Here is a 42,859-nt window from a genome sequence, read left to right as displayed (position 1 = left end):
ATTATCTGTTAATTTATTTTTATAGTATTAGTTGGTAAGTGTATATGTAATAGGGCTAAATAATGAAGAAATGTTCGATTCGTCAGAAAAAAGACTTGTTTTCTAAACCAATTTCACAAATTTATTTCAGTAGAAATCTTTATAAAAGATTATAAATAAAACCGACTAATTGAAAACCTTAAAGTATTAACCAAATCGAAAAATGAGAAACAAAAGTACCCTACCTCTCGCATTTATTTTTTTAACCTTCTTTAGTTATTCCCAGCAAAATGTAAACTTTCCAAAAGTAGTTCCTCCCTCACCTAATGCAGCCGCACTAGCCCAATATGCAGATGTTCCTGTCAGTAATTATACAGGAGTTCCCAATATATCAATCCCGTTATTTAATGTCAAATCTGGAAAAGTTGAATTGCCAATTAATTTAAGTTATCATGCCAGTGGAATAAAAGTAGCCCAAGAAGCTAGTTGGGTGGGCCTTGGATGGGCCTTAAATGCAGGAGGAACAATTACCAGACAAATAAGGGGAAAAGATGACTTAAAGAATATTAATGGTTATGGCTATCTTAATGCGCCTCTTCCAAGTTCTACTGTAAATAATTTACCGGCATGGTCAGATCCTGGTGATTTGAGTGACTATACAGCTATTAGAGGAGGGACTTTTGATGGCGAACCCGATATTTTTTATTACAATTTTTTTGGGTTTTCAGGCAAACTTGTTTTCGAAAAACAATCAGGAAGTGAAATCAAGGCAATTTCTATTGATCAGAATAATTTAATTTTTTCATATAATAGAGATTCCGAAGAATGGACTGTTACTGATGGTAATGGGTGGAAATATTATTTAGGAAATTCTTTAAATAACAATGTAGAAATAACTACTAATTATTCAATATCAAGAGATTATCAATTTGCAGGAGAACAAGATGTTGATAATGATATAGCCAATAATACACCTGGTCCTCCAGACGATCCAAAGCCTACTGTTTCTGCATGGTATATATCTAAAGCTATTACACCAGAAGGTGACAAAATTGAATTTATCTATAGTAAAAGAGGAAGAATAATAAGTCAGGTTAATTATGGCGAAGAAATACATCAAATGATGCAAACCAAATTAGTGTCACAAACTGGACCAAATTATGTTACTCCAATTCAAACCACAAATTCTTATTCTGCAAGCCGACAGGTTACCGAAGAGTGTTATCTGAGTAAAATTAAATTTAATAATGGCTCTGTTGATTTTACTCTTGAGGACAGGGATGATTTAATCCCCTATCCGGCAAATTCTATTAAACCAGCCAGGCTTCAAAGTGCATCACTTAAGGATTTAAGTGGGAAAATTATACAACAGTTTGATTTTAAATATAGTTACTTCAGCGAGAGACTTCGTTTAGATTCAGTTCAGCAAGTAAACGGTCTTAAAAAAATACCACCCTATGTCTTTTCATACAATGAAACCCCTTTACCGGGCAAAAGCTCTTATGCTGTTGATTATTGGGGATATTATAATGGGAAAAACAATGAAAATATCCGTACTAAAGTTATCCGTGGAGAAGAGTTCAATAGACAAAATCCTCTGGTAATTAATGAAGATAGCAGAACGGTGGGGTCAACCACTAAAATGCTTTCTCCTGCTTATGAAGATATTCTTGTAGATAAAGTTTATATAAATGGAGCAGATCGTGAAGTTAATGAATTGACTATAGAAGCAGGTACTTTACAAAGTATTCAATATCCTACAGGGGCTGTAGTGAATTTTGTTTACGAGCCAAATGATTATTCTGATCCTAATAATGTACTTTATGATCATCAACAAGCTTTTTCTTATCATGCTCAGGATAGTACATTTGATCCTTCTCCCGCAGGTGAAGAAACCACCTTTACACTGGATAAATATACCGTGGTTGATCTTTCCTTTTATATTTATGGGAGAGACTATGGAGCTTTCGACTTTTCTACCTTAGAATTGCAAGATGCCAATGGCTGGCCAATTATCTCTGTATTTAATGATGTAGTTTTAAATGGAGATGGAAGTTTTATAAATAATTCAAATTTTATTTTGCCCCCGGGAACGTATATACTCAAAGCCTACGTGCCTTTTAGTCCAACCATGGAGGCTGTTGTAGAGGTAAAATATAAAGATTTAGTAGCTGTTCCTAAAAAGCTGGGAGCGGGACTTAGAATAAAGTCTATAATTACGAAGGAAGGTACACAGGTTATAAAACATAAAAAATATTCATATGAAGATGCTGGAATTTCAACTGGCAGAATGATAAGTCCTAGTCAATTCTTTTATCCTGCATCCTGGTATTCAGTTTACTTTGTTATCCTTCCTGGTAGTGTAAGTAGACGTATATACGAAAATAATAAAATTGTTCGTTCTGCAAATAGTGTTGTTCCTCTAGGAAATTCTGCGCAAGGGTCTGTTATTGGTTATAATGAAGTAAGTATTTCTGATGTTGATACTTTTAATAATAATATAGGAGTTTCAAAATTCTATTATAAAAATATTGAGGAAATACCAATACAGTATTTTATACCAGGAGTGCCAAACGCAATAAACGAGAGTAACGGCCAGTTACTAAAAGAAATAGACTTTAATGCAGCAGGAAATAAAGTAAGAGAGAAGGAGATAACCTATAAGATTGAGGATACTAAAATAAATGTAAAAGGAGTTAAAATCTATAATGCACCTGAAGATATAAATTTGGATCAAAGCGAAGTTAGATTTTATGATACTGTTTCAGCATGGTGGCATCCCGAAAATACGATAGAAACTGTTTATGATTTAAATGGTCAAAACCCTATAACAACCACACTAAGTTTTAAATATGCAAACCCTTTACATAAAAACTTAACTGAAACAAAAACGAACAATAGTAAAGGGGAACAAATCATTACAACTAACCAGTATCCGTCAGATCATCCTGCAGGAACTGGTATGACAAATACAGATTTTGATTCTATGATTAATAAAAATATTATCAATCCTGTTATAAAACAACAAACAAAATTAAACAGCACCTTACTTTCAACTCAAGCCAGTACCTATAAAAATTGGAACCTCGACGTTAACAATGATGCGGTTCCTGACGTAGTTTTTCTACCTGAATTTGTTAAAACAGCAAAAGGGAATAATACACTCGAAGAACGTCTTCAATATCTTAGTTACTACCCAAATGGTAATGTAAAAGAAGTTTCTTTAAAAGATGGTTCGCATACAGTTTATATATGGGGATATAAAAATGAATATCCCATTGCCATGATCGAAAATGCAATATACAATGAAGTTGCATCTTATGTGTCAGATTTACAGGGAAAAGCTGATTTGGATACGGATCACTGTTTAGATACACAATCATGTAATGAAAAGAATTTAAGAACTGCATTAAATAATCTGCGTAATGATGCCACCTATAAAAACAAATGGCAGATAACAACATACACTTATGACCCTTTTATAGGTGTAACAAGTATTACAGACCCTAAAGGCACTATTATTTATTATGAATATGATGAGTTTAACAGATTGAAACAAGTGAAGGATAAAGATGGCAATATTGTGTCTGCTAATAATTATCATTATAAAAATCAATAAACAAAACCAACTATTACTTAAATAATAACCTACATAATCAATGAAAAATATATTTAGAAATGCAGCAGTACTACTTCTAATCTGTAATTGTTTCATCTTAACGGCGCAAACCAAAAAAGAAATGCTTATAGGAAGCTGGGTTTTTGATTTTGAAAAAGCTACTGAAAATATGGATATAAAAGCCAAAGAAGTATTAGTAAAAATTCCTTCTGCCCAAAACGATCTTAAAAAAAGTTATTTAAACAGGAGAATTGTTTTTAGCAATGATGGAAATTATGTACTTCTTCTGGCCGATGGCAATCAAACCACGGGAAAATGGATGTTTAATAACGCATCAGAAGATAGTTTAACGTTAACAATTTCTGAGAAGGCTGGAAATTTTGATCTTATATTGCTTAGCTCTAGTTCATTAATTCTAAAGCTTAGGAACCAGGGTAGTGGTAAGCCAATGTTTTCACAATGGTATTTTACAAAAATCTAAATCTGAAAAATAATGAATAGAGAAAAAAAATATTTTAGTTTTAGTTTTTTTGTTATGTTAATTGCTTTACTTACTATTACCAAACTTCAGGCGCAATTAACATTAACAGGCCCTACTACCGCCCATTATGGTGATATTGTAAACTATACCTTAAGTGAGGATTCAGAGTTTTGGGATTATTCCTGGGGTGCTGATGGTACAGTTCTTACTGATCAGGATGGCTATCAAACAGCAGTAGAAGTATATTGGGATGGAAATTCTGGCAGCAACCGTTTAGTTTATGCTTTTTATAAAAGTAGAACTTATTGGAATGAAACTTATTACGAAGAACTATCAGTAAATGTACTCTCTGATCCCTCAACTCCCGAAGTGCCTTCTATTTTTTCTATAGATTGTAATGAAGTAGTTTTACAAAGGACTAATCCACCGGGAAATAGCAGGGTCAATAACGAAGATATCACTTGGTATTGGCAAAGTACTCCAACAGGAACTAGTACAGCAAATTCAAATCCTACAATAACTTTGAATTCAGGTGTTGAATATTTTTTAAGAGCTAAGAGCAATAATGGTAGTAACAGCTGGAGTAGCTCTTCTAGTAGTATTCATTATCAACTTAAACCTAGTGCTCCAACTATAGGGAGCATCACGCAGCCTACAGGAGGCAGCTCCACAGGAAGTGTTGTACTGACAGGACTCCCAAATGATAATTGGGTAATTAATCCAGGTAACATTGTTGGTTTTGGAACAACTAAAACAATTACAGGATTAAGCGCTTCGACAACCTATAATTTTACCGTCACCAATTCATCTGGTTGTAGTTCTAATGCTTCAGCTAATGTTGTGATAAATACCCAATCAGTCGTAATTGCCTCTCCCGTAATTGGAGCAATTACTCACCCTAGCTGTGCTAAAACAACAGGTAGTTTTACAATTACCAACTACAATGCTTCTTATATTTATACAGCAAATCCTTCTACTGGAGTAAGTTTTTCAGGTGCAAATGTTGTTGCGCCATCGGGAAATTACACCATTTTGGCTAGTCAGGGAGCAACTACTTCAACTCCTTCTTCACCTATAACCATTAATGCAGTACCAAATAATTGTGCTATTAGTAATGAGAATTATATTCACACTATTAATCCTACTGATGGAGTAACCGATATTGGTACGCTTAGTGATTCTCAAAAGCAAGAATCAATCACCTATTTTGATGGAATAGGAAGACCTATGCAATCCATAGGAATTCATGCCGGAGGTAATAATGAGGATATTATTACCCATATAGGCTATGATGATTTTGGCAGACAGGAAAAAGAATATTTGCCTTACGCAGAGAACACTAATCATGGATTGTTTAGAACAGGAAATATTGATTTAGCTACAAAAAACTTCTATAACACAACGAAATACGAAAATACTACTAATCCTTATTCACAAAAAGATTTAGAAACTTCCCCACTGAGCAGAATTGTAAAACAGGCAGCTCCTGGAGAAGATTGGAAGATTAGTTCAGGTCATGAAATAAAATTTGATTATCAGACCAATACAAATCAAGACCAGGTTCGACTTTTTGGAGTCTCTTTTATTGATGGAAATACGGAGAATCCTTCTTTAGAAGATAGAGGAATTTATGCCGTTCCCCAATTATATAAAACAACTATAAAAGATGAGAATTGGATGGCTACTCAAACAGATCTTAATGAGCATACTACAAATGAATTTAAAGACAAAGAGGGACGTGTAGTTTTAAAAAGAACTTACGCAACAGTTGAAGCCGGAACTACAATCGAAAAATATGATACTTATTATGTCTATGATGATTTTGGCAATTTAACTTATGTAATTCCTCCTAAAGCATCGGATTTAATTGGTGGTAATACTCCAAATATACGAGCTGATTCAACATCAACCGCCGTGGTTAATTCAGGAAGTTCATTACACATAACAGCAACTAATTCTATTAAATTAGCTGTTGGATTTAATGCGAAAGCAGGCAGTACTTTTAGCGCGGTTATTGTCAATGGAAGTCAAAATATTTTAAATGATTTATGCTATCAATACAGATATGATTCTCGCAATAGGCTTATAGAGAAAAAATTACCTGGAAAGGAATGGGAATATATCATTTATGACAGATTAGACAGACCAATTTTAACCCAGGATGCCAATTTGAGAACAGATAAAAAATGGCTATTTACTAAATATGATGCCTTAAGCAGACCAGTATATACTGGGGAGTATGTAAACAATAATGAAACAAACCGTCTTGCTGTACAGGGATTAACCAATAGCGCTCTTTTGTTTGAAAGTAAACAAGCTGTTGCGCAAACGATTTTGGGAACCATTATCAATTATACAAATGTTGCTTTTCCTACAACAGGAATTAATCTATTCGCTATTAACTACTATGATGATTATCTAAATGTAGAATTATATGATGGTACTGCTGCAAATGCCGTGTCTTATGGTGTGACTCCTATTACCAATCCAAAGGGATTAAATACCTGTTCTAAAATACGTATTTTAGAAACTGACAGTTGGATTACCAATGTAGTTTATTACGATGCTAAAGGGATGCCTATTTATCATTACAATAAAAATATACTGCTTAATATAGCAAGCACGGTAAAGAGCCAATTAGATTTTACAGGAAAAGTTCTCGAAACAACAAGCACCCATCAAAAAGGATTAAATGGAATAATAACAACTATTGATACTTTTACTTATGATAATGAAGGAAGACTGCTTACTCAAAAACAAAAAATAAATTCGCAGACTCCCGAATTTATTGTCTCGAATATCTATGACGGTTTGGGTCAGTTAATCAGTAAAGGAGTTGGAGGAAAAACAGATACCCCCAACCGATTACAAACCGTTAATTTTGCTTATAATATTCGTGGATGGTTAAAAGGTATAAACGATTCTGATGCAAATAATGGAACCATTACGATGGATGCTGGTGCTTTATTTGGATTCCAGATCAGTTACAATAAACCATCATCAGGTAAAGCTTTATTTAATGGAAATATTAGCCAGACCTTTTGGAAAACCGCTAACAGTGACACAAGTCTAAAAAATTACAATTATACTTATGATGGAGTAAATAGATTATCCGAGGCTAACGATAATTTAACTAAGTTCAATGAAACAATTAAATATGATAAAAATGGAAATATAACTTATCTTAAACGACTCGGAGAAGTGGTTACAGGCAGTCCAGTTCCATTGATTACAAATCCTGGAGATTTTGGCGTGATGGATGAGTTGACCTATACGTATGATTCAGGAAACCGATTGATGAAAGTAGCAGATGCTGCGCCTGTTGATGGTTTTGGTTTTAAGGATGATGCGGTAAATACTGCTGTGGATTCTCAGGATGATTATAGTTATGATGCTAATGGAAATATGAAAACGGATGCTAACAAAGGCATAATCGATATAAAATACAACCATTTAAATTTACCAACAAAAGTGACATTGAGTACAGGTGTTATAGAGTACCTGTATGATGCCAGTGGGGTAAAACAGCAAAAAAAGGCAAATACTATTACAACAGATTATGCGGCAGGGTTTATTTACGAGAATGGGATTCTAAAATTCCTTTCTCATCCTGAAGGCTATGTTAGCAATAATACAGGAACTTATGATTATATTTACCAATACAAAGATCATCTGGGGAACATACGTTTGAGTTATGGTGATGCAAATAACAATGGTAGTGTTGCAAGTGATGAAATTATTGAAGAAAATAATTATTACCCATTTGGTTTAAAACAAAAAGGATATAATTATGCAACCAATTTAAGTAAAGGAAATGCTACCGCTCAAAAGTACAAGTACAATGGTAAGGAGCTCCAAGACGATAATATTGGAGGGGCTCAGCTAAACTTCTACGACTATGGAGCAAGAAATTATGACCCTGCGCTTGGTAGGTGGATGAATATTGACCCGTTAGCAGAATTTGATTACAGTGTAACTTCATACAATTACACTTTAAATAATCCAATTCTTTTAAATGATCCTACAGGATTATCTACTCATGTGAAATTAAATAAAAATGGTGAATGGGAAGTTGTTGAAGGAGGAGACCCTAATGATAAAGATGATAATATTTATATTATAGCATATGATAAAAATGGAAAAAATGCTACTAAGACAGGTTTAAGGATTGGAAAATCATTAACAAGTCATTCATTTTTTGATGATGATAATAAAGCAGTTGCAGGCGCAATTATTGATTTAAAGTCAACAGAAGGACAAGATTTTATTGATAATGAAATAATTGAAGACCATCCTTTTATTCTAAATTATATGTCAAATGCTTCAGGTGGTGAAGATTATGACTTTAAAGAAAGAGGGATGGAAAAAGCAATAAAAAATGGAAAAAGCCCACTACAGAATAGATACAGAGGAAGCGTGGCAAGTAATGGTAAAATAGGTTCAGCAAGAGATTTTGGAAATGAAGCTGCAGGTATCGTAGCAGGAAGGTTTGGTCTTTCTTGGAAAGCTGCTCGATTAGGTTTTGATGCTCTAGAAACTAAGCAACACACTTCAAATATATTTGTAGGTATACCTGGAGGAGGAACAATAATTATTCCTAATATAAATTTCACATCAGAAAAAGTACCTACACAAAAAGCTCAAAAACTTGGATGGGAGATTGGAATTAAACTTAATAAAGAAGATGATAAAATCGATTTTTTCAAAAAATAAAATATTTAAGATGAATAGAATATTATTAGTTATCATATTGTTTGTAATTTTTAGCTGCGGTTCAGAAAGAAGAAGCAATGTCATTTATTTATATTCAAAAGATAAGTCGCAGGTAGTTTCAATAATAAGTAACTACAGTAAAAACGAAAGAATAATAGCCGTAGGAAAACATTTCTCAAAACCTAAAAATAATTATATAGAATTAGATATCTCTAAAATTACAGAATTAAATGACCAATTTGGAATATGCTGGAATTCTAATGGTTATAAATGGGAGATGGTAAATGACAAAGCTAAAATTGTTACAGTGAGTTTGGATACTACAAAATATATTTTTAGAGAGAGCTGGTTTAAAGAAGAAGGAACACCGAACATAAAATATTATATTGAAGTTAATTGTTTTACTGTAGGTGCTTTAAATTATACTAAACATTATCCAGAAGAAAATGGTTCAGTAGAAAGATTGAATTAGAAGGTAGTGTTTCAGATTAAGTGTTTTTACAAAATGTCAATGTAACTATCTTGAAAAGAATATAAATTTATAAATTTAGAATAGTAGAGAGATGATCAACACGTCGTCTCTTCTTTTTTTTTGACTTTTAAAAGCCTTAAAATACATTTGTAGGATATTATGCATCAAATTAAAAGCTTGCAAATATCTCTGACTTTTAAACTAAATTATAATAGTAACATATTTTAATTGATTAACAATTTCAATTTTCATTAATAATATTTAACAAAGCAAAAATACATAATCAGAAAAAAGGAAAAAGCTGAAGGCAAAAATTCAATGTTGGTTTTAAATAATATTAGATGCAAACTTATAAGCAGAGTTTTCGCTGTTATTAATAGAGAAACTCCCTATATAAATACTTATAAATTTGCATCTTAAATTATTGAAAATTATTTGTTTTTTATCATAGAATGCGCAGCTTTTCATAGGGAAGACTTCGGAGAGCGGGAGATTTAACAAAGTATAATAAAAGAGAAGTTTCTTGAATCTTTCTGATTTATTCCTACCTATTTTAGTTCATTCTTATTGAAGTTTCTAAACTTGGGTTTTGAATAACGGACTCTGCTATAACTACTGTTTGCTATTTTTTTTGTTTTATTCATAATTGCAGAATTAATATTTAAGTATTTGACAATGAACTATCTTATATGATCATACCAAGCTTACACCACATCAGGAGATAGATCAATACAATAAAATACAAAAAGATTTATAGAAGAATTATTATGTAAAAAGTCCTATTATTGTTAACCAATAGCAAGACTAAAATATGACTGTAAATCTATTATAGGATTAAGTATAAATATGTAAACTTTTTTCAGGACGAGACAAATTACTTCCTTCTGTAATTTCAAGAGCCTTAGGATTAGTTTTCTATTCTTTATCGATTCTTACAATCGTATTCGATTTGCTTAAATAAGCTTCCTTTTTCAGAATATAAAGATCCAATTACAGGATAGTAATTCAATTTTACTGGACCACTTGCTGGTCTCGGATAATTATCATCTATCGTAATATATTCTAATTTTTCATTATCAAAAAAAACCGAATAAGGTGTCTTTGATAATGAAGAAAATCGAATTATTTTATTTTCATCATTTAAACCATAACATTCATAGCTCCAATAATCCACGCCAATTCCGGTTGCTCCACGTGATTGCCCTATCAAAATCAAATATTGCACATTATGTTGTTCTAAAATATATGATTCTGAAAAAAAAGTATCTTGATAAAATTTCTCAATACTTTTAAAATAATCTTTTTCTTTTAATACTGAATTCTGCAACAACTCCTCTTTAGAAATTATAAAATAATAAGAATGAGTTTTGTTTTTATCTAATAAATGAGTTTTTAACCGATTCCGAACAATTTTAAAACAATATTTATCACGTTTATTATCTGCAACATTCGTTAATTCTTTTTTCTTAGAGCGATCAAAGGTAAAAACTTCAGATTCTTTTTTGCACGCTGATATACAGAAAATAGTTATCAATATTATAATATATATATTTATTTTATAATTGACCATTTTTTTGCTTGATTTTCATATTTACTAAATGTTGTTTTATCGATTGCCCTAGTTGTTATAAGTTGTTTAGAGCCAGATGTCTCTTTTAAATCCCAAAGATTATGCCCTGGATTTGAAAATTTAAGTCCCCAAATTAAGTAGTGACTGTTTGTTGGAAGATCTCCACCATCCCAAAAATATGCACCTTTGGTAACATCAAGAGCAGTCATTAAACCAGTCGCAATGGCTCTATGTATATTTAATTTTTTACTTTCTACACCAAAACCATTTTCATTTTGATATGCATACTTATATTTACTGTCTTTTCCTCCACTTGTTTTCCATACACCATAAACTCCATATGGAATATCTGCCGAAAGCTGATCCATAAAGCCAGTCTTTTCATTACTGGCTCTATTTTCAAGTACATTGACAATACCTAAAGTTTCTCCAAAACTACCTGAACTTTCTGCATATAAGGTTTCTGCTAAAAACATAAATTGTGACATAGTAAGATTTAAATTTGAACTAGAATTCTCTTTCCTAGCAAGATCTTTATTATATTGCTTCTTATTATTTGCAAAATTTTCTTTCGCTTTTTTGATCTGAGAAGTTGTTGCAGCAATAACCTGATCTTTTCCATCATCGATATGCGTTAATTCTCCACTAGAAACATCTAAATAATCAGTCTCTAGCATACCAGTGGGATCTATAAACCTCATTGGGTCATTATAACCGTAACGGTAATTAGATAATTCCGGAGCATTCTCTGACAAGGGGTCAATATTCATCCAACGACCAAGTATAGGATCATAATTACGAGCTCCATAATCGTATGTATTAAGTCCTAGTTCATCTTGTAGTTCTTTTCCGTTGTACTTATACTTCTGCCCCACACTATTCCCTTTACCATAGTTGGTTACAAAGTTATATCCTTTTTGTTTTTGACCAAATGGATAATAGTTATTTTCTTCTATAATTTCAGTAACTGTTGGGTCTAAACTTGTTGTTATAATTCCATCATTATTTTTATCCCCATAACTTAAACGAATATTTCCTAAATGATCTTTGTATTGATATATATAATCAAAAGTACTATTATTAGCTACGTAACCTTCGGGTTGAGAAAAATATTTAAGGTTATTATCTTCATAAATATAATTGCCTGCATATTGGGTCGTTGTATTCATAGTTGTCACAAATTTGCCATCTATGTATTCCGTTTTTGTTACGGCTTTAGAAAGTTTTTGCCCGATAGCATCATAAGTATAAGCTATGTTGGCACTCCATGTTCTTCCACTCATAGCTGCGGCTCCATTAAAGGATATTTTGGTTGGTAAATCCAAATGATTGTAAACAATATCTGTTGTAATTATCTTTCCGCTATCTCTAAGCATATTGCCATTATTGTCATAAGTATAATTACTGGAATTTTTGAATCCTTGATTATGACCTGAATTATCGATAACATTTGTAAGCTTGTTGCCAGAATCATAAGTATAGGTCAAATCATCCATAACTCCAAAATCATTTGGATTTGTGATTAAAGGAAGTCCGTCTACTATTTCCCCAAGTCTTTTAAGTTTCATGATATTGCCATTTTTATCATAGCTTAAAGTTTCATTAAACTTGTTTAGATTATCCATACCGCTTGTTAACCTATTTAAAGCATCGTAAGTATAATTATAATTCTTTACACTTGAATCCGAGTTGGCTGTTTTCCATAATGTTTGACTTATGTTTCCGTTAAATATTGCAGTACCTGTAGCACTTGGTTTATTATAATTAATTTGAAATGCAAATAAATTGCTACCAATAGCATTCACATTATTAATTGCTGTTAACCAACCACGAACATTATAGGTATAATTGATGTTTTGTAATCGTTGTGATGTTGTTTTACCTCCAATGCCTTTTGTAATTAATTGACCTAAATCATTATAGGTGTTACTTACTATCGTTTCTTGTGCCTGACTATTAATGGTTTGTTTTCGTGTTAATAATCGCCCGGCATGATCATAAGCATATGTATCAACCAATGTAATTAAAGGATCAATTCCTTTTTTATGCGTGCTTGTTGTTTCTAAAGTTTTACCTCCAAAATCAAGTTTTGTTTTTACTGTCGCTGTTGTTGCTAAATAATTATTTTTGCTATACGAATAAATAGACCTCCCTTTAGAATCATAATAATTAACATTTGTCGTCCAGCTTGTTGTACCAAGAGCACGTATTTTTAAGCAAGTTGTTAATCCTTTAGCATTTGTTATAGGTGTTATTTCATAAGATACAGAGCTTATTCCACCATCCAGATCAATATTGTTATAGTCATCGTAATAGTTAATTGTGTACAAATCAATACTTGTATTTTGTAAAGTACCCGTTGGGAAAATAGAATTGGTATAATTAGTAGTAGTTGAACCAATAGGAGTAGAGTTTGTAGTTTTTGTTTCAAATAAAGCAGTATTATCATTGACTGCTTTTTGAATTAATATCCTGGTCAAATTATTAGAATCAATATATTCGCCTGTGTAAATTACTCTGTTAAACGCATCATATTTTGTAAATAGCCATTTTTTTAATGTTCTTAAATTTGCATCTTGCGTAAGAACTGGCCTATCTAATTTGTCATAGACAATATATTCCCAATCTTTACCGGGGATTTTTTTCTCTACTAATCTATTTTTTGTGTCATATTTGTATTGATAACATAATGCACTTAAAGTTGGTTCGGTTATTACTCCATCTGTTTTTGGAGGTAAAACATAAGTTAAGTTTCCATAATCATCATATACATAATAGGTTTCATGAGGAGTGCTAATTTCTACATTACCAACTACAGATGTTCCATATGTCTTTTTTAATATTGTACGACCTTCCTTATCTTTGAATTCTTCTGTTGTATTGTTGTTTCCACTTGTCCAATTTTCATTTTTAATTATATTTTTATACAACTGACCAGAAGTATAATACCCTCCATTAGTAGTGCTTAATGACAATGTAGGATCGAAAGTGTTGTTTGCTAAACTTAAGGTTACAGTGTATAGCCTTACTTCATTATCAGTATTATATTGATATTCTAATTTTTGATCATGCCCTTTATTTAAAGCCCAATCTGCTCCGGGTGACGCCTGAAGCAAAACGCGATTTAAAGGTGAGTTTTCAATCTTCTTTTGAAAAAAAGGATTTGGTTCTATATTATCTATATCTACTGGGAAGTTTAATTTATAATAACTTACATCTCTGGCAATTGCATCACTTGTTTTTCGATAAGAGGCTGTTGTGCCATCAATATCCATATAAGGCAAATATTCTTTCTCTTCCCTCCCATAAATATCGTAATCAATAGGAGTAACGATATCTTTGTAAAAAGGGGAAGCTTTTATAGCTATATTTTGAATAGGATTTCCTAGCCCATCATAATAATCAATACTTTCTTTAACATCTTTATTCGATGTAATTTCGGTACTATTTTTTAACGGCTTCTGATAGTCTCGAGTAAAAACATAATTTTCATTAGTGAAGGTAAGTCCAGTGTAAGCATCGGAACTTATTTTTGCCACAAAAGTGCTTCCTGCCTGTATAACTGTATTGGGGCCAAGAGTTATGGTCTCGCTTGCAATTAATGTAACAGGACCTGTGGCGGCTGTTACGTTATAACTGGTGGCAGGTATTTCGGGCTTTGCTATTTTTATTGGTGTCTGTGCACTAAGTTTAATACTAAGAAGAAATAATAGTACTGCTACATGTTTTAAAATATTTTTCATTTACTATTGTTCTTTATAGTGATATTTATTTTCAGAGATAATATTTCCTAATGCATCTTTTACAAATTCTAATCTTCCAGCATTGTCATATAAATAATTTATCATGTCACCTTTTGGATCTGTAATTGTGCTGACACCTATTAACGGTTTATGTGTATAGGTAGTAATCATTGATTTTGATAAGTTAATTCTTAATTTATTTAACTCAGTAATTAATAATTGTTCGTCGGTTCCGTTAGAATAATTTTGAATATTAGCTATATATTGATCTACCTCACTTGAGGTGGCGTTTTCTATTTTAGCAATAATTTTGGTTTGATTGTAACCCCAGATATAAACAGTATGGGTACCATCTTTTTTACTTACCTCTTTGATGTTCCCATTTGGATAGTAATTTTGGAATGTTATATTTTCAACATAATCAGGGGAATTAAAAAAGTCTAAAAAGGGCTTATTGTCTTTTAAATAAGAATCTTGAAAAGCATTGTTTGACTTATCTAAAATTGATATTTTTGATTTTACAATATTTGTATTATCAAATCGATATTCTGTTAATGCTGAAGAAACAATTTTTTCAACTCCATTATTATTAATAGTCTGTTTTGTCTCTATTGGCAACAGCATATTTCGATCAACCATTGATTTTAAGACTTGAGCAAAACCGGTTACATTGTAGCTGTTTTCTGTTTGACAAGAACACCAGATATTAAAACAAGATTGATCCGTTCCGCATTTATATTTATTGTCAAGTTCGCATTGTTTTCTGTAAGCGACACAATCAATGATATATTTTTTGTTAAAATCATAATCAGATGGATATTTATAATAAGTTGTAATTTTTTGATTTTTACTATTAATCAACGATTCACTTGTAAGTTGTCTGAAATTATTATAAGTAAAACTTTTTTTAGAAATCAAAGAAATACCTCCGGAATTTTGCTTGTTTTCATCTCCTGTAAGCTGATAACTTGAACTAAGGTAGCTTATAATTGAACTGCCTTCTCCCGGGTACGTAAAGTATGCCTTAACTAAATTATTGGCTGATCCATCGCTGTAAGTAAAAGTTCTTTCTTCCAAAATATTTCCACTAGTGTCATATGTTTTCGTTTGTAATGGCTTACCAAAGTAAACTCCTAAATTACTTTCATTTGGGTATGGAAAATAGTCATGAAAATTTAAAGTTTCGCCAGGATTGGGATAGTATGAAGTAACATAAGTCGCTCTACTGAAAGTATTATTAATTGCTGTGGTAAATATATTTTTCCCAGAAGAATCATTTAAACTAGTATTGCCTAAAGATATTGGTGATGAAAACGTTTTTATTTCTTTTCCTAAAGCATTATTGAAATATTTTTTCTCCACTTTAGTATAACCAAAGTCACTGTTATACGCAACATTGAATTGATTTAAAGGATAAGAGGAAATATAGTATATAGGATTTAAGGTAGCCTCTTTATCGTATCTACCTAGACCAGTAAAAACAGGAAGTTCTCTAATTCTACCAGTTGTTAATCCATTTTCTTCGTAAATATAATTAGTAATTAATGGATTTAAATCATTTGAATCTTTTTTTAGAGTTGTTGTTGTAACTCTTAAGCCAGGCCCATCAACATTAACGCCTCTATATAAAAATTTATTCTGCTCGTATTCTAAAATTAGTTGTCCTCCAGTTGGATAAGTAATTTTTTCTAATATGCCATTTTTTGTGTAAAGTGAGTTTGGTCTTCTATCTGCAGCATTCGCATTATAGCTGGCAGGAAAAGCTTGGGTTGCAATATAGTCAGATAATCTTTTTTGTTCCCCTACATAAGTTGGTCGTGGATATAGAGAAAAGGCTCCTTTGTCAATAAAATCTCTTTGTGCAGATGGATACCACCAAAGATTTGGCCATAAAGTATTTGCATCATTATTGTTGTAATATCCCCAATAATCCTGTTCAAATGAAAATTTATTAGGCAATGGATTTTCATTATAATTGAAGGAATACTTCCCGATATTCAGTTTTGACTGATCATTTATTTCTATACTGTTTAGATATAGTCTTTTGTATAAAGATTGAACAGATGTTTCTAAGGAAACATTATAACCTTCAGCAAGTTTATAACTATAATTAAAAACAAATTGCTTTATTAATTTATCATTAGAATCATAAATTTCTATTTTATCAAGTGTTTTTAAACTAGCTTGTATTCCCACGTTGGGTTTATTATAAACATCTTCTCTTATACTTCCCGGGACAAACACTATTTTTCCTTCATCCCAAATAATTGATTCAAGTCGAGGCTGAACTCCTTGTTGTATATCATTACCTGATGAAATAGAAAGAGTAGAAGGATAAAGATCTCTTTTGATAAAAGTATTTGAAAGGCTATAATAATTCTCATCTACATAATTGTATTTAATTTCTTTTCCACCGACACTTTTTATAGTAGATATTTGCCACGCTTTAGGCCATAATCTATTTACAATTTCTTGCGTTTCAGGATTACTGTACGATGAACACATACTTTGAGACATTGTTGACCAAAATGAAAATATCTGAGAAGAGTTAAATTGAGCATCATGATAAGTTGAGTATGTGTATGCTTGATGAGCAAATTCATTATGTGTATTTGTGTTTGTAATATCTCTGCGATATCCTAAGTACTCCGCATTTTTAAAATCATAACTTACTCCATTTGAATCTTTAATTAGAAAACGATTAATCCCTTTATTTACATCATCTATGTAATAGTTTATATTAGTTGAATTTTTGTCAAAAAAATTAATTTTGTTTGCCGTTTCAAAAAAAAACTTTTCTGAAACTCCATTTGGTAAAAAAACATTAAAAATATCTGGAGCATTGTCTTTTGCGCCGGCATTTATGCCTTGGAATTGAGCCTTAGCAGCATCTGAGTAACTAGTTCCACCCAAGCTCATTGAATTTACAATGTCCTGTACATTTTGACTAGAATAAAACCAACCACAATCTTGATACATTTGTGCTGTTACGCAAGTACTATTAAAATATTGGGGAGCACCAGGAACGTAACCATAGGCTGGATTTAGTGTATAGAGAAGAGTAAATACCATTCCGATATTTGTTTTTATATCATCAGGAACACCTATTTGATTTCTTGAAACCATTGCCCCTGTTATTAGGCTCCATGATTGACCTACCCAACTTGCTTCCTCTTCAACCTTTATTCCACTACTATCGTAAATTAGATAAATTGGGACATCTACTCCATCGGATTTTATGTTAAATATGGGGATTTTTACATCTGCAACTCCTTTAAATTCATTGACTTGAGGAGATAGAATTTTTTCTATTTTTGATGTAGAAGGGGTGTTAGGTATTAATTTGTTGATATCTGCATCTTGTGCATATATTACAGAGCAAATAAATATTAAACAGACTTGTAAAATTTTTTTCATTTATTTTTTTAAGATTATTTTTTGTTTTCAAAACTACTGAATAATTCTGTTACAATAAAAATTAAAATTTACTTTAACAGATAAATTGCTGTTAATTAAAAATTTATTATGGGAAAATTACTCTATTATTTTTCAACTAATTGACTTTGAGTATTTAGCCCATAAGTTTGTAATCGGTTTTTAAAAATATTTTTACGAAATCGCACTACTCAATTGAAACATAGGTAAATACATAGCCACCAATAAAACAGCCACCAAAACTCCCACAAAAAGAATAATAAAAGGTTCTAAAACCGTAGTCATAATTTTAGATTGCTGTACGACTTCCTGATTGTATTGTTCGCTTAGTTGTTTGAAAACATATTCTGTTTGGTTGGTTTCTTCGGCTACTTTTACTAGTGATATAATTCGGTTATCAAAGAGAGGAGTGTTTTTTAAGCTCGAACTAAGGCTGTTTCCTTTTAAAATACTTTGTTCCACTTGTTCAAGTGCTTCTTGAAGTGGCACAAAATGAATCATTTTTTTAACCATTTGTATACTATTCAATAAGGGAACTTTGGCAGTTGTTAGCAAAGTTACAGCCTGGGTAAATTGTGCCAAATAAACCTTTGTCATAAAAGTGCCTAGAACCGGAATTTTAATCAAAAAGTAATGCAAGGTTCGTTTGTATTTAGCATTGTCTTTAAAGAATTGTGTGGAGAAAACAAAAGCAACAATAGCCAATAAAAAGTAAATTCCATAGGTTTTGGTTGCCACAGATAATTTGACGATTACCTGAGTCAAAAAAGGTAATTCCATATTGTTTTGTTTGAAGATATCCTGAAACATAGGCACCACATAACTCAACATAAAAACAACAACCAAAACCGCTGTACTTAAAACAATAGATGGGTAGGTGAGCGCTGCCACGATAATTCTTTTTTGCTCATTTTTACGCTCAAAAAAATGTCCTAGTTCATTACAAACTTGTGCAGTCGTTCCGGTTTCTTCACCAATTTGAATCGAGTAATATTCGTATTCGGTAAATGATTTTGAAGCTGCTAAAGCGTCAGAAAATGGCCTTCCATTCACCACTTGATTTAGTATTGACTGAATTAATTCCTTATCAGCATTTTTCTTTAGTGATTCTACAATTAGCGATAATCCTTCTTTAAAACTTACTCCAGCTTTTAACAGGACAGCAAGTTCCTGATAAAAAGCCTGTTTCTTTTTATTATTAAAACTTTCTCCAAAAAAAGTAATTTCTTTTTTCAGCAAGGCTTCAATGCTATTCGCATTTGTAGGCTGAATCGTTTTTTTATTTGGGGTATTCTCTATTTTAAAGGCCATTTTCCTGATTCATAAAAAGGGTTACATCATTTTTTTTAGAAACAAAAATTTGATAGTCGGGGAGTTCTGTTTCAGCAAATAAGGTTATGGCATCAACAGTTCCGGCTTTTATTTCTTTTCCTTTAAAAAAAACTTTATTGGGGTTAATTTTCAACTTAATAGTATCCAGATTTCGCATAGTAAATTTTTCCTGAAAAGAATAGGTCACAGTATCTATTTCTGAGATCATTATTAAAATTTGCTTTTGATCGTCGTATATTATTTTGTGTGGCTCATTAAAATCCTGCCATAGTTTTTGTTCAAAAAGAACCAATGTGCTCGTTTTTTCAAAATTAGTCTGAATAGTGTGAATTTGTTTTTGTACTAAGCGCAAAACGCTAAATGCCATGCCTACTACAATAGCCGTAATGATCATAACAACTAATAATTCGGCCAGTGTAAATGATTTTAATTTTCCTGTTGCCATAGTACTTGTTGTTTTAGGATTTCTTTTTTTGAAGCATTGTTTGTTGCTTCAATTGAAATCATCTTTTTCGCTGCGACAGCTTCGAGATTGATATTTATACTCCAACCTTTATACTCTTCCTGATAAGGTAGTTTTACAACACTATTCTGAATTTGATATTCAAGTTCATTCATTCTGGTTTCAATGGCATGCGTGTTTTTAGAAAAAGTATTTAAAACCAAATTATTCAATACCAAACTTGCAATTACAAATATGATTACAATGAGCACCGTAGCCACTAGAGCTTCGATCAAAGTTGCCGATTTTACTTTTTTTAGTATAACCATTTCAAAACTGTTTTAGGTTCCTGTTCCAGAATTATGCCACCATAAATTTTTGGCACAGTTTCGTTTTCGATGGTGGCATTGTAAACATGATTCATGAAAATAGACCCTGATTGATTGGCTACAAATTGTTTGGTGTAAACGGATCCCGAAACAGTTCCTTTTATTTCAAAATTGCCATTACAATATACCTGTCCTTTTATTTTGGCCTCTTTTTCTAAAACAATCTGAGTTTGAAAATCTGCAATTTCTTTGGTTTGAAGATAACATACAGTTCCTCTTACAATACTTCCGGAATCTATAAAAATTTGATTGTCAAATGGAATTGTCGAAATTTCATTAGCACTATTTTTGTTGTCTTGAGAAAGTACCAAAGCCGATGGGTAACTTAAATTGCATTTTTTGCCCATTGTAATTTTTTTCGAAGCCAGCGCCTGAAAACTTCCAGTTGTTTCATCTTCAATTTCTATAATTGGCGCAATTAGAATTATATCTGTAAGCGATGCCGTTTTTCTAATTTTAATCGAAGTTTCTGATTTAATAATAATATTGCCGGAAATGATTTTATTCTCTAATACAATTGGATTTTGAGAATAATAGCCTTTAGTTCTGGATTTAAATGAATTGATAATTCCTGAACTGGCATTTAAATCTATATAATCTTGTTGGGTTTCAATTTTGTATGTTTTAATATAATTGTCAAGGGTTTCTAGAACTGCTTTTTCTGGTTTTGGTAATTCAGCGGTACTTTTTTTAATTGATCCGTAAATAAGCTGAGAACCATAATAACTATTTCCGGCTATATAACCTGAATTTACGCCTTGAGTTGGTAAGTATGCAATTCCTCTTATACTTGTAGTTCCAACGACAGTCAGCGCATTATGTGTTTCTTTTAAAAATAGAGTAGGAGAAAGGTCAGCATTTATAAGAGACCCGATTATGGCCGTTTTGGTGAATTTCTTTTTACGGAATTGTGTTACGACAATACCTTTTTGAAAAATTCCCCATTGTGATAAATTAGTTTTTATAGATTGATTTTCCTTTTTGATAAAATCAATTTGAGCTGTATCTAAATTAAGTTCTTTTTGTTCTAAGAGTGATTTAATACCAACGTCAGCCAATTGAATATTTTCGATAGCCCCTTTTGACTGCTCTTTCATGTAAATAAAAGTATAGGCATACAGTATTAATCCCGCCAAAAGCAGCGCAATTAATACCGCTATAAAAACAGTAAATTGTAAGGCACCTGATTTAATTTTTAGCTTTAATTTCAATCTTGAAGCATTATGAGGTTTAAGTTGCCTTTGTATTTTACGTAAATCGATTCCTTATCCCCACTTTTTAAGAAAATTTCATTTTCAGTATCGCCAATTTTCATGTAATAATTTTTATTATCGATGATAATCATGAAAATTTTATTTTTTTCTTTCGAATCTGATATCATGCCTTTGTACAGAATCGCCGGCCACACTAAAGTCTCTTTTGGTTTTGGTTCTTTTACTGTCTTAGAAGATTTTGCTTTAGTATTAGATGCAGTCTGCGGAGCATACATTTTCCCTAAAAAAGGATCTCTATAATTGACATTAATGGCAAAAGATTCTCTTTTATTAATTTTTAGCGGTTTGATAGTGAATTCTGAATTGTTTACAGCAGGTTCTTCATCTGATTTTGTAAAAGAAAAAACCTGATATAAAACCGCGCCCCAAACAAATAATACGAGAGGTAAAAGGATGTATATGTTTTTTTTATTTTTCATTATAACTATTTTCGGGCTAATTCATTTTCTAGTTTTGTCACTCGCAAAACTAACTCTTTTAAAGATTGAATTTCTTTATTTTGTGCTTCAATTTTTTTGTTTTGTTGAATGGAGTAAAGTGTTAATTCTTCGATTTTCTTTAATAAACCCATGTTCATTTCGGCTAGCATTAATCCATTTTTTTCAATTTCCTTAGCCGAAGGAATTTCAGGTAAATGCTTGTTTTCTTTTATATAAATTTCTACTTCTTTCAATGATCTTAATTTATAATCATTTGCAAAAACATAATCGGGTACGCTCATTGGGCTTTGAAGGTCTACTTTAACTTCTTTCGTGTGGATGGTACCATTTACAGCCAATTTTGTATCAGGAGCAAAAGTGCCAATTCCTATGTTTCCATTAATGTCTATATGAAAGTATGGTGAATTTTGATTGTCAGTCCAATTATAAATGGAAAAGCTAGACTCTGTCACCATGTTTGCACCAGAACTTATTGCCCAAGTTTTGCCAGCAGGATTTCTTAAAAAAACTTTTGTAGTATTTGCATTTACACTTTCGCTGCCTAGACCAATGCTGCCAAGTACATCTAATTTATATGCCGGTGCAGGGATGCCAATTCCTAGGTTTCCCGTAGAAGAAAAGTTAAATGTATCCTTTATTGAAGATGTAGTTGAAAAAACAATTGATGCACCGTCATTAGTTCCGTCATATTCGGATCTTATTCTCGCCATTTCCTGATTATTATATTTTGTAAAAACAATATCTCCGGCATCTAACGGGCTAACGGCATAGGCCTGAAAATTTACATTTGTTCCATTTTCTAATCGGATACCCTGATTAAAATTTGTTTGAGCAGAAATTACGTAACTATTTATTCCAAGTAAAATAAATATCAATTTAATTGTAGTTTTCATAAAATAAGTTATTTAGTTTTTTCTAAAGTTTCTATACGATCCAATACCAATTTTCTAAGTTCATCGAAATCTTTCTTATTCATTGCGTTTTCATTTAACAGGAAATTAATTTGTTTGTCTTTTTCTATTAAGTGTAAAGTAAGTTCTTCAATTTTCTGAAGCAATTTAGCATTCATTTCTCCTAGGTTAATTCCGTTTTTTAAAACTTCTTCTTCACTAGGAATATTTTCTAAATGCCCTTTTTCTTTTATGTGTTTTTCGACTTCTGCAAGTGTTGGCAAATCATAATCTTTTTTAAAGACAAAATCTGACCAGCCAGTTGTCATTACTCTTATTTCTCTTGCAGCAATTGAGCCTTCAACTGCAAGTTTATAAATCCCGGTTGTTGTTGTACCAATTCCTAATTTTCCTAAAATATAGCTATTTCCATTTCCATCTATTTTTAAATTCCCTGAAGATTCAACATTACTTTTTGAATCTAAGATGTATCTCCAGCTCTCCCAAGTATTCTGACCATAAAAAGCACTTCTGTAAAGTATTCGAGAACCATTCCAGGTATTGTCAAAATAAAGTTGAGACACTAAATGTTCACTCTTGCCACTTATTTCCAAGAGCGATCCCCAAGTAGAGGGGGCATTTAAACCTTCATAGTTATCCCACAATTTTATAGACATGGGATTAACACCAACCCTTGGAGGACTATTAAAATCTTTTTGTTGTGTTGACCATCTTAAACTGTTTGAACCTAGATTGCCATCAAATGTTTGGCTGTAAATTGCATTATTGCAAATAATCAGAAATAGACATAGTATTTTTTTCATATAATTATTTTTTGGATTTAAGAATATTTATTTCTTCATTTTGTCTTTCAATTTCTTTTTTCATATCAATCATATACAGTGTCATTTCCTCAATTTTCTGCAATAATTTAGCATTCATTTCTCCTAAGTTAATTCCGTTTTTTATAGCTTCTTCTTCACTTGGAATATTCTCTAAATGACCTTTTTCCTTAATATGTTTTTCAACTTCTGCAAGTGTTGGCAAATTGTATTCTTTTTTGAAAACATAATCCGGCCAGCCCGACATATCTACTTTTACTTCTTTGGAGTGAATGGTGCCGTTCACAGCTAGTTTTGCATCTGGAACTGTTGTACCTATGCCAATATTACCATATAAATCGATTCTCATTCGCTCTATTCCAAATGTGCCAAAGACTAAATTTCTATTCATGTCCGGAACTGTCGAGTAACCAGACAGATCTATAAACGATTTAGTTGACAAATTTGTCCCTCCACCTGCAGAAATTCTTAAAAAACCATCATCTGCTAAATGTGATCCATTACTAAAACCTCTAATTTCCCCATTTGGCAAGGTATTAGATGAAATTGATGGTCTTATCATGGTATTAGTTAAACCACCATTTATTGTTAGAGAACCGGCTATAGATAATTTGCTAATAGGACTGATTACTCCTAAGCCTATATTTTTATCACTAGTAATTGTTAAAGCTGATCCAGTAATTCCATAATCAACATCAAGGAAGGCTAAATTACCATTATCTCGGGATTTAAAATTCCATGGCCCGCCGGTATGACGATATGGTACAAGTGACAAACGAACGATTTCACCATCTGCTACAGCAACTTGTTTTCCGATTTGTAAATTGGTATCCAAACTTGCTGTACCTGTTGATGGCACTGTATTTTGAGCGAAATTTGTTTGTAATGAAAATAGCGAAACTAACAAAAGTAATTTTTTCATTCTTCTATTTATTTTGGTTTAATTTCAAGTTAGATATATCTTTTTTCATTTCCTTATTCTCTTTCTTTATTTCGTTATTTTCCTTTTTCATTTCGATCATATACAGCGTCAGCTCTTCAATTTTCTGAAGCAACTTGGCATTCATTTCACCTAAATTAATTCCATTTTTCAATATTTCTTCTTCACTTGGAATATTTTGTAAATGCCCTTTTTCGCTGATGTGTTTTTCAACTTCCTGAAGCGTTGGTAAATCGTATTCTTTTTTGAAAACAAAATCTGGCCAGCCGATCATATCTACTTTTACTTCTTTTGAGTGGACTGTACCGTTTACGGCTAGTTTTGTATCTGGATTTATTGTACCAATGCCAACATTACCATTTCCAAGAATTCGTAATTTTTCAGTTTGGTTTGTTAAATGAGATTCTTGCGTAAAAAACTGCATTCCATAAGTATTAGTTCCAGCACTTTGAACAATTGTTCTTATTGAAGTTCCAAAAGTATCAATATTACCTTCGTTAATTGACTGCGCAATCATTATGGAAGATACATTATCTGTATTAGCAGAATTTCTTACGAGAATATTACCATTCCTAACCTCTAATTTAGCAAGTGAATTTCCAGTGCCTATACCAACATTCCCATTTGAATTTACATTAAGTGCCTGTCTGTCCACTCCTAAAGAAGAAACAACATTTAATGACAGGGAATTATCTAACAGTCGTAAATAAGAACCCCCTCTAACTGGATTTAATAAATTCAAACCTGTATTTATGCTATTGAAATTACTTATGTTGTTACCGATACCAACTCCTGAAAAGCTTAAACCTGGTTCGCTTGCCCAAAATACTAAATCGGCCTGATTTACATCATCAGTTCCTCCATTTGAGTGAAGCAAAATTCTGGAATCTCCGTGAGTTCCCTGTACGGTAAGTTTGTGTCCCGGTGTTGCAGTACCAATTCCTATGTTACTATTGCCTGAGTTACCTTGAATTGTGCCGGCGGGGGTATATATTTGGGCATTTATAGATGTTGTAAATAGGAAAGTACACAACAATAGTAATTTGATTTTCATAATAATTTTATTTTAATTTCTCTTCAATTTTTGAAAGTCTCTCAAATACTAATTTGAAATTTTGATTTTCGTTTTTTAGTTGTTTTATCTGTTTATTTTGTTCAATTGTATACAAGGTCAATTCTTCTATTTTCTGCAAAAGTTTGGCATTCATTTCCCCCAAATTAATTCCGTTTTCCAAAACTTCTTCTTCACTTGGAATATTTTCCAAATGCCCTTTTTCGTTGATATGTTTTTCAACTTCTTGGAGCGTTGGCAAATTGTATTCTTTTTTGAAAACATAATCTGGCCAGCCTAACATATCTACTTTTACTTCTTTGGAATGGATTGTACCGTTAACGGCTAATTTTGTGTCTGGATTAGATGTACCGATTCCTATTCGTGCAGCATCTAAAATTAAGGGTTGATCACCGCTTCCTGTGCCTACGATAACAGGATAGAGATTATTAACAAAATCAGGGTTATTCATAAAATGTCTTATTGAAAAACTTCTAGCATCGCCACCACCTGTTCTTCTTGGATAGAAATTTGAAATACCATACACTGTTAAAGGTGCATCAGGTGCAGAATTTCCTATTCCAACATAACCGTTGGTATTTAAATGTAATTGATCGAAATTTTCGACACCATTAATTTGAAAAGTATGCATATCAATATTTGCATTCCATCCTTTGCTTATTATTCTGGAAATTCCATTAGTATTTAAATCAAATACTAAATTTGAATTTAATTTTTGTAATTCTAAAGTACCTGTTGGGTTTGTAGTTCCGATACCAAAATTTCCCGAATAGATAGAAGAATTTCCCCCGTCTTTAAAATATACATTATTACCAATTCTTGTTCCTCCTGTAAAATCTTCCCCATAATTTAGTGATAAAATATTATTTGGTGCGTGAACAAATGCTCTTCCTCCACTTCCTCTTTCTGGAAATTTAAAAGTGACATCGGCCAAACCATTATACGTAAAAATATTGCTTCCGTTTGGGGAATTTATTTGTGAAAAGACGCTTGTTACAATTAGAGTAGTAATTAAAAGGTATATTTTTTTCATTTATTTTTTTGATTTGATATCTTTTATTTCTTGTTTTAATTCTTGAATAGATTTATTCTGTTCAATCATATATAAAGTCATTTCTTCAATCTTCTGCAATAATTTTATATTCATTTCAGATAAATTAATTCCATCCTTTTTCATTTCTTCAGCAGAAGCGATTTCAGGCAGATGTTTGTTTTCTTTGATGTATTTGTTAACAGCATCCAGAGAAGGTAAATTATATTTTTTTTCAAAAACAAAATCTGCCCCTGCATCTACAGTTACTTTTACTTCTCGGGAGTTTATGTTTCCGGCTACAGTAAGTAATGAAGTAGGATTCGTAGTACCAATACCGACAAATCCATTTCCTTTTATAATAAAAGGAGTGGCATAACCACCACCAATATCCCTAACTCTAAAATAACTACTCCTTGCCGCATTTTCTGCTGTTCCAAACGAACTAACATCAATGGTAAAAGCATCTATTAAATCCTGACTACCGGGAACATTTAAATTGATTCTTGAAGTATTTAGGGTTTTTGCTGTAAAATCTGAACTTATATTATTTAAATTTCCTGAATGCCAAATCCTATTCCATCCTTGCCAACTGCTAGACCATCTTCCGAAGTATAATTCATTTGTTCCTATACTATTTACTAAACTTGCATAATTATTAACATCAAAACCAAAATTTAGACCTTGATAATAATTTGAGCCTAAAGTGTTATTTGCAGGCTGCACAGCAACCCATTGCCCGTTTACTCCAGAAAAAGATTGTAAATTTGTTTCTAGATTTCGCAATGGAAAATAGGATTGCGCTTTTGAGGAAGAAATAAATAATATAATAAATAAGAAAAGGAATTTTGTTTTCATTTTTTTTGTTTTATTTTGGATTAGATTCTATTTTTTCTAGTCGTTTTTCTAAATCCATTAATTTTTTGTTTTGTTCTTCAAGCTTACCGATTTTTTTGTTTTGCTCAATAGAGTAGAGTGTTAGTTCCTCAATTTTCTGTAAAAGCTTAATATTCATTTCAGATAAATTAATTCCATCCTTCTTCATTTCTTCAGCAGAAGCAATTTCAGGAAGATGTTTATTTTCTTTGATGTATTTGTCAACAGTATCAAGAGAAGGTAAATTGTAATAGGTTTCAAAAACAAAATCGGCTCCGGCATCTACGGTTACTTTTACTTCGCGGGAGTTTATGTTTCCTGCAACAGTAAGTTTAGAAGTTGGATTTGTTGTGCCAATGCCGACATTTCCACCAAATGGATTTATATTTAAAGAATTAGAGGTTACGGAAGCATTATTAAAAGATTGAATAAAAGGCAGGTCAGAACTTAAATATCCGAATCCTATGCTAATTGCAGGATTCGCGGTATTTATTTTTTGTGTTAAAGTAGTATTTATATTTGTTAAAGATGATGTTATCCCTCCACCTGTAACTTCAAGTTTGGAGCTTGGGAAAAAAGTTGAATTTCCAATTGATAAATTTCCGGCAATACTTTGATCTCCTATAAAATTATTTGCTCCTCTAGTTGCTAATTCTATCCAGGTTGGATTATTTGGTTCAAGTCCTCCAGCAATTTTTCTAAAAAACAATCGATCATTCATTGTGTAAGATGATGATAGCTGTAATTGGTGATTATTTGCATCATTAGAATGTCTTATTACAAATAAATGTTGCCATCCATATACTTGTGTATCAGGATTCAATCCAATTGGCAGCGACCCCTGATAGGCTCCTGATTTTAGTGGAGCTGAAAAATCTGTAATTTCTACAGCGCGACCGTCACCAATTTGTTGTGCAGATAAAATTGATGTAATAAAAAGAGAGGTTATAATTATGATTGTTTTCATTTTATTATTTAGCATAGAGTTTAATTTTTAAAATTTTTATTTCTTCATTTTGCTTTTCATTCTCTTTTTTCATTTCAATCATGTAAAGTGTCATTTCCTCGATTTTTTGCAAAAGCTTTATATTCATTTCAGATAAATTAATACCATCCTTCTTCATTTCTTCAGCAGAAGCAATTTCAGGTAAATGTTTGTTTTCTTTGATGTATTTATCGACGGAATCTAGAGAAGGTAAGTTATAATCCTTTTCAAAAACAAAATCTGCTCCGGCATCTACGGTTACTTTTACTTCGCGGGAGTTTATGTTTCCTGCAACAGTAAGTTTCGATGTTGGGTTTGTTGTACCGATACCAACATTTCCATTTTGAATATAATGATTTCCTTGCCCACTTACTCTTAAAAGGCCACTTGCGATAAGATTAGTATTTAATTCTGTTGGAACAGAAAAGTTTGGAATGTTAACACCCGTGTGAGCTTCATTTATTTTTATTTGATTAGGACCATCTATAATATTTACTTTTGATTGTGTATAAGTAATTTTAATATTATAAACAGCATAATTCTGAACATTAAATAATATTGGTAGTTGTTTGTTTATATAACCGCCAAATGTCGAACTTAAGTCAGTAGGAGTGCCTAAAGTAATTTTGCCTAAGTGTTGTATTCCATGCGATTCTACTAATTTAAGAGCTGGAGAACCGGAATTCACGCCCTGGTCAAAGCCATTTTCTACAATGTATTTTTGATAATCAGTAGCAAAATAAGCTTGATATATTTCTATAATTATCAATCCACCATATTGCCAGTGATAAGAATTATAACCAATATTGGCTATTTCATAACTTTTTGCCTGGGTAGCTTGAGCTGATAATAAACTTATGACAGTTGATTGAACACCATTTTGATTTATTGTCGTTTGCGATGAGGTGATGTTAAAAAAAAAGACTGTTAAGACTACGATAAATATTCTCTTCATTATTTAAGCTTTAGAATTTGATTGATTTTTTTATCAAGTTGTTGAATTTTTTCATCCTGAACTTCCAAAAGATTTTTTTGCAATTCATTTTCCTTTTTCATTTCAATCATATAAAGCGTCATTTCCTCCATTTTCTTCAATAAATTCATATTCATTTCAGCCAGCATCAAACCATTTTTCTCAATTTCGCTAGCCGAAGGAATTTCGGGCAGATGTTTATTTTGTTTGATGTACTCTTCAACTTCTTGCAATGATTTAAGTTTATAGTCTTCTGCAAAAACATAATCGGGAACTAACGGTCCAGACATATCAACTCTTACTTCCTGTGTGTGAATTTTTCCTTTTACGGTTAGTTTTTCATCTGGAATAGTTGTTCCTATACCAACGTTGGCGACGAAGTAGGCATTTCTGTTTTGGTAAGTTCCGGTTGTGGTTGCATATACATCAATAGTTGTCTTAAATGTTAATGTTCCGCCGTTTGTTATAGTATAGGGTAAGGTATTTTGAATCCCATCATAAATTGTAGGAGTTACTGCGTAGTTTGACTGATAATAATAAGTGGTTCCTCCACCTCGAAGCCAAATAATAATATATCTATCGTTACTGCTATAACTAATGTCTTGCCATCCTGCTACAAAAGCAACATTGTTTGAAATAAGTGTTGGTTTAACGTCGGCATCAATAAAATGAGAACCATTACCCCAAGAAATTACATGATAATTAAATGTAGCCATTAAAGACCCTCGCCATAATTCATTAGCATGAATGCTACTTCTACCTAATGTTAAGTTTGTTGGAACATTATTCAACCAACCTCCATCTAAAAATCTTACAGGATAAAATTTATCAAGATCTCCATTTATAGTAAAACTGCCGGAAACTTGTGCATTAGAAATTATAGTGGTAAAAAGCAGAAGTATTGTAAATAGAAATCTTTTCATAGGGATGGTTTATTTATTTTGTTTTAATTTCTGAATGTCTTTTTTCATTTCGTTATTCTCCTTTTTCATCTCAATCATATAAAGTGTCATTTCCTCCATTTTCTTCAACAAATTCATATTCATTTCTGCCAGCATCAAACCATTTTTTTCGATTTCTTTTGCAGATGGAATTTCTGGCAAATGTTTGTTTTCTTTAATATAATCCTCAACTTCTTGTAACGATTTAAGTTTGTAGTCTTCAGCAAAAACATAATCTGGAACTAGTGCTCCTAACATATCAACTCTTACTTCCTGGGTGTGAATTTTTCCTTTTACTGTTAGTTTTTCGTCTGGAATTGCGGTGCCAATACCAACATATCCAAATCCCGTTGTAGTATAACTTTTAATAACCATTGCTGCCTCTGCTAATCCGGTTGATAAAGTATTATTTCCATTTGCTAAACAGAAATATAAATCTTGGCGGTACCATCCTGCAGCGTTTGGAGCCGATATTATAGCCGATTTATTAAAATCAGGATTGGCTCCTAAATGAATTTCAGTTGGGTATGATGATGGATCGCCCGTAGAGATTTTTAATGTTGTTGCATAACTACCATATATGTCTAAATTCTTTGATGGATTTGTAGTTCCAATTCCAACATTTCCTCCATTTGGCTGTATGAATGTTCCACTTTTTCCGTATAAAAAACCACCATCAATGATAATTCCTGTTTCGAAGGCAATTTTTAATTGCTGATAGTTTGGCCCCAACCATGATCCACTTGTTCTATATATACCATACGATAATGGTGTTGGCTGGAACCATGTAATTCCATCTGGGAGATCACGACCATCATTAGTACTATTAAAATTTATAGAATTGTGTAATTCGTAGGTTTGCGCGTTCATTTGTTGAAATAAAGCTATAGTAATGCAAACAAGTAAATTTTTTACTTTAATAATTTTCATTTTCATTTTCATTTTCATATTTTACTTAGATGATAGTTTTGTTTTAAGAATCTGTATTTCTTCATTTTGCTTTTCATTCTCCTTTTTCATCTCAATCATATAAAGCGTCATTTCCTCCATTTTCTTCAATAAATTCATATTCATTTCAGCCAACATCAAACCATTCTTTTCAATTTCCTGTGCCGAAGGAATCTCAGGTAGATGTTTATTTTCTTTAATATAATCTTCTACTTCCTGCAATGATTTAAGCTTGTAGTTTTCTGCAAAAACATAATCCGGAACTAACGGTCCAGACATATCAACTCTTACTTCTTGCGTGTGGATTTTTCCTTTTACGGTTAGTTTTTCATCTGGAATTGTAGTGCCTATACCAACGTTGGCTACGAAGTAGGCATTTCTGTTTTGGTATGTTCCTGTTGTAGTTGCATACTCTTCAACTGTCGTTTTAAAAGTATGTACAGGACCATTGACTTCATTATATGGTAATGAATTTTGTACTCCATCATAGACCGTTGGATTTACAGCAAAATTAGATTGATAGTGATAAGTAGTTCCTCCACCACGTAACCAAATTATTAGACACCTGCAGGTATTATTTGATGATCCATCGCTCCAGCCTGCAACAAAATTTGTATTTGAAGGGATAATAGTTGCATTTACAAAAGTTGAACCATGTCCGTAATTTGAAACATGAAAATCGATAATTGCCATCAATGATCCTCTCCATAAACTATCTGCATGTACATCACTTCTTCCTAAAATCAACTTGCTTGGTACACTTTGAGACCAGGCTCCATCATAAAACGTAACAGGATAAAATTTATCAAAATCTCCCCCAACATTCAAGCTGCCGTTAACTTGTCCATAACTATATTTTGAAATAGAAAGAAGAAATAATACAGTAAGTAATATTTTTTTCATACTTTATTTTTTTTCAATTTTTTGAATTCTTTTTTCTAATTGTGTCTGACTGTTTTCAAGGATCTCATTCTTTTTTTTCATTTTTTCATTTTCCTTTTTCATTTCAATCATATAAAGCGTCATTTCCTCCATTTTCTTCAATAAATTCATATTCATTTCAGCCAGCATCAAACCATTTTTCTCAATTTCGCTAGCCGAAGGAATTTCGGGCAGATGTTTATTTTGTTTGATGTACTCTTCAACTTCTTGCAATGATTTAAGTTTATAGTCTTCTGCAAAAACATAATCGGGAACTAACGGTCCAGACATATCAACGCGAACCTCTTGTGTATGAATTTTTCCTTTTACAGTAAGTTTTTCGTCAGGTACTAAAGTTCCGATACCAACATTATTACCCATAACTAAAAAATCATTTACTATATGAGTTTCGTTCATATTTGGAGTATAATCTTGAATGTTTGAAAGAACGTTTGTATTGACTGATTGTCCATTTGTTTGATAGGCTATAGATTTCATGTTTTCACCAGTTGATCTTGTCCATCCTGCAAATTTAAACCCCCAATCGTGGTAAGCAGCCATGTAAGGTACATCAAGAGCCAAATATTTTTTGCCATTATATAGACATGTTTTTAATACCCAGTTGCTATTGTTATCAAAAGATTGAATTGAAGCTGATGTACCACTATAAGCTGATGTAGAATTTATTTCTACAACATTTATTCTACTAAAAGCTCCTGCAGAACCTCGAAAAGCAGTTATTGTGCCTACAGCATTGTTCATACCTATTAAGGTGCCATTATACATTTCATGAAGTAAAATTAGATTTCGCGTGTAATCTCCAACGCCATTATTTCCAATATCAATTACTTTATAATCTCCAGCTACTGTTGTTGTTTGAGCATTTATAAATAAGGGAATGCATAGCATCAGTACATATATAATTTTTATTTTTTTACTCATTAGTTTTGTTTTTAAGTTTGTCTTCCAGCGTTTTTATTTTTTCATTCTGTATTTCATTTTGATCTACATTCTCCTTTTTCATTTCGATTATGTAAAGTGTGAGTTCTTCAATTTTTTTTAAGAGCTGCATGTTCATTTCTGCCAGCATTAAGCCATTTTTTTCAATTTCTTTTGCAGATGGTATTTCAGGTAAATGTTTGTTTTCTTTGATATAATCTTCAACTTCCTGCAACGATTTAAGTTTGTAGTCTTCTGCAAAAACATAATCCGGAACTAACGGTCCAGACATATCAACACGAACTTCTTGGGTGTGAATTTTTCCTTTTACTGTTAGTTTTTCGTCTGGAATTGTGGTTCCAATACCAACATTTGCAGCGAAATAGGCATTTCTGTTTTGGTATGTTCCAGTTGTAGTTGCATATTCATCAATAATCGTTTTAAATGTATGTACAGGACCATTAACTTCATTGTATGGTAATGCATTTTGAACCCCATCATATACTGTAGGATTAACGGCATAGTTAGATTGATAGAAATAAGTAGTGCCACCGCCGCGTAGCCAAATAATAATACAAATACATGTGCCATTTGAAGTTGCGTCTCTCCAGCCAGCAATTAGAGTAGTGTTTAAACCGGCATATGACGGCTTTACCTCAGCATTTATAAAGTTTGCACCATTTCCATAATTAGTAACGTGGTAAGTAAAACTAGCCATTAATGAACCTCGCCAATTAGAATCGTTATGAACGCTGCTTCTCCCTAATGTTAAATTTGTCGGGACATTATTTCCCCAAGCACCATCATAAAAGGTTACAGGATAGAATTTATCAATATCTCCACCAACATAGAAACTACCAGTTACTTGTCCATAACTGTATTTTGAAAAAGAAACTAATACGATAAATAATAATAGTTTTTTCATAATTTTATTTGTTTTCAATATTTTGTATTCTTTTTTCTAATACTATCTGATTGTTTTTAAGATTCTCATTCTCCTTTTTCATCTCGATCATATAAAGCGTCATTTCTTCAATTTTCTTCAATAAATTCATATTCATTTCCGCCAGCATTAAACCATTTTTTTCAATTTCCTTTGCTGATGGAATTTCAGGTAAGTGTTTGTTTTCTTTAATGTAATTTTCGACTTCCTGTAAAGATTTAAGTTTATAATCTTCTGCAAAAACATAATCAGGAACTAACGGTCCGGACATATCAACTCTTACTTCTTGCGTGTGGATTTTTCCTTTAACCGTAAGTTTTTCGTCCGGTATTGCTGTACCAATACCAACATTTCCATTTTGAATTGCTTTTATAGCAAGAGAAGCACCATTTGCTGTAAACACATCTCCTACATACAAATCCCAATCGGATGTCATGGGAAGGAATTTAGAAACTGTTAAATCATTTCCGGTAGTATTTAAAGCTGTAAATGCGCCATTTATATTTATAGAAGTAACTTTTATGTAAACTATAATTGGAGTGTTTACACCCAAGGTATTGATAGCTCTAATTCTAAAACGAGGATTAGCATATTCAGTATTACAGTCAATGGTAAAATTGGTCCCGCTTCCAACATAAGGATTGTTGTTAATACGACCGGCTTCTCTCCATAATGCCGGATTTGAATGTGTTATAGAAGCGATATGCGTGGCAGCTGATGCCACATTACCTCTTGTGTAGCTAATTGAAATTTGATAATACCCACTTGCTCCGACTGATGCTGGATTTACTCTTAAAAACTCTATATAATCTCCAATAACATATCCAGCTGGAAAAGTAACGCTGCTTTCATATTCTGTGGTGTATATAGCTGAAGTTTTGTTATCGTTTTTGGCCAAAAGTTTTGTTATCGATAAAGTAATCAACAGGGCAAGAAATATTATTTTTTTCATGTTAAATAGTTTTAAAGTTTATTTATTTAAAAGTGATTCGACTTTTTTCTTAAGTATTTCCATTTTTTTATTTTGTTCAATCATATACAGCGTCATTTCCTCCATTTTCTTCAACAAATTCATATTCATTTCAGCCAGCATCAAACCATTTTTTTCAATTTCCTGTGCTGATGGAATTTCAGGTAAATGTTTGTTTTCTTTAATATAATCTTCGAGTTCATCTAATGATCTTAGTTTGTAGTCTTCAGCAAAAACATAATCGGGAACAAGTGGTCCCAACATATCAACTCGAACTTCCTGAGTATGGATTTTTCCTTTTACGGTTAGTTTTTCGTCTGGAATTGCTGTGCCAATACCGACATTGCCATTTTGAATTGCTTTTATAGCAAGAGAAGCTCCATTTGATGAAAAAACATCTCCTACATATAAATCCCAATCTGATGTCATGGGAAGAAATTTTGAGACAGTTAAATCATTTCCGGTACTATTAATTGGGGTGTAAGAGCTGTTTATATTTATTGAAGTTACTTTTATATATACTGTAAGATTATTTTGTATAACGCCTTGTGTATTTATTGCTCTAATTCTAAATTTAGGTCCAGTATAGTCAGTATTACAATCAACAGTAAAATTATTTATAATTCCTACATATGGATTATTATTTATGCGTCCTGTCTCTCTCCACATTGCTGGATTTGAATGAGAAATTGAAGCTACGTGAGTTGAACCCGCCGCTACACCATCTCTTGTGTAGCTTATTGAAATTTGATAATAACCACTTGCAGCAGCAGATATTGGTGCAACTTTTAAAAATTCGATATAATCTCCTATAATGTATCCAGCAGGAAAAGTAACAGTAGATTCATATTCAGTAATATTTACAGTATTAGAGACATTATTAAAAGATTTTGCTACAAGGTTTGTAGTAGTAAAACAAATTAAAAGAGCAAAAAAGTATATTTTTTTCATTTTAAAATAGTTTAAAGGTTTATTTGTTTAGAAGCTTTTCAACTTTTTTCTCAAGTATTTCAATTTTCTTATTTTGTTCAATAGAGTAGAGGGTGAGTTCCTCAATCTTTTGCAAAAGTTTTATATTCATTTCTGATAAATTAATTCCATCATTCTTCATTTCTGCTGCTGAAGCAATTTCAGGTAAATGCTTGTTTTCTTTAATGAATTTGTCAACAGATTTAAGAGAAGGTAAATTATACTCATTTTCAAAAACAAAATCAGCTCCGGCATCTACGGTTACTTTTACTTCACGCGAATTTATGTTACCGGCAACGGTAAGTTTTGAGGTTGGATTTGTTGTTCCAATACCAACATTGCCCTCTAAATTAATTGCTAATTTTGTAGTATAGTTTAATGTTTCTAATGAAGATGAAGGATTTGCAGTTTGAATTAGTAAACCATCCATACCTGTATCAGTACCAGTATATAATCGTACTCCAAATGAATTGGTTTGATTTGTATGAGTTATCATTTCTAAGCCATTTCTTCCATTTCCATATTGACCTAATTTTATTTCTTCAAAATTGTAAGATCCTGGAATACTTATTTTATAATTAGAATTGTTTACAAAGTCACCTATTTGAATTATATTTTTAGGGATAGTGGTGCCAAAACCAACATTTCCATTTGGTAAAAACGTCATATATCTTGTGTCCAGGTCTTTTCCTATGAAGTTACTGGTAACGCTAGAAACTCCATTAGTCGAATAACCAGCAGTACCTAATGCAAAAAATGATTGATTGCCAGAGTCATTTGTAATAAAGTAGGCTCTACTCCAGCCACCAGTGTATCCAGGAAAGTTTGCTTTTATTTGTGCTCCATATGCAGGATAATCAGTACCAATTGAAACATTATTAAAAGTCGTATTTTGTGCTTGGGTTGAAATGCTAATACAAAAAAAAACAATAGTTAATGAAATGATTTTTTTCATGAAAATTTAAGGATGAGGTTTGTATAAAATGGTTTGGATTAGTTTTTTTAGTTTTAATTGATTGTAAAATTAAAAACAGTACTTCTTGGACTTTCATTTCCGGCTTCGTCAAATGATTTTACAAACCAGTAATAAGTTCCTTTTGCCATGGTTTTATTGTATGGACTATTGCCTTTATCCTTAAAGTTTAAATTAGTCAAAGCACTTTCTGTATAAACATAGATACTGTCTTTTTCAGCACTTCCCGCAATAGCAGTTCTGCTCCATTGAAAATTTATGTCAGTACTGGTTGTCGTACTCGCATTTGCCGGACTAGATGGAGTAGGAGTGTTAGGAGCTTTTGTATCTATCAAAATAGATCGTGAAGTATATAAGGTTTGTGCAGTTCCGTTGCTGGCTCTTACCTTCCAAGTGTATTTTCCTTCATCAAAAGTGAAATTTAGTAAGGTGGCAGCTGTACTTTGCTCTTTTACTACTGTACTATTTTCATCCAAAACCTGAAGCTGATAAGCTGTTGCTCCTATGATCGCATCCCATGATAATTTTTGCAGGGCTGTTTTGGTAGTAAGATTGTTAGCGGGGGTAAGTAATACTACAGTATTATTTTGAAAATCATCGTTATTTAATATTTCAAAACTCCATTTAGAATAAGCTGTTTCGTATCCGCTGTTGACGGCCTTTACACGCCACTGGTATTTTCCGATATTCAATTGCTGTGTAAAAGAGTTTTTTGAAACCAGGGTGTCCACAACCAATTGTTGTGGTGCATCAAAATTGGGTGTTGCAATCTGTAAGCGATATTTGTCTGCATACTCAATGGCTTCCCATGAAAAAGTCACCCCGGAAGATGATAAGGTAGCGTTGTTGGAAGGTGCTATAAGAACAACTTCTTTTGTGGAAATATCATCAACTATGAGTATTTCTTCACAAGAAATAAAACACAGTAATAATAAAATAAAGAAGTATTTGTTAAGATGGAATTTAGTCATAATGAATAGGCAATAATTGTTTTAAAATAGGATGTAATTGTTTTAATAATATATAATTACATGTCAAACAAAGCTTTCGATTTTTTCTTTTCTTGTATTTTTTTTGTAGTTACTCCTGAACATCGATTTTTGTCTTTTATAATATCGGCCACATAATAATTCCCTCTGTCTGATACTGCCCAACAAAATTTACTGACCTGATATGCCACAATAGTTTCAGGGTTAATATCGATAGTATCTACTTTTTTGCCCAATTTAAATAAGGCAATAGTATATTTTTTATATTGCGTATTGGTCAGATAAAATGCATCAGATTGTCTGATTTTTGCTATGTCATCAGTTGACAAGCTAACAGCAAGACTTGAAATTATTTTCGAATTTTGTGTGTTGATCAGTAATTTTAAAATATCTGCATTATAATCAGCATTTATTTCTTTTGTAAGTCCGGCAACATCGAGAATCTGAATGGTTACAAGTTCAGGTTTAACAGGTAAACTATCAATATAAGCTACCTTTTTATGGTTTTGGTTGTATTTCGCTTTTGACTTATAGATTTTGTTTAACTTTTTGTTATAAGGAACTATGCCAATTTCAACCCGAATATTGTTTTCAAGTTTAGCCAAGGCTTTAGTTTCAAATACATTTTGATTGTATGATAATTTTGATTCTCCTATACTTCCTAATTCTACAACTGAAGAGGAGAATTTGTAGTCTTCATTTTTAATTTTGGTTGTCTGACAAGCAGAACAGATAAGCACCGCCAAAACAACAATTTTCTTTAACATAAGGCCTGATTTTTAATTGTATAGTGTAATTTTATTTTGATGAAAAAATATTTTTGTATTGTTAAATTTTAATACTATTTTTTTAACAAATCTAATAAAATAGATGTAATTGATTGTTAAATTTTTATCTTTATTTTAAGATTTTACTGCCTTTTGTTTCTTTTTAATTTTTCTCTTTTTCTTACTTTTTATGACGAAGCCTTATTCTATTGAATTACATGAGATGGAATATATTTTTTTGTGGTTAAAATACTTTTTTGTTAAATTTTAAATCGAATATTATCAAGTAATATCCTATATTAGTTTCTTGATTTATTATAATATTAAAATTTTAAAAATGAAGAAAATACTACTATTACTGATAATACTAATATGTCAAAATATTAAAAGTCAGACATTTTCGACTAATGTAACTCCTGTGGGTTGGGAGCATAATATTCTGTTTAATGCAGGAACTCGTTATACGGTTACACGAACAGGGCCAATGGTCGATATACCAACTTTATTTGATGGCGGAATGATGCCTTATTATACTACAACTCCAATTTCAGTGGCAAATCCAGTAGTAATTCTTATCGAGGGTCTACCAGAATATCATACACAAACAGGTGCGTGGGTTGGATGGACAACGCGCTATTGGCCAACAAATAGATTTAAGATTGAGGGATATGACACAAATGGATGGGTAACCTTTGCAGATTATTCCTCAACTGACTATGTGGGATATAATTTTTCAGTGAAAATAGCTACTCCCGGAACTTATAGAAAACTTAGATTTACATTTTATAATGCTGAGAACAACGGTAATTTAGGTCTTTCAGAATTGTTTTTCATTCACCCTGAAGCTACTTCTCCTTATGCCGGTTTGTTAAGTTCATCTCTTAATAATTGGCAAATTGGCAGTGGTAATTTGACTTATAATTCAGGTAATGTTGGAATTGGAACTAATGCACCTGATAATAAATTAGACGTAAACGGAACCGTACATTCTAAGGAAGTAAAAGTAGATATAACTGGCTGGCCAGATTATGTTTTTAAAAAAGAATATGATTTGCCGACACTTGAAGAAGTTGAGAAACATATCAATGAAAAAGGCTATTTAAAAAATATTCCAAGCGAGGAAGAAGCTCTTAAAAACGGGATTTCATTAGGGGAAATGAATGCTAAATTACTGCAGAAGATTGAAGAGCTTACGCTGTATATCATCGAGCAAAATAAAGAAATTCAAATAATTAAGAATGACAATTCTAATTGTAAAGTCATGTCAGACAAATTTGAATTATTACAACAAGAAATTAATTACTTAAAAGCAAAAGTATCAACCAAAAATTAAAATAATTATATGAATAAGAGAACACTAATTTCATTTTTTACCTTTTTTATAGTTTGTCTTTCTTCGTATTCGCAGGACGCCAATCATTTTGAGTTTACTTTATCGTCGCCGGTATTTACACAAGGCGTTTCTAATTTAGCTGTAAATATTCAATTCCCAAATATCCCATTATGGGGTTGGTTTGAAGTTACAATTACATCAGGTTATAGTAATCAATTAGCAACAGGGAAGCTTACTAAAAGATATCAGATTGGTCACAATGTTGGTTCTGCCGGTTATTTTAATCAGACGACTGAAATTCCGGAAGCATTTGGAGCTGTTGCATCTCAATGGTATATTGGAGATTTTAATCATGATACTAATACTATTCCTATTTATCATTTAGTAAATAGTAGTAATGTGTTGACTATCAAATTTGAAGGAGTAATGGCCTATGCTGTGGATATGAATTTATTAAAGACCAGTACAACAATTAGTCCACTAATAACAGCCGTTGCCCCCGGATCCCGACAGTACATGAGTATAATGCAAGACAGAGTTGGTATTGGAACCAATACACCAGATTCTGCTCTTGCAGTAAATGGTACAATTCATTCAAAAGAAGTAAAAGTAGATGTAACAGGCTGGCCTGATTATGTTTTTAAAAAAGAATATGATTTGCCAACACTTGAAGAAGTTGAAAAACATATTAATGAAAAAGGTTATTTAAAAAATATACCAAGCGAGGAAGAAGCTCTTAAAAATGGAATTTCTTTAGGAGAAATGAATGCAAAATTGCTTCAGAAAATCGAAGAATTGACATTATATATTATTGAGCAGAAAAAAGATATTGATATTCTTAAAAAAGAAAAAGATATTAATATGGTCAATTCTTGTTCGCTTCAAGAGTTAAAAACTGAAATAAATAAATTAAAAAATAAATAAAATGCTTACAAGAAAAAAAACGAAATTACTGGGTTCAATTTTTATAATGTTTATTTTTAATCTAGCATCCTATTCACAAACAAATAATAACTTTGAGTTTACGCTTACAACTCCTATGTTCCCTAATGGTTCACCAAATCAGGCAATAAATATTCAATTTCCTAGCGTGCCTGTTTGGGGATGGATAGAAGTTACAATTACTTCTTTTTATAACTCGCAATTTAGTGCTGGAAAACTTACCAAAAGGTACCAAATTGGTCATAATCCTAATAGTTATTTTAATCAAAAAACTGAAATAGCTAATGCATTTGGTGCTATTGCGACTCAGTGGTATATTGGTGACTTTAATCATGATACTAATAGTATTCCAATTTATCATTTAGTAAGCACAGCCAATTTTTTAGTAATTAAAATAGAAGGTGTACTTACTGATCCTACATATGCCAATACGGTAAGAACTGGCACTACATTAAGTGCATTAGAGACAGTCATATCGCCCGGACCCCGACAATATATGAGTATAATGCAAGACAGAGTAGGTATTGGTACCAATACACCAGATACTGCTCTTGCAGTAAATGGTACAATTCATTCAAAAGAAGTAAAAGTAGACGTAACCGGCTGGCCTGATTATGTTTTTAAAAAGGAATATGATTTACCAACATTGGAAGAAGTTGAAAAACACATCAACGAAAAAGGGTATTTAAAAAATATTCCAAGTGAAGAAGAAGCTCTTAAAAACGGAATTTCATTGGGAGAAATGAATGCAAAATTGCTTGAGAAGATTGAAGAGCTTACGTTGTATGTAATTGAGGTTAATAAAAAAGTGAATGTTGTTCAGGATGATAATATGAAACTTAAGGAAGAGAATAGAGCATTAGGTGGAAAGGTTGAGAATATTGAGAAGAGAAAATAACGGTCTTTATTACTGTAAACTAAAAAGAGCAACTCATTTGGGTTGCTCTTTTTTGGATGTTAAATTTTGAATAGAAATTTTCTTTGTTAATTTATTTTATTTTTAATTTAAGAGGAACGGAAAATAATTAAAACTATTTTCTCCTTAGGTCTATCTCTTTAAAGCCTAATCCAAAATCATTTTTATACCATTTAACCATAAGTTTAGAGTTATCTATATAAATTGTATCTATAGATAAACTTGGAGGAATTTTAGTTTTGTCAAATTTATCGTATACCTTTCTGATTTTTGAGTTATACAAATCGATAATTAATAATAATACATCATCTTCATCTCCCTTGGCAAGCAGATATCCATTTTTTTGGTCATTAATTAAAGGATACATTAACATAATTTCATGTTTGTTTTTCTCAATTGGCATAATTAAGGAAAAGTTACACGCAGATCCACAATCGTCTGAGAATATAAAGCTATTTTTACACTTAATTAAATCTTTATCAATTAGATCGAAATGTAAAGTGTCCTTGCTAACATTTTCGAATTGGTTAATAATTCCCCATCTAAAAATTCCATATCCATCTGCATTGGCATCAAATTTCAAAATTGTGTCATTTTTAAAAAAAAGAGTGTCACTCGATATCTTTGATACATCATTAGTATTTCCTGTTCTCTGTATCTTAGAACTAACATTTTTATCTTGACAAGCTGAGAACAGAATAATGAAAGAAGTAATTTGTATAAAATTTTTCATAATTATATTTTACTTTTCTTTCCATAAAAATGCCCCTAAATAGTGTCTAACTTTTTGGGGGCAATTCAGAGACATTTG

34 protein-coding genes are annotated in these 42,859 nt (G+C 31.8%); 7 read left to right on the top strand and 27 right to left on the bottom strand.

Translation table 11 applies throughout. The annotated features are described in order from the left end of the window. Positions 1-202 precede the first annotated feature (202 nt). The 4 genes from AC6CH4_RS24790 to AC6CH4_RS24775 are packed head-to-tail and all read left to right on the top strand — an operon-like array spanning position 203 to position 9,264. On the top strand, positions 203-3,598 hold the full coding sequence (locus AC6CH4_RS24790) for an RHS repeat domain-containing protein (protein ID WP_498107811.1): 3,396 nt from the start codon (positions 203-205) through the stop codon (positions 3,596-3,598). Between the two features lie 40 nt (positions 3,599-3,638). Next, positions 3,639-4,079: a hypothetical protein gene (locus tag AC6CH4_RS24785; protein WP_498107809.1), complete on the top strand. Its 441-nt coding sequence runs from the start codon at positions 3,639-3,641 to the stop codon at positions 4,077-4,079. Positions 4,080-4,091: 12 nt separating this feature from the next. Then, on the top strand, positions 4,092-8,792 hold the full coding sequence (locus tag AC6CH4_RS24780; protein ID WP_498107807.1) for a DUF6443 domain-containing protein: 4,701 nt from the start codon (positions 4,092-4,094) through the stop codon (positions 8,790-8,792). A 10-nt stretch (positions 8,793-8,802) separates the two neighbouring features. Beyond that, complete coding sequence (locus AC6CH4_RS24775; RefSeq protein WP_498107805.1) at positions 8,803-9,264, top strand: hypothetical protein; 462 nt, start codon at positions 8,803-8,805, stop codon at positions 9,262-9,264. Between the two features lie 922 nt (positions 9,265-10,186). Here AC6CH4_RS24775 and AC6CH4_RS24770 read toward each other — a convergent pair. The 26 genes from AC6CH4_RS24770 to AC6CH4_RS24645 all read right to left on the bottom strand — a co-directional run bounded on the left by AC6CH4_RS24770 (position 10,187) and on the right by AC6CH4_RS24645 (position 38,857). Continuing rightward, positions 10,187-10,834 carry a hypothetical protein gene (locus AC6CH4_RS24770; RefSeq protein ID WP_498107803.1) on the bottom strand — a complete coding sequence of 216 codons (648 nt, stop codon included), beginning with the start codon at positions 10,832-10,834 and terminating at the stop codon, positions 10,187-10,189. Next, complete coding sequence (locus AC6CH4_RS24765; protein WP_498107801.1) at positions 10,816-14,577, bottom strand: DUF6443 domain-containing protein; 3,762 nt, start codon at positions 14,575-14,577, stop codon at positions 10,816-10,818. Before AC6CH4_RS24765 ends, AC6CH4_RS24770 begins: the two co-directional genes overlap by 19 nt. A gap of 3 nt (positions 14,578-14,580) precedes the next feature. After that, complete coding sequence (locus AC6CH4_RS24760; RefSeq protein ID WP_498107799.1) at positions 14,581-17,994, bottom strand: hypothetical protein; 3,414 nt, start codon at positions 17,992-17,994, stop codon at positions 14,581-14,583. Positions 17,995-18,186: 192 nt separating this feature from the next. Beyond that, positions 18,187-19,323, bottom strand: coding sequence for a type II secretion system F family protein (locus AC6CH4_RS24755; protein WP_498107797.1), 1,137 nt, complete (start codon positions 19,321-19,323; stop codon positions 18,187-18,189). Further along, entirely contained in the window at positions 19,313-19,789 is a 477-nt protein-coding gene (locus tag AC6CH4_RS24750) for a PulJ/GspJ family protein (RefSeq protein ID WP_498107795.1), read from the bottom strand. The genes AC6CH4_RS24755 and AC6CH4_RS24750 overlap by 11 nt, the downstream gene beginning before the upstream one ends. Beyond that, positions 19,771-20,115: a hypothetical protein gene (locus tag AC6CH4_RS24745; protein WP_498107793.1), complete on the bottom strand. Its 345-nt coding sequence runs from the start codon at positions 20,113-20,115 to the stop codon at positions 19,771-19,773. The genes AC6CH4_RS24750 and AC6CH4_RS24745 overlap by 19 nt, the downstream gene beginning before the upstream one ends. Beyond that, positions 20,103-21,386, bottom strand: coding sequence for a hypothetical protein (locus tag AC6CH4_RS24740; RefSeq protein WP_498107791.1), 1,284 nt, complete (start codon positions 21,384-21,386; stop codon positions 20,103-20,105). The genes AC6CH4_RS24745 and AC6CH4_RS24740 overlap by 13 nt, the downstream gene beginning before the upstream one ends. After that, the gene (locus AC6CH4_RS24735; protein WP_498107789.1) at positions 21,383-21,868 is read right to left on the bottom strand and encodes a hypothetical protein; all 486 of its coding nucleotides are present in this window, start codon (positions 21,866-21,868) and stop codon (positions 21,383-21,385) included. The genes AC6CH4_RS24740 and AC6CH4_RS24735 overlap by 4 nt, the downstream gene beginning before the upstream one ends. A gap of 5 nt (positions 21,869-21,873) precedes the next feature. Beyond that, on the bottom strand, positions 21,874-22,782 hold the full coding sequence (locus AC6CH4_RS24730) for a hypothetical protein (protein WP_498107787.1): 909 nt from the start codon (positions 22,780-22,782) through the stop codon (positions 21,874-21,876). A gap of 8 nt (positions 22,783-22,790) precedes the next feature. Then, positions 22,791-23,603: a hypothetical protein gene (locus AC6CH4_RS24725; RefSeq protein ID WP_498107785.1), complete on the bottom strand. Its 813-nt coding sequence runs from the start codon at positions 23,601-23,603 to the stop codon at positions 22,791-22,793. A gap of 4 nt (positions 23,604-23,607) precedes the next feature. Continuing rightward, positions 23,608-24,543 (bottom strand): hypothetical protein, encoded by a 936-nt coding sequence (locus AC6CH4_RS24720; protein ID WP_498107783.1) that lies wholly within the window; start codon positions 24,541-24,543, stop codon positions 23,608-23,610. Positions 24,544-24,547: 4 nt separating this feature from the next. Next, on the bottom strand, positions 24,548-25,615 hold the full coding sequence (locus AC6CH4_RS24715; protein WP_498107781.1) for a hypothetical protein: 1,068 nt from the start codon (positions 25,613-25,615) through the stop codon (positions 24,548-24,550). A 7-nt stretch (positions 25,616-25,622) separates the two neighbouring features. Beyond that, a complete protein-coding gene (locus AC6CH4_RS24710) occupies positions 25,623-26,666 on the bottom strand; it encodes a hypothetical protein (RefSeq protein ID WP_498107779.1) in 1,044 nt (347 codons plus the stop codon). Then, positions 26,667-27,521 carry a hypothetical protein gene (locus AC6CH4_RS24705; protein ID WP_498107777.1) on the bottom strand — a complete coding sequence of 285 codons (855 nt, stop codon included), beginning with the start codon at positions 27,519-27,521 and terminating at the stop codon, positions 26,667-26,669. A gap of 10 nt (positions 27,522-27,531) precedes the next feature. Continuing rightward, positions 27,532-28,506, bottom strand: a complete 975-nt coding sequence (locus tag AC6CH4_RS24700) for a hypothetical protein (protein WP_498107775.1) — start codon at positions 28,504-28,506, stop codon at positions 27,532-27,534. 4 nt (positions 28,507-28,510) lie between these two features. Beyond that, positions 28,511-29,479 carry a hypothetical protein gene (locus AC6CH4_RS24695; protein WP_498107773.1) on the bottom strand — a complete coding sequence of 323 codons (969 nt, stop codon included), beginning with the start codon at positions 29,477-29,479 and terminating at the stop codon, positions 28,511-28,513. Beyond that, positions 29,479-30,420: a hypothetical protein gene (locus AC6CH4_RS24690; RefSeq protein WP_498107771.1), complete on the bottom strand. Its 942-nt coding sequence runs from the start codon at positions 30,418-30,420 to the stop codon at positions 29,479-29,481. Before AC6CH4_RS24690 ends, AC6CH4_RS24695 begins: the two co-directional genes overlap by 1 nt. Before the next feature lie 9 nt (positions 30,421-30,429). Further along, a complete protein-coding gene (locus AC6CH4_RS24685) occupies positions 30,430-31,368 on the bottom strand; it encodes a hypothetical protein (protein ID WP_498107769.1) in 939 nt (312 codons plus the stop codon). 21 nt (positions 31,369-31,389) lie between these two features. After that, complete coding sequence (locus AC6CH4_RS24680; protein WP_498107767.1) at positions 31,390-32,289, bottom strand: hypothetical protein; 900 nt, start codon at positions 32,287-32,289, stop codon at positions 31,390-31,392. Between the two features lie 3 nt (positions 32,290-32,292). After that, entirely contained in the window at positions 32,293-33,249 is a 957-nt protein-coding gene (locus tag AC6CH4_RS24675) for a hypothetical protein (RefSeq protein ID WP_498107765.1), read from the bottom strand. Then, positions 33,242-34,171, bottom strand: a complete 930-nt coding sequence (locus tag AC6CH4_RS24670; protein ID WP_498107763.1) for a hypothetical protein — start codon at positions 34,169-34,171, stop codon at positions 33,242-33,244. The genes AC6CH4_RS24675 and AC6CH4_RS24670 overlap by 8 nt, the downstream gene beginning before the upstream one ends. Positions 34,172-34,175: 4 nt before the next feature. Beyond that, positions 34,176-35,141 carry a hypothetical protein gene (locus tag AC6CH4_RS24665; RefSeq protein ID WP_498107761.1) on the bottom strand — a complete coding sequence of 322 codons (966 nt, stop codon included), beginning with the start codon at positions 35,139-35,141 and terminating at the stop codon, positions 34,176-34,178. An 18-nt stretch (positions 35,142-35,159) separates the two neighbouring features. Next, complete coding sequence (locus AC6CH4_RS24660; protein WP_498107759.1) at positions 35,160-36,110, bottom strand: hypothetical protein; 951 nt, start codon at positions 36,108-36,110, stop codon at positions 35,160-35,162. 19 nt (positions 36,111-36,129) lie between these two features. Further along, entirely contained in the window at positions 36,130-37,083 is a 954-nt protein-coding gene (locus AC6CH4_RS24655; RefSeq protein ID WP_498107757.1) for a hypothetical protein, read from the bottom strand. A 53-nt stretch (positions 37,084-37,136) separates the two neighbouring features. Beyond that, positions 37,137-38,072, bottom strand: a complete 936-nt coding sequence (locus AC6CH4_RS24650) for a hypothetical protein (protein ID WP_498107755.1) — start codon at positions 38,070-38,072, stop codon at positions 37,137-37,139. A gap of 56 nt (positions 38,073-38,128) precedes the next feature. Next, a complete protein-coding gene (locus AC6CH4_RS24645; protein WP_498107753.1) occupies positions 38,129-38,857 on the bottom strand; it encodes a hypothetical protein in 729 nt (242 codons plus the stop codon). 337 nt (positions 38,858-39,194) lie between these two features. Between AC6CH4_RS24645 and AC6CH4_RS24640 the strand changes: the two genes are divergently transcribed. Genes AC6CH4_RS24640 through AC6CH4_RS24630 form a run of 3 tightly spaced genes read left to right on the top strand, consistent with a single transcriptional unit; the run spans position 39,195 to position 42,030 of the window. After that, the gene (locus AC6CH4_RS24640; protein WP_498107751.1) at positions 39,195-40,190 is read left to right on the top strand and encodes a hypothetical protein; all 996 of its coding nucleotides are present in this window, start codon (positions 39,195-39,197) and stop codon (positions 40,188-40,190) included. A gap of 9 nt (positions 40,191-40,199) precedes the next feature. Next, positions 40,200-41,114, top strand: a complete 915-nt coding sequence (locus AC6CH4_RS24635) for a hypothetical protein (RefSeq protein WP_498107749.1) — start codon at positions 40,200-40,202, stop codon at positions 41,112-41,114. A gap of 1 nt (position 41,115) precedes the next feature. Beyond that, entirely contained in the window at positions 41,116-42,030 is a 915-nt protein-coding gene (locus AC6CH4_RS24630) for a hypothetical protein (RefSeq protein ID WP_498107747.1), read from the top strand. 133 nt (positions 42,031-42,163) lie between these two features. On the opposite strand, the gene AC6CH4_RS24625 is transcribed toward AC6CH4_RS24630, so the two are convergent. Beyond that, the gene (locus AC6CH4_RS24625; RefSeq protein ID WP_498107745.1) at positions 42,164-42,781 is read right to left on the bottom strand and encodes a hypothetical protein; all 618 of its coding nucleotides are present in this window, start codon (positions 42,779-42,781) and stop codon (positions 42,164-42,166) included. Positions 42,782-42,859: the final 78 nt, after the last annotated feature.

The organism is Flavobacterium sp. GQ95, from assembly GCF_059758655.1.
Note: the sequence above shows the minus strand (reverse complement) of the source record. Positions and strands in the feature narration are given on the sequence as shown.

Excerpts from the sequence above, each read along its gene's own strand:
- AC6CH4_RS24685 (WP_498107769.1), bottom strand. The coding sequence starts at position 31,368 with ATGAAAATTATTAAAGTAAAAAATTTACTTGTTTGCATTACTATAGCT.
- AC6CH4_RS24710 (WP_498107779.1), bottom strand. The coding sequence starts at position 26,666 with ATGAAAAAAATATACCTTTTAATTACTACTCTAATTGTAACAAGCGTC.
- AC6CH4_RS24680 (WP_498107767.1), bottom strand. The coding sequence starts at position 32,289 with ATGAAAAAAATATTACTTACTGTATTATTTCTTCTTTCTATTTCAAAA.
- AC6CH4_RS24650 (WP_498107755.1), bottom strand. The coding sequence starts at position 38,072 with ATGACTAAATTCCATCTTAACAAATACTTCTTTATTTTATTATTACTG.
- AC6CH4_RS24790 (WP_498107811.1), top strand. The coding sequence starts at position 203 with ATGAGAAACAAAAGTACCCTACCTCTCGCATTTATTTTTTTAACCTTC.
- AC6CH4_RS24705 (WP_498107777.1), bottom strand. The coding sequence starts at position 27,521 with ATGAAAACAAAATTCCTTTTCTTATTTATTATATTATTTATTTCTTCC.
- AC6CH4_RS24735 (WP_498107789.1), bottom strand. The coding sequence starts at position 21,868 with ATGAAAAATAAAAAAAACATATACATCCTTTTACCTCTCGTATTATTT.
- AC6CH4_RS24670 (WP_498107763.1), bottom strand. The coding sequence starts at position 34,171 with ATGAAAAAACTATTATTATTTATCGTATTAGTTTCTTTTTCAAAATAC.
- AC6CH4_RS24730 (WP_498107787.1), bottom strand. The coding sequence starts at position 22,782 with ATGAAAACTACAATTAAATTGATATTTATTTTACTTGGAATAAATAGT.
- AC6CH4_RS24770 (WP_498107803.1), bottom strand. The coding sequence starts at position 10,834 with ATGGTCAATTATAAAATAAATATATATATTATAATATTGATAACTATT.
- AC6CH4_RS24750 (WP_498107795.1), bottom strand. The coding sequence starts at position 19,789 with ATGGCAACAGGAAAATTAAAATCATTTACACTGGCCGAATTATTAGTT.
- AC6CH4_RS24625 (WP_498107745.1), bottom strand. The coding sequence starts at position 42,781 with ATGAAAAATTTTATACAAATTACTTCTTTCATTATTCTGTTCTCAGCT.
- AC6CH4_RS24725 (WP_498107785.1), bottom strand. The coding sequence starts at position 23,603 with ATGAAAAAAATACTATGTCTATTTCTGATTATTTGCAATAATGCAATT.
- AC6CH4_RS24720 (WP_498107783.1), bottom strand. The coding sequence starts at position 24,543 with ATGAAAAAATTACTTTTGTTAGTTTCGCTATTTTCATTACAAACAAAT.
- AC6CH4_RS24660 (WP_498107759.1), bottom strand. The coding sequence starts at position 36,110 with ATGAAAAAAATATACTTTTTTGCTCTTTTAATTTGTTTTACTACTACA.
- AC6CH4_RS24780 (WP_498107807.1), top strand. The coding sequence starts at position 4,092 with ATGAATAGAGAAAAAAAATATTTTAGTTTTAGTTTTTTTGTTATGTTA.
- AC6CH4_RS24785 (WP_498107809.1), top strand. The coding sequence starts at position 3,639 with ATGAAAAATATATTTAGAAATGCAGCAGTACTACTTCTAATCTGTAAT.
- AC6CH4_RS24645 (WP_498107753.1), bottom strand. The coding sequence starts at position 38,857 with ATGTTAAAGAAAATTGTTGTTTTGGCGGTGCTTATCTGTTCTGCTTGT.
- AC6CH4_RS24690 (WP_498107771.1), bottom strand. The coding sequence starts at position 30,420 with ATGAAAAGATTTCTATTTACAATACTTCTGCTTTTTACCACTATAATT.
- AC6CH4_RS24695 (WP_498107773.1), bottom strand. The coding sequence starts at position 29,479 with ATGAAGAGAATATTTATCGTAGTCTTAACAGTCTTTTTTTTTAACATC.
- AC6CH4_RS24775 (WP_498107805.1), top strand. The coding sequence starts at position 8,803 with ATGAATAGAATATTATTAGTTATCATATTGTTTGTAATTTTTAGCTGC.
- AC6CH4_RS24630 (WP_498107747.1), top strand. The coding sequence starts at position 41,116 with ATGCTTACAAGAAAAAAAACGAAATTACTGGGTTCAATTTTTATAATG.
- AC6CH4_RS24675 (WP_498107765.1), bottom strand. The coding sequence starts at position 33,249 with ATGAGTAAAAAAATAAAAATTATATATGTACTGATGCTATGCATTCCC.
- AC6CH4_RS24665 (WP_498107761.1), bottom strand. The coding sequence starts at position 35,141 with ATGAAAAAAATAATATTTCTTGCCCTGTTGATTACTTTATCGATAACA.
- AC6CH4_RS24745 (WP_498107793.1), bottom strand. The coding sequence starts at position 20,115 with ATGGTTATACTAAAAAAAGTAAAATCGGCAACTTTGATCGAAGCTCTA.
- AC6CH4_RS24760 (WP_498107799.1), bottom strand. The coding sequence starts at position 17,994 with ATGAAAAAAATTTTACAAGTCTGTTTAATATTTATTTGCTCTGTAATA.
- AC6CH4_RS24635 (WP_498107749.1), top strand. The coding sequence starts at position 40,200 with ATGAATAAGAGAACACTAATTTCATTTTTTACCTTTTTTATAGTTTGT.
- AC6CH4_RS24700 (WP_498107775.1), bottom strand. The coding sequence starts at position 28,506 with ATGAAAACAATCATAATTATAACCTCTCTTTTTATTACATCAATTTTA.
- AC6CH4_RS24755 (WP_498107797.1), bottom strand. The coding sequence starts at position 19,323 with ATGGCCTTTAAAATAGAGAATACCCCAAATAAAAAAACGATTCAGCCT.
- AC6CH4_RS24640 (WP_498107751.1), top strand. The coding sequence starts at position 39,195 with ATGAAGAAAATACTACTATTACTGATAATACTAATATGTCAAAATATT.
- AC6CH4_RS24655 (WP_498107757.1), bottom strand. The coding sequence starts at position 37,083 with ATGAAAAAAATCATTTCATTAACTATTGTTTTTTTTTGTATTAGCATT.
- AC6CH4_RS24715 (WP_498107781.1), bottom strand. The coding sequence starts at position 25,615 with ATGAAAATCAAATTACTATTGTTGTGTACTTTCCTATTTACAACATCT.
- AC6CH4_RS24765 (WP_498107801.1), bottom strand. The coding sequence starts at position 14,577 with ATGAAAAATATTTTAAAACATGTAGCAGTACTATTATTTCTTCTTAGT.